This window comes from Sulfitobacter sp. 1A10359 (genome assembly GCF_043558145.1).
GTDB classification, from domain to species: Bacteria; Pseudomonadota; Alphaproteobacteria; order Rhodobacterales; family Rhodobacteraceae; genus Sulfitobacter; species Sulfitobacter faviae.
Genome location: NZ_JBIFGB010000003.1, coordinates 220123 through 277365, shown reverse-complemented (window position 1 = coordinate 277365; position 57243 = coordinate 220123). Strand labels below are relative to the sequence as shown.

Sequence of the window (57243 nt, the reverse complement as noted above, 5' to 3'; positions counted from 1 at the left end):
CAATTGGCTGAGAAATTCGTGATCGAAGTGCCCGAGGTGGTGACCCGTGCGGTCAGCGAGGATGGCACCCGCAAATACCTCGTCCGGATCGCGGGCGGTCATGAGGTCGAGGTGGTTTATATCCCCGAAGAGGGGCGCGGCACGCTTTGTGTCTCTAGCCAAGTGGGCTGCACGCTCACCTGCTCCTTCTGCCACACCGGCACCCAGAAGCTGGTCCGCAACCTTACAGCGGGGGAGATCATCGGTCAGGTTATGGTGGCGCGTGACGATCTGGGCGAATGGCCTGAAATCGGTGCGCCGAAGGATGAAACCCGGCTTTTGAGCAATATCGTGCTTATGGGCATGGGTGAGCCGCTGTATAATTTCGAAAACGTGCGGGACGCGATGAAGATCGCGATGGACCCCGAAGGCATCCAGCTGTCGCGCCGCCGCATCACGCTGTCGACTTCCGGCGTCGTGCCCGAGATTCACCGCACCGCCGCTGAGATCGGCTGCCAGTTGGCCGTGTCCTTCCACGCCACCACCGACGAGGTGCGCAACAAGCTGGTGCCGATCAACAAGCGTTGGAACATTGAGGCGCTGCTGGAGGCGCTCAAAGCCTATCCCAAGGTCAGCAATTCCGAGCGGATCACTTTTGAGTACGTGATGCTGAAGGACGTGAACGACAGCGACGAGGATGCGCATCGTCTGGTCAAGCTGATCGAGGGCATTCCGGCCAAGATCAACCTGATCCCCTTCAACGAATGGCCCGGCTCGCCCTATGAGCGGTCGTCGAACAACCGCATCCGGGCCTTCGCCAACATCATCTATCAGGCCGGCTATGCCTCGCCGATCCGCACCCCGCGGGGCGAAGACATCATGGCGGCTTGCGGTCAGCTCAAGTCGGCGACCGAGCGCGCGCGCAAGTCGCGCAAGCAGATTGAGGCGGACGCGGGTCTGGGCGGTTAAACCAGCCCGGCGCGGTCCCGCGAAAGCGCTTCTTCAGTAACACCCTCGGCGGCGATGTCGCCGGGGATTTCCGCGCCCCGCACCAATGCCGCCGCGGCGCGGGCGAGCGCCGGGGCGGTCTGGATGCCATAGCCGCCTTGGCCAGCAAGCCAGAAGAACCCCTCACCTTCAGGATCATAGCCCGCCACCGGATCGCCATCGGGCAAAAAGCTGCGCAGCCCGGCCCAGCGGCTTTCGATGCGCGGACGTTCAAGGTCGAAGGCGGTTTCGATCCGGTCGATGCAGATCGCGATGTCCAATTCCTCGGGCTGGGCGTCGCAGGGTGGCGAAGGGGTCGCATCGGCAGGGGAAATCAGCAGCTTGCCCGCATCGGCCTTGAGGTAGAACTGCTCGTCGATATCCACCACCATCGGCCAACGGTCCGGCACCATGCCCACGGGCGGGGCCACCGTCAGCGCGGTGCGGCGTTTCGGGGTGAGGCCCGCAGGCTTTAACCCGGCCAGCGTGGCGATCTCATCCGCCCAAGCCCCTGCGGCATTGACGATCACCGGCGCGTGGAAGGTGCCTTGGTTGGTGTCGACCTGCCAGTCACCCTCTTTGCGAAGCGCCTGCACCTCGGCCTTGGTTTGCAAAACGCCGCCCGCCGCGCGGAAGGTCTTGAGGTAATGCTGATGCAGCCCGTTCACGTCGATATCCGCCGCCGAGGCGTCCCGCAGCCCGCCGGTGGCATAGCCTTTGCGCAGCAGCGGCACGAGCGTAGCCACCTCGGCCCCGCTCAGCGGGGTGACATGGGGGCCCAACTCCTCGGCAGTGCGGGCAAGCGATGCTTGCTGGTCCTGCCGCGCGACGAAGACCGCGCCGCGGGGTTCCAGCAGCGGATGCGCCAGATGCGGGCTGGCAGGGTCGTGAAAGAACGCGGCAGAGGCACGAGAGAGGGCGCGGATCACCTCAGGTCCATAGGTCACCGTAAACAGCGCGGCAGAGCGGCCCGTGGTGTGATAGCCCGGCTGGCTTTCGCGCTCCAGCAGCAGCACCCGGCGGTCGCTGGACAGTTCAGCGGCGACAGAGGCGCCCGCAATGCCCGCACCGATCACGATGCAATCGAAACCTGTCGTTGAATTGTTCATACTCTGCCCTCTCTGCGCAGAGGCTAGCACCGCCCGCGGCGGGGCAAAAGGGCCGAAGCGCGGTCCGCCTCTGCCCCTGCGGGCAATCGTATAAATCCGCCATATTGTTGCAATTGCATGAAATTTTCGCCCGGCGCGGTAAAGCCGTTGACCGAACGCCCCGCCCGGCGCAGTCTGTCACAAAGGGCGCATGCGGTGATGCCGAACGCGCCCCGACCCACAGGAGTGCTGCCCCATGTCCGAACCGACCCTTTCCAGAACCCTTCCCGCGCTGGCGCTGGCCTTTGGCCTGATGGCCTCGGCTTCCGCCGCTGCCGAGCTTGTCATCGGCATGCAGCAGGAGCCCACGTCGCTCGATCCCACGGCGGATGCCACCGCCTCCATCGACAGCATGATGACGCAGAACGTCTTCGAATCGCTGACCATCGTGGCCGAGAACGGGGAAGTGCAACCCAATCTCGCGACGTCTTGGGAGGTGTCGGAAGACGGGCTGACCTATACCTTCACACTGGCCGAAGGCGTGGCCTTCCACGACGGCAGCACGCTCGACGCCGACGATGTCGTCTATTCCTTCGACCGCGCCATGGGTGAAGACAGCGTGAACCCGTCGAAGGACATTTTCGAGCCGATCGAAAGCGTCAAGGCGGTCGATCCCCAGACGGTCGAGATCACGCTCAAGAACAAGGATGCCTTTTTCCTGTTCAACATGGGGCAGGGCGACAGCGCCATCGTGGCTTCGGAAAGCGTGGAGACCAACAACGCCAATCCGGTGGGCTCCGGCCCCTTCAAGTTCGACAGCTGGACCCGCGGCGACCGGCTGACGCTGGTCAAGAACCCCGATCACCGCGATGCGGCCGAGGTGGCGCTCGACAAGGTGGTGTTCCGCTTCATCTCTGACCCGGCCGCCGCCACTGCGGCGATGATGGCCGAAGAACTCGACGCTTTCCCCGGCTTCCCCGCGCCGGAACTGCTGCCGCAGTTCGAGGCCGACCCGCGCTTCCGCGTCAACGTCGGCTCGACCGAGGGCGAAGTGATCCTTGCCATGAACAACGCTAAGCCGCCTTTCGACAATGTCGAGGTGCGCCGCGCCGTGGCCACCGCCATCGACCGGGACGAGATCATCGAGGGCGCGATGTACGGCCAGGCCGTGCCGATCGGCAGCTTCTACCCGCCGCATGGCACCGCCTATGTCGACCTGACGGACGCCTATCCGCATGACAGCACCAAGGCCGAGGAGATGTTCGAGGCGGCGGGGGTTGCGGGGGCCACCATGACCCTGCGCGTGCCGCCGTTCCCTTACGCCACTCGCTCGGCCGAAATCATCCAGAACCAGCTGTCGGAGGCCGGGATCGACGCCAAGGTCGAGAATGTCGAATGGGGCTTCTGGATCGATGAGGTCTACAAGAAGAAGAACTACGACATGACCATCATCGCCCACACCAGCCCCAACGACATGGGCAATTTCGCCCGCGGCCCGGATTATTTCTACGGCTACGACAATGCCGAGATGACCGCCCTGTGGGAGAAGATCCAAACTGAGGTCGACGCCGAGGCGCGCAATGAACTGCTCAAGCAGGGCCAGCAGATGCTGTCCGACCAGTCGGTGCATGGCTTTCTGTTCCAACTGCCTCTCTTGGGCGTCTTCCGCCAGGAGGTCGAAGGCTACTGGTCTTCCTCGCCCGTGCTCTACATGCCGCTGAAGAACGTGAGCATCGCTAACTGACCTGAAACGGCCGTGGTGCCCCCGGGCGCCGCGGCTCTTGGACCTGACTTCGTGGCCTATTTTCTTTTCCGCCGCACGCTCGGTTTCGTGCTGACCCTGCTCGCCGTATCGCTCGTCGTCTTTGCCGTGATGAACGTGCTGCCGGGCGATCCGGCGTTGACCATCCTTGGCATGGACGCCAGCGAGGATGCCATCGCGGCGCTGCGCGAACAGCTGGGGCTGAACGAGCCGCTGGTGACCCGCTATGTTTCGTGGGTCTGGAACGCGCTGCAGGGTGACTTCGGCCTCAGTCATTCGTTTCGCGTGCCGGTATCGGAACTCATTGCCGAACGCCTGCCGATGACGATCTCCCTCGCCGTCGCGGGGATGCTGGTGACGCTGGTGCTGGCGCTGGGCCTTGGCATCACGGCGGCGGCGCAGCATGGGCGCGCTGGCGACTGGGGGGTGATGTTTCTCAGCCAGCTCGGCATCGCCGTGCCCGCCTTCTGGCTGTCGATCCTGCTCGTTATGCTCTTTGCCGTGAAGCTGCGCTGGTTGCCGCCAGGCGGCTTTGCGGGCTGGGACGATCCGGCGGCGGCGCTGCGGTCGCTCATCCTGCCCACGGTGGCGCTGGCGCTGGTGCAATCGGCGGTGCTGGCGCGGGTCACGCGCTCTTCGGCGCTGGAGGTGATGCGGCAGGATTTCGTGCGCACCGCGCGCGCCAGTGGCCTCTCGCGGCGGCGGGTGCTCTGGCGGCACGTGCTGCCCAATGCGCTGGTGCCCATCGTGACCATCGTCGGCATGCAGTTCGCCGCCCTAGTGACCGGCACAATCGTGATCGAGAACGTCTTCTACCTGCCGGGGCTGGGGCGGCTGATCTTTCAGTCCATCGCCAACCGCGACCTGCCCACGGTGCAAGCGCTGGTGATGCTGTTCGCCGCTATCGTGGTGACGGCGAATTTCGTGGTCGATCTGCTCTACGTCGTCATCGACCCCCGGCTGAAGGCGCGGGCATGAAGCGGCTTCCGGCGAACTTCCTGCTGGGTGCGCTGCTGGTGAGCCTCGTCGTCGGGGTGGCGGCGCTGTCGCTCGTCTGGACCCCGCATGACCCGCAGGCGATGTCGATCTCCACCAAGTTCGCCCCACCGTCTACGGAGCATTGGCTGGGCACCGATCAGTTGGGCCGCGACGTGGTGGCCCAATTGATGGCGGCGGCGCGCAACTCGATGACCGTGGCGCTGGTGGCGGTGCTCTTGGGCGGCAGCATCGGCGTGGGGCTGGGGCTTCTGGCCTCCGCGCTTGGCGGCTGGGTCGAGGATGCGGTGATGCGGCTCGCCGACTTGGGCTTTGCCTTTCCAGCGCTGTTGTTCGCGATCATGCTGGCGGCGGTCTTCGGGCCGTCGCTGACCAACGCGGTACTGGCGATCTCCTTCATCAACATTCCCATTTTCGCCCGCGTCACCCGCGCCTCGGCGAACCAGATCTGGACGCGCGATTATGTCGCCGCCGCGCGGGCCGCCGGGCGCGGGCGCTTCGCGATCAGTCGGGATCACATCCTTCCCAACATCGCCGCGGCGGTGATCGTGCAGGCCACCATCGAGTTCGCCGTGGCGATCCTCGCCGAAGCGGCGCTGAGCTATCTCGGCCTCGGCGCGCAGCCGCCCGCGTCGAGCTGGGGGCGGATGCTGTCGGAGGCGCAGACGCTGATGTACCTCGCCCCGCAACTGGCGATCTATCCGGGGCTGTGCATCGTCGTGGCCGTGCTGGGCTTTGGCCTGCTGGGCGACGGGCTGCGCGACATCACCGATCCCCGACTGGTGCGCGCGCGATGATAGAGCTTAGCAATCTTTCGATCCATTTCGGCACTGCCGTCGCCCTGCGCGACGCCAATCTGGTGATCGAGCGCGGCGACCGTTTGGGAGTTGTCGGCGAAAGCGGTTCGGGCAAGACGCTGCTGGCGCTCTGTCTGATGGGCATGGCCCCCGAAAGCGCGCGGATGACCGGACAGCTACGCATCGACGGGCAGGACATGGCCACCGCGTCTGAGCGCGATTGGCAGAGGCTGCGCAGCCGCCGCGTGGCGATGGTGTTTCAGGAACCGATGGCGGCGCTGAACCCGCTGCGTCGGGTGGGCGACACGGTGATGGAGCCGATGGTGCTGCATGACGGGCTGACACGCAGCGCCGCCCGTGCCCGCGCCCTGAGCCTGTTCGAAGAGGTGGGCATTCCCGATCCCGACCGTCGCCTGCGGCAGTTCCCGCATGAGATGTCGGGCGGCCAGCGCCAGCGGGTGCTGATTGCGCTGGCGCTGGCCTGCAACCCGATGCTGCTGATCGCGGATGAGCCGACAACCGCGCTCGACGCCAATGTGGCGCTGCGGATCACCGACCTGCTGCAACGGCTCGCGCGGGAGCGGCAGATGGCGCTGGTTTTCATCAGCCATGACCTCGCCGCCGTGGCGCGGGCGACCGAAGACATCGTGGTGATGTATGCAGGCGATATGGTCGAGCAGGGCCGCACGGCAGAGGTGCTGGGCACACCTGCCCATCCCTATACCAAGGGGCTTTTGGGCGCGCGGCCCGATCCGGGCGTGGCGGGGCGGGATGCCCAAGGAAAACGGCGCAGGCTGCCGACCATTCCGGGCGCGGTCCCGCCGCTGCAGGGGCTGCCGCAGGGCTGCCGCTTTGCGGGGCGCTGCCCGGTGGAACTGCCTCACTGCGCCGCGCAGCGCCCGGCCTTCGTGCAGAGCGACGCGGGGCGCGCTGCCGCATGCCACCTGCTGACGGAGGGGCGCCATGACTGACGCGCCGCTTTTAGAGGTCCGCAACCTGACCCGCCGCTACAAACTGCCGCGCCAAAGTCTTCTGCGGGCCCCGCCAGTGCTGACGGCTTTGGAAAACGCCTCCTTCTCGCTGCACGCAGGTGAGACCTTGGGCGTGGTCGGGGAAAGCGGTTCGGGCAAATCCACATTGGCGCGGCTGATCATGGCGTTTGAGCGTCCGGACGCTGGCGCGGTGCTGTTTCGGGGGCGCGATCTGCATGGGCTCGGGGGGCAAGAACTGCGCAGCCTGCGGCGCGATTTTCAGATGGTGTTCCAAGACCCTTTCGGCTCGCTCAACCCGCGCCGCCGTGTCGGCTGGTCCATCGCCGAGCCGTTGCGCGCCAATGGTGAGACCGAGGATATCCCTCGCCGCATCGCCGAAGCCTTGGAGCAGGTCGGGCTGCATGCCGCGGACGCGGGCAAATATCCGCATGAGTTCTCGGGCGGGCAGCGCCAGCGCATCGCCATCGCGCGGGCCATCGTCACCCGCCCCGCGTTGTTGGTCGCGGATGAAGCGGTCTCGGCCCTTGATGTCTCGGTTCAGGCGCAAATTCTGAACCTTTTGATGGACCTGCAGGATGATCTGGGGCTCGGCATGGTCTTTATCAGCCACGACCTTGCGGTGGTCGGATCGATCTGCGACCGGGTGCTGGTGCTGCAGCACGGGCAGACGCTGGAGAGCGGTGCGGCGGCAGATGTGTTGCGCAGCCCCGAGCACCCTTATACGAAAACCCTGCTGACAGCCGCAGGAGTACGCCCATGACCCGTTTCGTCCACCTGACCGACCTGCATATCTCGCATCCCGATCTGAACGACCCGCATCTGCACAGCGACACGCCCGCCACCCTGCGCCGCGTGGTGGAGGTGATCAACGCGATGGAACCCCAGCCCGATTTCGTGGTGGCCAGCGGCGATCTGACCAATCACGGTGACCAACAAAGCTATGCCCTTGTGCGCGAGATTATGGAACCGCTGAAAGCGCCGCTGGTCATGGCCCTCGGCAACCATGACAAACGCGATGGGTTCAACGCGGTCTTTGCGCCGGGGCTGGCCGATGCGCCCTATTTCCACGACGTGCCGCAGGGCGATCTGCATGTCATCACGTTGGACAGCAGCGTGCCGGGCAAGGTGGCCGGGGCGCTGGACGACGCGCAGTTCGAGTTTCTGGAAGCCGCGCTTGAGCGTCATGGCGATCTGGCGAAACTCTTGGTGATCCACCACCCGCCGCGCATTGATCCTGCCACCCTCGCATGGGGCAGTCTGGATGCGGCGAGCAGCGCGCGTTTGGCCGAGATGTTGAAGGGGCAGCGCATGGCGGGCATCCTCTCGGGCCATGTGCATGTGAACCGGGTGAGCCATTGGCACGGCATTCCGGTGGTCATTTCCAACGGGCTGCATTCGACCATCGACCTGACCGAAACCCGCGACCTGCGTATCGTGGAGGGCACTGGATTCGGCCTTTGCGAATGGCATCCCAGCGGGCTGAGCGTTTCCTTTGCCCCGCTTGACCCGACGGCGTCTGAACTGGCGCGGATCGACCGCGCGCAGCTAAAATCCTTTGAGTAGAATGACATCCATCCCCGCTGGCCGCAGCCTCGCGCCCTGCGCCGCGGTGCAGTAAAAAAATTATTGTTGACCCTCAACCTTTTTAATTTCACACAGCGAGACATGAAAAGGCTATACCCGGCATGAGATCGGGCCGCTGTTCACGGGGAGGGTGAATTTGCTGACTGCCAATGGCGACAGTGTATCGACGCTTGGCGCGCGTATGCGCAAGCAACGTCATCGTTTGTCCCTGACTCTACAGCAGTTGGGCGAAGCCTCCGGCGTGTCCGTAGGCTATCTCAGCCAAGTCGAACGGGGCCGGGCCACGCCGTCACTGGGCACCCTGTCGCAGATCGCCGTGGCGCTTCAGGTCGATGTCAGTTTTTTCATCCATACGCCCAAGACCCAAGACAGCCTGACCCGCGCGGCTGAGCGTCCGCGCTTTGCCGTTTCGGGCTCATCCATCGAATATGAGAAGATCGGCGCGGATTTCCCGGGCCATGAGCTGTCCTCCTACATCATGAACGTGCCGCCGGGCTATGCCTCGGAAGAGGTCGTCCATGAGGGCGAAGAGGTGATCTATATCCTTGAGGGAGAGATCGCGCAGGTCGTCGATGGGGGGGAGCATATTATGCGGCCCGGCGACAGCCTGCATTACCTCGGCAGCAGCCCGCATTCGTGGTCCAACAAGACCGACAGGCCCGCCCGCGTGCTTTGGGTGGGGCGGATGCAATATGAACAGGCCGCTGGCGCCAATAGAATACGTCCGAATGAAGGGGCAGTCGCCACCGCATTCGCGTCGTCTCGCCCGTAAGGGCGTATCACCTGCGGCGGATACCCCGCTGCCAAGAAACAAACCAACCAGGAGAGAGAATATTATGTCTTTTACAACGAAATTGGCCACCGGTGCCATGCTGGCGGTCCTTGGGGCCTCGGCGGTATCGGCCCAATCGCTGGTCTATTGCTCCGAAGGCTCGCCCGAGGGTTTTGACCCTGCGCTGTACACAGCCGGCACCACATTCGACGCCTCCAGCCACCCGATCTACAACCGTCTGGCCGAGTTCAAAGTCGGCACGACCGAAGTCGTGCCCGCGCTGGCCGAAAGCTGGGAAGTCAGCGAAGACGGCATGACCGTGACCTTCAAGCTGCGCAAAGGTGTGAAATTCCACTCCAACGACCAGTTCACGCCGACACGCGACTTTAACGCCGACGACGTGATCTTCAGCTTTGACCGTCAGGGCAACGAAGAGAACCCCTATCACACCGTCTCCGGCGGCACATGGGAATACTACGGCGGCATGTCCATGCCCGACCTGATCGAAAGCATCGAGAAGGTCGACGATTACACCGTGGCGTTCAACCTGACCCGTCCCGAAGCGCCCTTCATCGCGAACATGGCGATGGACTTTGCTTCGATCGTGTCCAAGGAATATGCCGACGCGATGATGGAAGCCGGCACGCCGGAAATGGTGAACCAAGCGCCCATCGGCACTGGCCCGTTCAAGTTCCAAGCCTACCAGAAAGACGCTGTCATCCGTTACCTGCGTAACGACGACTACTGGGGCGATGCGGCCAAAGTCGAAAGCCTGATCTTCGCGATCACGCCCGATGCTTCCGTGCGCTATCAGAAGGTGCAGGCGGGTGAGTGCCACGTCATGGCATATCCGAACCCGGCCGATGTTCAGGCGATGAAAGACGCCGAAGACATCGTCGTGATGGAGCAAGAAGGTCTGAACGTGGGCTATCTGGCCTATAACACGCAGGTCGCGCCCTTCGACAACGCCAAGGTCCGCAAGGCCCTGAACATGGCGATCGACAAACAGGCGATCATCGACGTGGTGTTCCAAGGTTCCGGCGAAATCGCCAAGAACCCGCTGCCGCCGACCATGTGGTCCTACAACGACGCCATCGAAGACGACAACTATGACCCCGAGGCCGCCAAGGCGATGCTCGAGGAAGAAGGTGTCAGCGATCTGTCCATGAAGATCTGGGCGATGCCGGTTCAGCGTCCCTACAACCCCAATGCCCGCCGTATGGCCGAACTGATGCAGGAAGACTTCTCCAAAGTTGGCGTCGATGTCGAAATCGTCTCCTACGAATGGGGTGAGTACCTTGAGCGTTCCAAGTCCAAGGACCGTGACGGTGCCGTGCTGCTGGGTTGGACCGGCGACAACGGTGACCCAGACAACTTCCTCGCGGTTCTGCTGGGCTGTGACGGTGTCGAGAAATCCAACCGCGCCCAGTGGTGCAACGAGGAATTCGACGCGCTGATCCAGAAAGCCAAGGTTCTGCCGACCCAAGAAGAGCGTGCGCCGCTTTACGAAGAAGCGCAGGAAATCTTTAAGGACCAAGCACCTTGGGCCACCATCGCGCATTCGGTCGTCTACATGACCATGCGCCCCGAGGTTGAGAACTATGTCGTGCACCCGCTGGGGGGCCACATCTTCAACCAAGTTGGCCTGAAGCAGTAACACTCCCGCTTTGACCAAAGGGGGCGGCATCCTGTGCCGTCCCCATTTTATTAACCTTGCCAGCCCGAAAGCCAGCCCATGTCCCCTTCGCTGAATGATCGCCTGTCGGCCTATGCCGATATCGCCGCTGACCTATCGGTCGATGCCGTGGCGCTGGTGCCCGGCCCGAATTTCACCCGCGCCGTCGACCATGCCTTCATGAGCCACGAACGCCCCTTCGTTCTGGTGATCCCCGCCCGCGGCCCCGCCGCCGCCTTGGTGCCGAACCTTGAGTTGGGCAGTTGGGAGTTGGTCGGTTTCGACGGGGTCGTTTTCGATTGGCGCGACCAGACGGGCTATGACGATGCCTTCGCCGCGCTGATGCAACATTTGAACATCTCCTCGCTCGCCGTTGAAGGCCAAGTGATGCGCGTCTTCGTGCATCACGCGCTGAAGAAAGCGCAGCCCGATCTGCGGATCATCGACGCCGAGCGCGAGATCTCCGCCCCCCGCATGATCAAGACCGAGGCCGAGGTCGCGGCCCTGCAAAAAGCCATCGACATTTCCGAACGCGCCCTGCGCGCCACGCTGGATAGCGTGAAGCTCGGCCAGACCGAGAAAGAGATCGAACAGAAACTGGTGCAGATGGTCTTTGCCGAAGGGGCCGACGATCTGTCCTTCGCCCCCATCGTCGCCGCCGGTGACGGCTCGGCCCGCCCGCATGCCAAAGCGCGTGAGGATTACCACGTCAAAGCAGGCGATGCGCTGCTGATCGACTTCGGCGCGCGGAAGGACGGCTTTGCCGCCGACATCACCCGCACCGTTTTCCTTACCCATGTCAGCGACGAGGGGCGCGCCGTGTACGACACTGTGCTGCGCGCCAATCTTGCCGGGCTGGAGGCCACCCGTGCAGGCGTCACCGCGCATGAGATCGACGATGTGGTGACCGGGGTGCTCGAAGCCTCTCCTTTTGCCGACCGCATCCGCACCAAGACCGGCCACGGTCTAGGCCGCGATGTGCATGAAGCGCCCTATATCATGCGCGGCAACCACATGACTTTACCCGCCGGAACGGTGTACACCAACGAACCCGGTCTCTATGAGATCGGCAACTTTGGGGTGCGCATCGAAGATGACGTGCTGATTACCGAAGATGGCTACAAATCCCTGACCAACTTTCCGAAGGAACTGATGGTGCTCCCGTGCTGAAATATGTCTTGTCGCGCCTTGCGACCTTCATCCCCACCTTTATCGGCGTCACGCTGATATCATTCGCCTTCATCCGCTTGCTGCCCGGCGACCCGATCGTCGTCATGGCCGGTGAGCGTGGCATTTCCGAAGAACGCTATCTCGAACTGCAACAGCAGTTCGGCTTTGACCGGCCGATCTATGTGCAGTTCTGGGATTACTTCACCGGCGTGATACAGGGGGATTTGGGCACGTCTTTCGTGACCAAACGCCCCGTCTGGGATGAGTTCTTCTCGCTTTTCCCCGCCACGCTTGAGCTGTCGCTCTGTGCGATGATCTTCGCCGTGGCCTTGGGCCTGCCCGCGGGGGTGATCGCGGCGGTGAACCGGGGCAAGTTCTTTGACCGGGCGCTGATGTCGACCGCGCTGGTGGGCTATTCGATGCCGATCTTCTGGTGGGCCTTGCTGCTGATCATCGTCTTTTCCGGAAACTTGGGCTGGACCCCGGTCTCGGGCCGGATCGACCTTCTTTACTATTTCCCCAACGCCACTGGCTTTATGCTGATCGACAGCATCGTCTCGGGGCAGGACGGGGCGTTCCTCTCGGCGCTGCGGCACCTTCTGCTGCCGACCATCGTGCTGGGGACGATCCCATTGGCGGTGATCGCGCGGCAGACCCGTTCGGCGATGCTTGAGGTTTTGGGCGAGGATTATATCCGCACCGCCCGCGCCAAGGGCATGTCGACGGGCCGGATCAACGGCATCCACGCCCTGCGCAACGCGCTTATCCCCGTCATCACCGTGATCGGCCTCTCGGTCGGCACACTGCTGGCGGGCGCCATCCTGACCGAGACCATCTTTAGCTGGCCGGGCATCGGCAAGTGGATGGTCGACAGCATTTTCCGCCGCGACTACCCGGTGGTTCAGGGTGGCCTTCTGCTCATCGCCGTCATGGTCATGGTCGTGAACCTTACCGTCGACATGCTCTACGGCATCATCAACCCCAAGATCAGGAAACGCTAATGGACGACGCACTCTCTGCCGAAGCCGAAATGGTGCACGACCGCCCCGGCCGCTTGCGCGAATTCTGGTTCTATTTCCGTGAAAACCGCGGGGCCGTGATTGGCCTGTGGATCTTCGCCATCTTCGCCATCCTCGCGCTCTTCGGCCCATGGATCGCCCCGCATGACGCGACCGAGCAGTTCCGCTCGGCCACCCTGCAACCGCCCGCGTGGCAAGAGGGGGGGACGTGGAACCACATCCTCGGCACCGATCCTCTGGGCCGGGACATGCTCTCGCGGCTGATCGTCGGCGCGCGCTATTCCTTCTTCGTGGGCATCGTGGTGGTGACCATCGCCGCCTCGGGCGGGATCATCATCGGTCTCATCTCCGGCTTCGCGCCCAAATGGGTCGATACGATCATCATGCGGATCATGGACATCATCCTTGCCTTCCCGTCGCTCTTGCTGGCGTTGGTGCTGGTGGCGATCCTTGGGCCAAGCCTCACCAACGCGATGATCGCCATCGCCATCGTGCTGCAGCCGCATTACGTGCGCCTGACCCGCGCCAGCGTGATCTCCGAGCGGCAGAAGGACTATGTCACCTCGGCCCGCGTCGTTGGTGCCAGCACGCTGCGGCTGATGGTCGTGACCGTGCTGCCAAACTGCCTTGCGCCGATCATCGTTCAGGCCGCGCTGTCGTTTTCGACCGCGATCCTCGATGCCGCCGCCTTGGGCTTCCTCGGGATGGGCGCACAGCCGCCCACCCCCGAATGGGGCACCATGCTGGCCGAAGCGCGCGAGTTCATCCTGCGCGCATGGTGGGTCGTGACCTTCCCGGGTCTTGCGATCCTCGTCACGGTGCTCGCGATCAACCTCATGGGCGACGGTCTGCGCGACGCCCTCGATCCGAAACTGAAGCGGAGCTGATTGATGTCACTATTGCGTATCCGCAACCTCTCGGTCGATTTCGCCACCGCCTCGGGCAAGTTCCGCGCCGTGGACAGCGTCGATCAGGATGTCGACACCGGTGAGATTCTCGCCATCGTCGGCGAAAGCGGCTCGGGCAAATCGGTCTCGATGCTGGCGCTGATGGGGCTCTTGCCCTGGACCGCCACCGTCACCGCCGATGAGCTGACCTTTGACGGCCACGACCTGCTGACAATGGACAAACGCGCCCGGCGTAAGATCGTCGGCAACGATCTGGCGATGATCTTCCAAGAGCCGATGTCCTCGCTCAACCCCTGTTTCCCGGTGGGCTGGCAGATCAAGGAATCTCTCCGCGTGCATCTGGGCCTGAACCGGGCCGAGCGGCACAAGCGGGCGATTGAACTGTTCGAACAGGTCGGCATTCCGGACCCGGAAAAGCGCCTTTCGGTCTTCCCGCACCAGATGTCGGGTGGGATGAACCAGCGGGTGATGATCGCCATGGCGATTGCCTGCAAGCCGAAGCTTCTGATCGCGGATGAGCCGACGACCGCGCTCGACGTGACCATTCAGGCGCAGATCCTCGACCTGCTGACCTCGCTGCGCGACGAGACGGGCATGGGGTTGGTGCTGATCACCCATGACATGGGTGTGGTGGCCGAAACAGCCGAGCGCGTGAGCGTGCAATATGCGGGCCAGAAGATCGAAGAGCAGCAGGTGCTGCCGCTCTTCCGCGAACCGCACCATCCCTATACGGCGGCGCTGCTGGATGCCTTGCCCGAACGCGCCACGGAGAAACGCCTGCCGACGATCCCCGGCGTTGTGCCGGGCCAGTTCGACCGGCCAGCGGGCTGCCTCTTCTCCCCGCGCTGCAAGTTCGCCAACGACAAATGCCGCGCCGAGAACCCGCCGCCCTTGGGCGAAGACCTCGGCAAGGCGCGCTGTTTCTATCCTCTCAACACCGATGAAAGGGCCGCGTCATGACCGCCCCCGTAATGACCGCCGACTCGCTGCAGCGTCACTATCAGGTTGGTGGCGGCTTCCTGCGCAAGACCCAGACGCTCAAGGCCGTCGCGGGCCTCGATTTCGAACTGCACCCCGGCAAGACGCTGGCCGTGGTGGGCGAGAGCGGCTGCGGCAAGTCCACGCTGGCGCGCATGGTCACGATGATTGAAGAGCCGACCGCAGGCGCGCTCACGCTCGACGGCAAGCCTGTGCGGCCCGAGGATTGGGCCGACCTGCGCCAGCATGTGCAGATCGTCTTTCAGGACCCTTACGGCTCGCTCAACCCGCGCCAGCAGATCGGCACGATCCTGCAAGAGCCGCTGGTCATCAACCGCAAGGACATGTCCAAGAAAGAGCGCGAGGAAAAGGCGCGCGAGATGCTGCGCCTCGTCGGCCTGCGGCCCGAGCATTACGACCGCTACCCGCATATGTTCTCGGGCGGTCAGCGCCAGCGGATCGCGGTGGCCCGGGCGCTGATGCTCGACCCCAAGGTGCTGGTGCTGGACGAGCCGGTCTCGGCTTTGGACCTGTCGATCCAATCGGCGATCCTGAACCTGCTGGTGGACCTGCAGGAAAAGATGGATTTGGCCTATCTCTTCATCAGCCATGACCTGTCAGTTGTGCGCCACGTGGCCGATGACGTGATCGTCATGTACCTCGGCCGCGCGGTGGAGAAGGGACCGAAGGACGAGGTTTTCGACAACCCGCGCCATCCCTATACAGCGGCGCTGCTCTCTGCCACACCGCGCGCGGACCCCGAAGGCGGCAAGGAGCGGATCAAGTTGCAGGGCGAGCTGCCCTCGCCGCTGGCGATCCCCGAGGGCTGCCCCTTCGCGCCGCGCTGTTGGAAAGTGCAGGATGTCTGCCGGAAAGAGCGCCCCCCGTTGGAGGGCGCACCGCATCCAGCGGCTTGCTACTTCCCCATCGACGAATGAAGCGGGCGCGGGTGGCTCAGACCACCTGCGCCACCACCCCGATGCAATCGCCCATCTTGACCAGCCCCGGCACATGCCGGGCGGTCAGGATGCCGCTAAGCTGCGCATGGGCGAGGATCGCTGGCTGACCGCTGCGGTCGCTGGGCCAGAGGCGGGCGATGGGCTGGCCCTCGGTCACCGCGTCACCCAGATCGACCAGCGGCTCAAGCAGGGCCGTGGTCTCGCTAAAGGTGAAACAGCGCCCGTCGGGCATGTCGAGCATCACGCTTTCGGCCACCTCCGGCTTCCCTTGCAGAATGCCCGCATGGATCAGCAGATTGCGCGCGCCTTTGCGGGCGACGGCGATGCTCTTGGCTGTCGATGTGCCAGCACCGCCGAGTTCGGTGGTGACAAAAACCTTGCCCTGCTCCTCGACCTCGGTGTCGAACATGCCGCGGTTGTCGATCTCTAGCATCTTCATGGAGTAAGGCGCGTTGAAGGCCTCCATCGCGGCCATGCAGGCGGCCTCTTGCCGCTTGTCGGGCAGGATATGCGCGGCGGCGAAGGGCAGGAAATCCAGCGTCCGCCCGCCGGAGTGGTAATCCAGCACAATATCGGCCAGCGGCACCAGTTCGGTGGCGATGTAATGCGCGATCTTCTGGGTCACCGTGCCCCCGGGGCTACCCGGAAAGCTGCGGTTCATATTGCCCCCGTCGATGGGCGAACAGCGGCGGCCTGCGGCAAAGGCAGGTTGGTTCATCATCGGCAGGATGATGATGCGGCCCGAGACCTGCGCCGGATCCAGCGTGGCGGCCAGTTCCTGCAAGGCAATCGGGCCTTCGTATTCATCGCCGTGGTTGCCGCCGGTGAGCAGCGCCGTGGGGCCGTCGCCGCCATTGATGACGGTGATGGGGATCATCACGGACCCCCAAGCGCTGTCGTCGCGGCTGTAGGGCAGGCGCAGGAAACCGTGATGGGCGCCGGGTTGGTCGAGCGGGATGGTCGGGGTGATGGGATTGCTGGTCATGCGGAAACAAACAACTTTCGCGGTGTGGTGCAGAAACATTCGTGGCCGGTCTCGGTAATTCGGATCGGCTCGGTGATCTCAAGCCCGCCATCGTCGAGCCAAAGCGCGGGCATGAAATGGAAGGTCATACCGGGCTCTAGGATCGTCTTGTCGCCACGGCGGAAAGAGATGGTGCGCTCCCCCCAGTCCGGCGGGTAGCTGATGCCGATGGCATAGCCGCAGCGGCTGTCCTTTTCGAATCCCGCCTTGTTCAGCGTGGCGTTAAAAGCATTGGCGATATCCTCGGCCCGGTTGCCGGGTTTGGCCTGTTCGAGACCTGCGTCAATCGCATCCAGCACGGCGCTTTCCGCGTCGCGGTATTTCTGCGGCACATCGCCAAAGAACAGCGTGCGCGACTGGGGGCATTGGTAGCGTCGATGCGCGCCTGCGATCTCAAAGAACGTCGCCTCATTGGGCTGCATGGGCCGGTCGTCCCATGTCAGATGCGGGGCGGTGGCGTCCATGCCCGAGGGGGCCATTGGCACGATGGCCGGGTAATCGCCCCAGAACCCCTGCGCGCCGCGAATGCCGGTGGCATAGATCTCGGCCACCAGATCGTTCTTGCGCATGCCGGGCACGGCGACTTCGAGGATGCGAACGTGCATTTCCTCGACGATGCGCGCAGCGCGTTCCATATACTCGATCTCGCGCTCGGATTTCACCGCGCGTTCCCAGTTCACCAGCGCGGTGGCATCCAAGAAGGTCGCCTTGGGCAGTTTGGCCTTGAGCGTGTCATGGGCGCGGGCGGAGTAATAGTAGTTGTCCATCTCGACGCCGATGCGCGCCTGCTCCAACCCCATCTCGCTCAAGAGGGTTGAGAGGTCTTCCATCGGGTGTTTTTCGGGGTTCTGGACGTAGGTATCGTCATAGCCGCGAATGCAGTCGTCCTCCATGAAGACCGTCCGCCGGGCGCCAAGCGCATCCATGCCGCGGCCCCACCAGACCGGCTCGCCCTCATGGGTCAGGATCACCGCTTGGTAAACATAGAAGGACCAACCGTCATAACCCGAGAGCCAAGACATGTTCGACGGATCGCTGACGACGATGGCATCGAGATTGCGCGCGGCCATGGTCTTGCGCGTTCGGTCGACCCGGCGCTGGTACTCGCTGTTTGTAAAATTCGCCTCATAAGTGGTCATAGGCCAGCCCCTTTCATGTCTGGTTACCCGAATAATGCGATCCGGCCAGAGGGGCCGGGATCACGGAATGATGCCTTGTGCATGGGCGCTTGGCATGTCGCAGTCGAACAGACGGCCATAGCCATCGGGGCGGCCCGAAAGCCCGCCCATCCGCTGCAACGCCCAGCACAGCGCTTGGTTAGAGGTCACGACGGGCTTGCCCAGCCGTGTTTCGATCCGGTCGATCACGTCGACGCCGCGCAGGGAGGTGCAGGAGAGGAAAAATGCCTCTACTTCCGCGCCATCCAGCGCAGCGGCGCCGTTTATGATGCTTTCGTCGTCAATCCGCGCCATGTCGCGGTCGTCTTCCAATGCGAAGGCCCCGTTGCGCATGACCTCTAGCCCCTGATCGTTGAAATAGGTGGCCAGCGGCGCGGCGGTTTCCGGCAGATAGGGGGTCAGCATCGCCACCCGCGTCACGCCAAGCGCGGCAAAGCCTGCGATGGCGGCAGAGGCGGGGGTGATGACGGGCACGCCGGGCAGCCCCTCGCCAATCGCCTCGCGCACGGCCGGGTTGCCGATGGCGACCGAGGCCGAGGTGCAGCAAAAGGCGATGGCCGACAGCTGGATGCCCGGCACCAAAAGCGCCGCCGTGCGCGCCATATCGGGGGTCATGGCCCGCAGCCGTTCGGGGGTGGTGGGGTTCTCAAAGGCGATCCGCGCCACATGCAGCGCCGCCTGCGCCGGGTCGATCAGCCGCGCGGCGTCGCGTTCAAAGGTCATGTCGGTCGACAGCAGCATCGCCCCCAGCCGCACGGGGTCATCTTCACGCAAACGGCAATCAAGCGTCTCGCTTTGCACAGGAGGTGTCACCTGAATATTCCTTTGACCTAGACGACAAGCACGGGGCATTTCGCGAGCCCCGTAACCTTGTGAGAGACCGAGCCCAAGAGGTAGCTGTCGCCCGTGGCGCCTAGGCCGCGTGACCCGATGACGATAAGATCGACCTCATGTTTCTTGGCAAATTCCGTCACCGCCCGCGCGGGGCGGCCAGAGCGGACGAAGGCGCGGACATTCTCGACGCCCGCGTCTTTCATTAGTTGCTTGCCGTGGGTGATGATCTCGGTCGCATGGGCCTGCATCGCGTCGTCGATATTGCCCGGATCGTTCACCCGCACCATCGACAGCGACGCCTCCAGCATCGAATGATGCCGGTAGATCGTCAGCAGCGTCACCTTCGCCCCGGTCAGATTGGCCATCTCTGCCGCCTTCATCAGTGCGCGGTCGGCATTCACCGAGCCGTCATAGGGGGCGAGGATATGGGTGAACATGACGCTCTCCTCTTATTTCGCAAAGGCCAGATCGCGCAGGAACAGGGCGATTTGCGGGAAAAAGATCAGGGCAACCGAGACGCTCAGCAGCATGATGATGAAGGGCGGGGTGCCGCGGATGACCTCCATATAGGGCCGTTTGAAGACCGCGATGGCGGTGAAGATGTCACAGCCAAAGGGCGGCGTGGCCGAGCCGATGGCGACTTGCAACGTGATGACGGTGCCGACCAGCACCGGGTCGAGGCCGACCGAGTCCACCACCGGTGCGAAGATCGGCACGAAGACGAGGATCACGACGATGGGGTCCACGAACATACAGCCGATGAAGAAGGCCGCCGAGATCACGAAGAGCACGCCAATCGGCCCCATGCTGTCGATCCCGATGCCGGTCAGCACCGCTTGGGGAATCTGCGCGAAGGAGATCACCCAAGAGAATGCCGCACCCGCCGCGACGAGGATGAAGACCACGGCGGTAATCAGCCCGGTCGATTTCGCGGTCTCATAGATGCCGGCAAAGTCGATTTCCCGAAAGACGATCATCTCAAGGAAAATGGCATAGAGCACGCAGGCCGCCGCCGCCTCGGTCGGGGAGAAGACACCGCCGTAGATGCCGCCGATGATGATCGCCGGGAAGCCCAGGGGCCAGAGCGCTTGACGCACCGCGCGGAAACGCTCGCCCCATGTCGCTTTCTCTTCGGTGGGGACGTTGTGGCGGTAGGCGTAGATCACGGAATAGACCGAGAAGAGCGCGAGGATCAGCAGCCCCGGCCCGATGCCCGCGATGAAGAGTTCGGCAATGGACGTGTTGGAGACGACGCCGTAGATGATCATCCCGATGGAGGGCGGAATCAGGAAGGCGATATCGGAGGAGTTCACGATCAGCGCCAGCACGAAACTGTCTTTGTAGCCCGCCTTGAGCATCCGGGGCCGCAGCGGCGAGCCGACGGCGACGACCGTCGCCTGAGTGGAGCCCGAGACCGCGCCGAACATGGTGCAGGCCGCGGCAGTGGCGACCGCGAGACCGCCCTTCATATGGCCGACGAAGGACATCACCATATCGATCAGCCGCCCGGCGGATTGGCCGCGCGTCATGATGTCGGCGGCAAAGATGAACATCGGCACGGCGATCAGCGAGGCGGGACGCACCCCCGCCATCATCTGCTGCACCATCGTCTCAAGCTGGCCAAAGCCGCCGAAGAGGGAATAGAAACCGACAAACGCGCCGACGATCAGCGGGATCATCATGGGAAAGCCGAGCAGCAACAGAACGACCATGACAGAGAAAATGGTGACGGCCATGGCTCAGACCTCCCGCTCGTTGTCGTCGTAGCCTTCGAGAACGCTGGTCGACAGGTAGATATCTGGTTCGATGATGTTTTTGATCGCTGTCAGCAGGTATTGCAGCCCGGTCATGAAAAAGCCGAAAGGCACCCAGACCAGTGTCCACCAGACCGGCACTTGCAGCGCGGGCAGCAGGCGGCCGCGTCCGGCTTGGGTCATGATGTATTGCAATGCGTACCAAGCAAGGCCGAACATGAAGACGGCGGTGACGAAGGCGATAAAGATCATCAGCACTTTGCGGGGGCGCGGGGGCAGGGCGTCGAAAATCGCCGACATGCGGATATGCCGCCCATGCCGCGCGGCATAGGAGATGCCCGCAAAGGTGATGAGAATGATCAGAACGCTGTTCAGTTCTTCGGAAAAGAAGATCGAGCTTTGAAAGACGAAACGGCCCACCACATTGGCAATTGTATTGGCGGCCATCAACAAGACACCAGCGGCGAGCATTACGGACTCAAGCCAGCTGATCGCGTTGTCGATCGTGCCCAGAGGGCCGGGGAGGGTGGATTTATAGGTGCCCACGGGGGCGTCATCGGTGCCGGTGGTATCTGTCTGAGATTGCAGTTGCGAACTGTGGTTGTCTTCCGTCACCGGCGTCATCCCGTAGATGGTTCAAATGGATCGCGTCAAAATAAGGTCACCCCCCGGCGATGCCGGAGGGTGAGAAAGGTATTTACTTGACGGCTTCAAGGTCTGCCTTGAATTGCTCAAGGATTTCCTTGCCGCTGTCGCCTGTCATTTCGATGAAGGCTTCTTCGACCGATGCGGCCTTGTCTTTGAAGGGCTGACGCTCTTCTTCGGACAGGATGTTGATCTGCATGTCGGGCTTCGCCTTGGCGATGTTATCCAGCGACTTTTCCTGCAGGCCGGACTGGTATTCGAGGATGTATTCGAATGCCGCGTCAGAGGCGTTCTGAACCACCTCTTTGTCCGCATCGGACAGGCCGTCGTAGAAATCCTTGTTGGCCATCACAGCGGTGGTGAAGTTGTTGTGGCCGATGCAGGTGATGACCTCGGTCACCTCATACATCTTGGTGGATTCCAGATAGAAGCCGGGGTTTTCCTGACCTTGGATGATGCCGGTCTGCATCGCGCCATAGACTTCGCCCCATGGCAGCGGTGTCGGGGTCGCGCCGAAGGCTTTGTAGCTTTCGACCAAGAGCGGGTTGGTCATGACGCGGAACTTGACTTCGTTGAGGTCCTCGGGCGTTTTGACCGGCTCTTGCGTGGTCATGCAGACGTCGCCCTCGGGGAACATCTTGAGCAGTTCCAGACCCTGCTCTGCATAAAGCTCGGGGAACATCTCGTTGATGGCCTTGGAACTGCGGAAGAACTCGAACAGTTCCTCGTCGTCCTGCGGCAGCAGGTAGGGCACGAAGAAGACCTGCGCCTCGGGGATCAGCGCGCCGGTGAAGCCGGGGGATTGATCCACGAACTGAAGGATACCGGCCTGCGCCTGTTCCATCGTGTCAACGGATTCACCCAATGTGCCATAGGGAAAAAGCTGCACTTCGTGGTCGGAGTTCGCTTCGACTTCTTCCTTGAATTTCTGGGCGTATTTGCCCTGCACCTCGTCCAGGGCCTCTTCAAATGCATAGCGCCAAGTGTCGGCGGAGGCCGCGCCTGCGACGCTTGTCACGGCTGCGAGGATACCCCCGGTGATAACGGTCTTGAAATTAGCCATCTGTCTCCCTTTCATTTATTGCCCGCGCAGCACAAAGGCCGCAGCGAAACTAATGTCCTGACTGCTAGATCATTTAAACCGATCCCAATCATGTCAATGTGAATATTGATCCATGACAATTTGAGGCGCTCTCACAGTCATTCCGCCCTACCCCTGTTGCGTAATCTTGCATCGATCATGCGAATCCCCCGGGCGAATTCGGGAAAGGATTGCCCCCCGATCGAGACGCGAAGCCCCGGGTGGCGGTCTGGTGGGCCGATGGCGAAACTGGCCCCATTGGCCACGGCGACCCCGCTTTCGCGGATGGATTTGACCAGTTCGGCCTCTTCGTAAATGTCATGACAGGGCAGCCAGAGGTGCAGCCCGTTCGAACTGGTCCGCATGTCGAGGCCGCGAAACACATTGGCGGCGAAATCAGCGCGGTCGCGCAGGGCCAATTGCTGACGGTTGAGCAGGGTTTCGGCGGTGCCTTCTTCGATCCAGCGCCCGGCGATCTCGGTCATCATATTGGTGGCCATCCAACTGGTCACCATATGCCGGTTGGCCGCCGAGGCTCCAAGGTGATCCGGCACCACCAGATAGCCGACCCGCAGCCCTGGCAGCAGACATTTGGTGAGGCTGGTGAAATAGAGCACCCTTTCCGGGGCCATGGCCGCCATTGGCGGCGGCGGCGCGTCTTGCAGCGGCCCCCATGATTGGTTTTCGATGATCAGCAGGTCATGGCGTCTTGCCACCTCGATCACCGCAGCGCGGCGGCTTTCGGTCATGGTAAAGGCCAGCGGATTGGCCCCATTGGGGATCAGATAGACGGCCTTCACCGGTTCTTTCGCGCAGATCCGCTCCAGCGCTTCGGGGCAAATGCCGCCCGCGTCGACGGTCACCCCTTGCAGGCGGATGCCCAAAAAACGGGCGAGGGGGCGCAGGGTGTGATGGCCGATGTCTTCGCTGACGACCAGATCGCCTGGTTGCGCTGCCGTCATCATCGCCACAGTCATGGCGCTGGTGCTGCCGTTGGTGGGGATCACCGCCATCCCCTCCAGATCCAGCCCACAGAGCGAGAGCCAGCGCCGCACTGCGCTGCTGCTGTCCCCGGCGCGGAGGTCTTGGCGAAACCCGCCCATCATCGCGCGGGGCAGGGAGCGGGCCATGGCACGGAGCGTCTTTTGCATCGCCTCTTCATGGGCGTGATCCAGTACAGGTTTCAGGATCGACATATCCAACAGCCGCCCGGCGGCCTTGCGGCTGACGAAGGGCATGGAGATCTCATCGCTCGCCGCGCGCACGAAAGTGCCGCGGCCCACCTCACCGACGATCTTGCCCGCCTCAACCAGCTTGTCATAGGCGCGGCTGACGGTCTGCACGCTCAGCGACAGGTCAAAGGCCATCTGGCGCTGCGTCGGCAGGCGGTCTCCGGGTTTGAGCACGCCGTTCTGTATCGCCGTTTCAATCGCCTGAACGAGTGAACGATAGGCAGGGCGGGTCAGGGATCCGGGGTCTGGGCGCCATTTTGTCATGATCTCGATGATCACCACAATCATGACAATTGACAAGTCCGGCATGCGCTCGCATGAAGCGGATATGAGCTTTGTCAAACTCGATAAGCGCGATATCGCGGTGCTGTCGATCCTCTCTCGCGAGGGGCGCATCGCCAAATCTGCGCTTGCCGACAAGGTTAATCTTAGCCCCACCGCCTGCGGCGAACGGCTGTCGCGGTTGGAGGCTGCGGGCATCATCACCGGCTATCAGGCTCATGTCGCCCTGCGCCGCATCGCTCCGCATGTCACCGTTTTTGTGCAGGCCGAATTGGGCAACCACCGGGCCGAGGCGTTTCAGCGTTTCGAGGCCGTGATCGCGCAGCATGATGAGATCGTGCAGTGCTGGGCCTTGGGCGGCGGCTTTGACTATCTGCTACAGGTCGTCACCCGCGACATCGACAGCTACCAACGTCTAATGGACGCGCTGTTGGACCAGCAGGCCGGGCTGAGCCGCTACTTTACCTATGTCGTCACCAAATCGGTTAAATCGGCACCGTTGCCCCTGTCGCTGCTGCTGCCTGAGGGCGAAAGCTGAGCCGCCGTAGTTTTTCCAGCGGGCAGGGGGCCGCGCCGCAAAACCTCCTGCCGATCGGCTGATATTCGGTCAAACCCGCGCCGCATCCTGCCTTACCTTCGGGGCAATTCATCCCAAGGAGGTGCCCGATGACCAAGATGATCCCAACCCCCGCCGACGGTCTGCCCGCGCTGACGCGGGGCGCGCTGGCCCGCCACTTTGCCTATGTCGATGGCGCATGGGTTGCGGGGGCGCAGAGCGATGATTTCAACGTGACCGATCCGGCCAGCGGCGCGGTGCTGGGCGCGGTGGCCAAGCTTAGCGCCGAGGACAGCCGCGGCGCGGTGGATGCCGCCCATGCCGCATTTCCCCATTGGTCGGGCCTCCTGCCGCAAGAGCGCGGCGCGATCCTGCGCCGCTGGCGCGACCTGATGCTAGAGAACCGCGAGGATCTGGCGCGGATCATGACCGCCGAACAGGGCAAACCTATCTCCGAGTCGCGCGGCGAGATTGACTATGCGGCCTCTTTCTTTGAGTTCTATTCCGAAGAGGCGCGTCGCCCGAACATCGAAGGCGTCACCTCGCATTTGCCAGATGCCGAGGTGGAAATCTGGCGCGAGCCGGTGGGCGTGGCCGCCCTCATCACGCCGTGGAACTTCCCTTCTGCCATGCTGACCCGCAAGGCGGGCGCGGCGCTGGCGGCGGGCTGCACCGTGGTGGCGCATCCTTCGGCAGAGACGCCATTCTCGGCGCTGGCGCTGGCCGAATTGGGCGAACAGGCAGGGCTGCCCAAGGGGGTGTTCAACGTCGTCACCGGGGAGGCGCCCGAGATCGTGAAATCGTGGATGGAAGACACCCGCGTGCGGGCCATCTCTTTCACCGGCTCCACCGAGATCGGCAAGCTCCTGTACCGTCAGGCATCGGACAGCGTGAAACGTCTGGTGCTCGAACTCGGCGGCCATGCGCCTTTCATCATGTTCGATGATGCCGATATGGACCGCGCCGTCGAAGAGGCGATCAAGGCTAAGTTCGCCACTTCCGGTCAGGACTGCCTCGGCGCGAACCGCTTCTTCATTGCCCGCGACAGCTATGCCACCTTCTGCGCGCGTTTCACCGCCGCGACCGAAGCGCTCACCGTCGGCATCGGCGCGGATGACCCCGACATCGGCCCGTTGATGAACGAAAAGGCCGTGGCCAAACAAGAGGAACACGTCAAAGATGCGCTTGACCGTGGGGCGCGGCTGCTTTGTGGTGGCAAGCGTCACGCGGCGGGGCCGTTGTTCTTTGAGCCGACGGTGCTGGCGGACGTGCCGCCCGATGCGCTGATCATGCGCGAGGAAACCTTTGGCCCCGTGGCCGCCATCGCGGCTTTCGACAGCGAGGATGAGGCGATCCAGCGGGCCAATGACACGGAGTATGGGTTGGTGGCCTATGTCCACAGCCAAGACCCGCGCCGCATCTACCGCGCCAGCCGGGCGCTCAGTTTCGGCATGGTGGCGGTGAACCGCACCAAGGTGACCGGCGCGCCGATCCCCTTTGGCGGGACGAAACAATCGGGGATCGGGCGCGAAGGATCGCGGCTGGGGCTCGAAGCCTTTACGGAAGTCAAATACGTCTGCCGTGACTGGGCCTAAGATTTGAAAGATACGGCGCAAAGCCGCGCCGGTAGAAAGGAAAGACCAATGCTGAAGAACGATATGCTCGAACAATGGGACCGTGAAAATTTCTTTCACCCCTCCACTCATCTGGCGCAGCACGCGCGTGGCGAAAGCCCGACCCGTGTGATCAAGACCGCCAAGGGCAGCCATATCACCGACCGCGACGGCAACGAATTGCTCGACGCTTTCGCGGGTCTCTACTGCGTGAACGTGGGCTATGGACGCACCGAGATTGCCGAGGCGATTGCCGAGCAGGCGCATGAACTTGCCTATTACCACTCCTACGTCGGCCATGGCACTGAGGCGAGCATCACCCTGTCCAAGATGATCCTCGACCGCGCGCCCGAAGGCATGAGCAAGGTTTATTTCGGCCTTGGTGGCTCGGACGCGAATGAGACGAACGTCAAGCTGATCTGGTATTACAACAACATCCTTGGCCGCCCCGAGAAGAAAAAGATCATCTCGCGCTGGCGTGGCTATCACGGCTCGGGGCTGGTGACCGGCTCGCTGACCGGGTTGGAGCTGTTTCACAAGAAATTCGACCTGCCGCTGGCGCAGGTGGTTCACACCGATGCGCCCTATTACTACCGCCGCCCCGACGCCAACATGAGCGAAGCGGAATTCACCGCGCATCTGGTGGGCGAGTTGGAAGCACTGATCGAACGCGAAGGCGCCGACACCATCGCGGCCTTCATCGGTGAGCCGGTTCTGGGCACCGGGGGCATCGTGCCGCCGCCAGAGGGCTATTGGGCCGCCGTGCAAGAGGTGCTGAACAAGCATGACATCCTGCTGGTCGCGGATGAGGTTGTCACCGGCTTTGGCCGTCTGGGGTCGATGTTCGGCTCGGATCACTACGGGATGAAGCCTGACCTGATCACCATCGCCAAGGGGCTGACCTCGGCCTATGCGCCGCTGTCGGGCTCCATCGTGGGCGACAAGATGTGGAAGGTGCTGGAGCAGGGCACCGATGAAAACGGCCCAATCGGCCACGGCTGGACCTATTCGGCCCACCCCATCGGCGCGGCTGCGGGGATCGCGAACCTCAAGCTGATCGACGATCTGAAGCTGATCGGGAATGCCTCGGACGTGGGCGGCTATCTGAATGCGCAGATGAAGGCGGCATTGGGCGATCACCCCAAGGTGGGCGACATCCGGGGCGAAGGCATGCTCTGCGCCGTGGAGCTGGTCGAAGACCGCGATGGCCGCACGCCCTTTGATCCGGCGCGCAAAGTGGTGCCGACCATCGTCGGCGATATGGTCAAGGCCGGTGTCATCGCCCGCGCCATGCCCCAAGGCGACATCATCGGTTTCGCGCCGCCCTTCTGCCTGACCCGCGAAGAAGCGGACAAGGTCGTGGGGGTGACCGCCGACGCGATCAAGGCGACCTTGGGCTAAGGCTCAAATCTACGAGACACTGGAGCGGCCCGGCGGAAACGTCGGGCCGTTTGCATTGGAGGGAATCACACCCCGCGAGAGGTGCCGCGGCTAGACCGATCAGAAATGAAAAAACGGTAAACAAGGCCGTTTATCGGGCCAAATTCCCCCGATATGGAAACAGTGCCCCGGTTTGTCGCCTATTTACTAAGAATTCGCCAAAATTAGGCCACAGTTCCCAGGGAAATTAGAAGAAAGCAGCGGTCCGTCCAGTTTGGGGCCCAAAGATTTTTATCTGTGGAGAGATGTAATGAGAATTCTGGCGGTGGATGACGATCCGATTATCCTCGAATTGCTTGGGCAATTTGTAGAGATCATCGGCGCGCATGACCTGACGACCGCCCCATCGGCTCTGCATGCGGTTGATATGTTGGGTGACCCCAACCTCGGGCCGATTGATTGCTTCATGCTGGATATTCAGATGCCGGGCATGGATGGGATCGAACTGGCGCAGCACATCCGCAATTCGGCGCGCCATGCCGATACGCCGATCCTGATGCTCACCGCGATGTCCGACAAACGCTATATCGACGCGGCCTTTGCCGCCGGGGCGACCGACTATGTGACCAAGCCTTTCGAGATTGCCGAACTCAAGGCCCGCATCGGGCTGGTCGAAGGCATGGTGAAAGAGCGTCAGCAGCGGACCAAGAAGATTTTCGCCGCCAAGACCATCGCCGATCAGGCGACGCATATGGAGCTGTTCGAGCCGGTCCCGATCTATGACGTGGACAATGTGATCGACTATACCGCGATGGAGAACTACGTCGCCCAACTGTCGCGCAGCGCGCTTTTCGGCTCCACCGCCTTTGCCTTCACCATCCGCGAGGTCGATGCTTTCCACGCGACGATGACCTCTTTCGAGTTCTATAGCCTTGTCTCCGATGTGGCCGAAATCCTGTCCGATACGCTCGTCGATCATCAGGTGCTGATGTCCTACGCGGGCAATGGCACTTTCGTATGTGTCACGGAGAGCGGCTGGCGCCCGAATATGGGCGGTTTGATGGATGCGGTTAACTTTGAGTTGTCTCAAACCGAATTGTTCGACAATAATGGCGAGCGTGTTCACCCGCGTGTCAGCGCGGGAGAGGCCGTGCGGCTGATCTGGAAGAGCGGCAATTCCGTCATGGATGCGCTGGCGCAGGCCCATGCGAGTGCAGAAGCCGCCAGTGAGGCGCATACGAGATCGCTCAATGATTTTTGGCAGAATGATCAACAGGCATGACTAAAATGTTAGCGGAACTTCCCGGCATAGAGCGCATCAGGCAGCGCTTTGTCGAAATGCTGGACGAGCGTCAGACGCTGATCGCAACCCATGGGTTGGCCGCCTGGGACGGGACCACCGTAGACGAAATCAAAAGCAATCTGTCCAGCGCGCAGGCCATTCTGCACCAGATCGCGGGCAGCGCCGGGTCGCTCGGCTTCGAAGAGCTGGGCCGTCTGGCGCGCAAGTGCGAAACGCAGATTGTCGAGCATCTGGCCGGGCCGCGCGCCAATCACGCGGATTGCCCGATCGAGATCATCTCGGAACTGGATGGGTTCGTCGCCCATTGCCGGCACGAAATCGACGCCCACGCCTAAGGGCGCGGTGACCGGTATTGAGCCGGTCCAAAACTTACTGACAATTTACCGCAAACCCGCCCGGAAGGGCAGGCCAAAGGCAAGTCGGCTTAGCCTGCTTGCATTGCCGCCTTGACCTGATCCGCCAGCGAGATTGGATCGAAGGGTTTGCTGATCACGTCAGCCGCCCCCAGATCACGAAGCTCTTCGATCTCGTTATGCTGGGCGCGGGCGGTCATGAAGATCGCGGGCACGTCGCGCAGGCTCTCCATCTCGCGCATCTTCTCAAGCGTCTGGCGACCGGTCATGCCGGGCATCATCATATCGAGCAGGATCACATCGGGCGTGTAGGACTGAACCTGATTCAGCGCCGCTTCCCCGGTCTCGCATTGGACGACATCAAAATCGCCGCTCAGCTCAAGCGCCATCAGCGCGATTTCACGAATATCGGCGTCATCCTCGACGTGCAGCAGTTTGATCATTCCATACTCTCTCTAGGAGGCTTCGCGCAGCAACGCGGCCGGTTCCTCTGCCGCTACCTGAGAATTTTTCTTCGGCAGGGTAAAGTAAAATGTCGTACCAAATCCCTCACGGCTGTCAAAACCTATTTTACCGCCGAGATTCTCGACGATGGCTTTGCAAACGCTAAGGCCCAGCCCGGTGCCGCCTTTGTCGGCCCGGTTGGAATTGGACAGATCGGCAAACCGCTGGAACACCTTGTGCTGCTCGGAAGCCGGAATGCCGGGGCCACGGTCCGCCACGGAGATGCGCAATTCGTCGTCATTCTCTTCGGCGCGGATGGTCACACGCTCCCCAGGTTTGGAAAATTTGGCGGCGTTCGACAGGAAGTTCGTCAGCACCTGAATGACCCGGTTCGGGTCCGTGGTGACCTTGTTCAAGTCCTCCGTCCCCTCGACCTGAATGCGCACGCCATGGCGCTGTTCGAGTGAGGCATTGGCGGCGCTGGTTTCGTGAAGTAGTTCCGCAATATCGACTTCTTCAAGATTGAATTCCAACCGCCCGTTGGCGATTTTCTCAAGATCGAGGATGTCGTTGATGATCAGCACAAGCCGGTCGGCGTTGCGGTGAGAGATCTCCAGCAAGGCACGCGCCTTGCTGGGCAATTCGCCCGCCGCCCGCGACAAGAGCAGCCCCATGGAGCCTTTGATCGAAGTCAGGGGCGAACGTAGCTCGTGACTGACCATTGAGATGAACTCCGACTTCATCCGCTCTTCATTGATGATATCCGAAATGTCATGCAGCATGATCAGGAACCGCCCCGCCGCCCCGCCGGTGGGCAGCAGCTTGATCGTAACTTGGAAATGGTTGCCAAACAGTTGCGTGTCGAACTGCGTCATCGCTTTGCCCGACTTTTTCAGAGCGCGGCAGGCGTCCAGCAGGGCCGGGTTGTCGCTTTCCTCGGTCAGGGTTTCGAGCGTTTGCGTGCGGTAGCTGTCCTTGCTCCAGCCAGTGCGGCTCATGGCGACGCGGTTCATATAGCTGAAGCGCTCTGTCTCGGCGTCGACGATCCAGATGTCATCGCGCAACTCATAAAGCGTTTCCGCCGTGTCGCGTTCGGCCAGAAGTTCGTTGGCATGGGTCACATCGGTACGGGCCGAGATCGACCCGGCCCAAGCGCCCTTTTTGTCGAAAAGTGGCATCACGGTGCACTGCGTCTGGATCACCCGGCCATCGGCGCAGCGCAGCGGGGTTTCGCCCTGCCACGTCTTGCCTGCCATCAGGGTGGCACGGATCTCTTCGGCAAGTTCGCGAAACTCTTCTTGGTAAAGCATCGACACAGGCTGGCCGATCAATTGATCGCGGGTGTAGCCCGTCAGTTCGATGAAACGGTCGTTGACCTGTTCCAGCATCCCGCCCGTATCAACGATATTCACAATGGCATGGCTGTCGAACGCCTTTAGCCTTTGTTCCATATCTGAATTATCGGCAGGAGACTGCGGGTTTGCTTGCAATGCGGGCGCGGCAAAGGGCGTGAGCCCCGCCAGAATGATCGCACCGACGACGGGGATAACCTCCCCCATTTGGCCCGCGAAAATTGCGGATGTTGCGGTGTACCAGCTGCCGGAAATGGCAGTGCCCAGAAAAAATGTGGCGGCGGTACGCTTGGTAAATGGCTTTGACGACACTTGGAATTCCTCGCCCCGAAGCGGACATGCTTAAAACTATAGCATGACTTGTGCATTGTAATTTAATTAAAATGCCAGAGCATATTGGCAATAATATGGCATGTCGCACTTTAGCGTCACTCCGCTGAAATGCCACGGTTTATAATGCGCCGGTTAAGAGGCGCGGGCGGTTGTCCCCGTAATTGAGTTGACCACCGAGCTGATCCCGCTCCGTGATTTGACAAGGTTGATCCCCACGCGGGGGTCGGGTTCGCGGTTGCTGTCCGCGGAAAGGCTGATGATTTTGGCCGCGGGATGCAGGCGGGTGATGTCTTCCAACAAAGAACGTGCATCGCCGTCGGGCAGGGACCAATCAAGGATCACGACGTCGAGTTCATCCTGGCCGATCATCTGCCGCGCTTGGGCAAGGTTGGTGACATTGGTCACCTCTGCCACGCTGTCCAACCCGGTGCGGATCACCTCGGCGAAGTCGATGTCGTCTTCGATATGCAGCACGCGCAGCTTGGTGTCCCGCTCCTCTGCTTCCGCGTCGGGTGTGGCGGGCGTTTGCGCGGTCTGCGCCTCGGCAATGGGGCAGGTGAACCAAAAGACGGTGACGCCGTTGGGGATGCTTTCAAACCCGATGGTGCCGCCTTGGCGTTTGATGATCTGCCGCGTGATGTTGAGCCCCAGCCCGGTGCCGCCCTTGGCGCGTGTGTCGGAGCCATCAGCCTGCGAGAAGGCCTGAAAGATGCGCGGGCGGAAGTTCTCCGGCACGCCGGGGCCGGTGTTCTGGATAAAGACGATGGCCCGGTCCCCCAGCCGCTCGGCGCGGATTTGCACCTCGCTCTCGGCATCGGAGTATTTGCAGGCGTTCGAGATTAGATTGGCCAGCACCTGCCGGGTGCGGCTTTCATCCACCCGAACCGTCAGCGGCTTGTCGGGCAGTTGCAGGCCCAGGGTGTTGTTATGGGTGATCGCAAAGGGCGACATTTCGTTGACCGAGTCGGTGATTACCTTGTTCAGATCGACATCATGGAAGTCGAACTGCACTTCGCCCGATGAAATCTTCTCGAGGTCGAGGATATCGTTCACGATATGCGACAGGCGGTCGGCATTGCTGCGGGCAATGTCGATCAGCCGGATATGCGCGGGGAGGAAGCGGCTGTTGTCCGTGGTGTCGATCAACCCCAAAGCGCCTTTGATCGAGGTCAGCGGCGTGCGCAGCTCATGGCTGACGGTCGAGACGAACTCGCTCTTGATATGTTCCAGCTTCTTTTGGTCGGTAATGTCGTTGATCTGAACGATAAAGACATAGCCGCGGGCGTTCTTGTCGTAGGTCCAAGAGACGTTGAACAGGCCCCAGCGTTCATAGCCCAGCTTGTGGGTGATGCGGTATTCGGCCTGATAGTTTTGCGAACTGTGGGAATCGACCAGCCCGCGCACCTCACCGTAGAGCTTTTGCAGATCGCCCTCGGGCATCAGATCGCCCAGTTTGGTGTTCGACAAAAGCTCTTCTTCGCTATAGCCGCAAAGGGTGCAAAGCGCGCTGTTGACGCTGTTGAACACGCCGCCTTCGCCCAAGATCGCCATGCCCACCGGGGCCGCGGCCAGCACTTGGCGAAACCGCCGCTCGCTGGTTTCAAGCGCGTTGCGGGCGTGGACGATGTCGGTCACATCGGTTTGGGTGCCGACCATCCGCAGGGCGGTGCCGTTTTCATCGCGTTCGGTCACCACCGCGTCAGAGCGCATCCAACGCCACTCACCGGTGCCGATCTTCAGCCGGTATTCGGTGACGGAACGTTGTTGCTGCCCCGAGATGCAGGCCTGATCAGTCTGGGTCAGTAGAGGCAGGTCATCGGGGTGAACGCGTTTGAGGAATTCCCCCTGCGGGTCGGGCAGCCGCTCGAAATCCGCCATTCCCAGAATGCGCCGCCATGTGTCGGACACCTCGGATTTGCCGGTGCGCAGGTCGATGTCGAAAACCCCGATCTGCGCGCCTTCGAGGGCGAGGTCATAGAGAGCCTTGTTCCGCGCCAGCTCATCCTGCACCGCCAGTTCCGAGGTCAGGTCACGCACGATTGCGGTCACCCGCCGTTCGCCGGTGTGGGTGGTCCAATTGTTGCGTTGCAGATCAAGCTTGAGGTCTTGGCCAAAGCAGGTCTTGCCCGCCGCGTTGACCTGTTCGTGGTCGTGATCCTCAACAAGATCGGTGACGAGTTCGCCGAACTCCATCCCCTTGAGCGCCTCATGCCCATAGCCAAAGCAGACCAGCGCCGCTTGGTTGGCGAAGAGCACCCGGTCATTGCTGTCGAGCAAGAAGATGGGCGTCACCGCGTTCTCGATAACGGCGCGGTTTTCCTCTTCATGGGCGTCGATCTGGCGTTCGCGCAGCACGGCAAGCTCGCTCAGTGCGGCGCTGCGCTGGCGCAGGCTGCGGAAGGCCACGAAGAACAGGATCGCCAGAAGGATGCCAGAGACCAGCAGGATTTCCGGCACCGCGCTATGGGTGGCGCGGTCAAAGCTGGCGGTGCTGACATGGACAACGGTCCAAGGGCGGCCAAAGCGTTCGATGGTCTGGGTGATGCTGTGGTGGCCGGTGGCGATGCCTTCGGGCGTGCTGTCGAAGATCCGGCTTTCGGGGGCCGTGGTCAGCCCATCGTAGACTTGGATGTCATAGGACTCTCCCTGAGCCGGGGTCAGCCCGGACAACAGGTTCGCCCCCACAAAAGGCGCATAGACCCAACCGATGAAACCGGCGGTTTCCTGCGCCGGGCTGTTGTCGGCGGCAAAGACCGGGCGCAGCAGCAGGAAGCCGGGCTGGCGGGTCTTGTCCTGCACCAGCAGGATGCGCGGCGTCAGCTTCGGCTCTCGCGTCTCACGGGCGCGCAGGGCGGCGCGGCGGCGGTCTTCGTTAAAGCTGATATCAAGGCCCACGGCCTCTGCATTCGGCCCTTGGGGGTAGATATACTGGATCACCATCTTCTCGGCATTGCCGGTGTCGGGGTGAATGCGGAAATCCTCGATTCCCAGGGCGGTGACCTTTTCGATGAACGCCTCTTCGGTGCCTCTGGCGACGGGGGCAACAAAGCCGATGCCGTTGATGCCGGGCAGGAAGCTGTCGATCTCCAGCGTATCGACGTAATGCGCGAAGTCGCTGGCCGTCACCTCGTCCGAGGCGTTCATGAAGGCGGCGATGCCATTGAGACTTTGCAGATAGGTATGCATCCGCGCATCAAGGCTTTGCAGGCTTTCCTCGGCGATGCGATCAAAGGCCCGGTCGGCGGCGGCATCATTGCTGCGACTGCTGTAGAGGAACACCCCAAAGGTGATGGCAAGGCATCCGAGAAAGAGTATGAATTCGGGTCGCCGCACCAGTTCAAGCCTTTGTTTCTGGCCACCAATTGGCGGCAAAATCTTTCCCCGAAATGAACGTCGCGCATCGCGGGAGGGGTATGTCCAATCCGGTCATATTCACTCATGGGTCGAAAAAATCAACAAACGGATTCGCCTCGCATGCAAAGCGCGGTGAATGTGGCTTTGCGGCAAAAGCCGCGGGAGGCCGGGCGATTTACGGCAGGGATTGTGACCCGTCACCGCGCGCTCTACCAATGACGGGCCGGGGAGGCGGGACAGAATATCGGGAGAGAGCAGCATGAACGACGAGACGCAGCTAGAGGGCCGCTATGACTATATCATTGTCGGTGCGGGCACCGCGGGCTGTGTCTTGGCCAACCGTCTCAGCGCCGATCCGGCCAATCGGGTTCTGCTGCTCGAAGCCGGGGGGGATGACAACTATCACTGGGTAAAGGTGCCGGTGGGGTATCTTTACTGTATCGGCAATCCGCGCACGGATTGGATGATGAAAACCGCGCCCGAGGCGGGGTTGAACGGGCGCTCTTTGGCCTATCCGCGGGGCAAGGTGCTGGGCGGCTGCTCTTCGGTGAACGGCATGATTTACATGCGCGGGCAGGCGGCGGACTATGACCATTGGCGGCAACTGGGCAATGCCGGGTGGAGCTGGGATGACGTGCTGCCCTATTTCCTGAAATCCGAGGATCACCATGCGGGCGGCAGCGAGATGCACCGCGCGGGGGGCGAGTGGAAGGTCAGCAAGCAGCGCCTGCGGTGGGACATTCTGGAGGCCGTGCAAGACGGCGCGCGTGAGTTCGGGATCGAGCCGCGGGCCGATTTCAACGATGGCGACAACGAAGGTTCGGGCTTTTTCGAGGTGAACCAGAAGGGCGGCGTGCGTTGGAACACGGCGCGCGGTTTCCTGCGCCCTGCGATGAAGCGCCCCAACCTGCGGGTGATCACCCATGCGCATACCGATGGGTTGGTCTTGGACGGCAAGCGTGTGACCGGCGTGCGTTTCACCCATAAGGGCCGCGCGATGCGCGCCGAGGCCGAGGGCGAAGTGTTGCTTTCGGCGGGGGCGATCAATTCGCCCAAGATCCTTGAGCTGTCGGGGATCGGGCAGGGTGACCTTTTGAGCGGCATGGGGATCAACACGCTGCACGATCTGCCCGGCGTTGGGGAGAACCTTCAGGACCATTTGCAAATCCGCACTGTCTATAAGGTGCAGAACACCAAAACGCTCAACACGATGACCCATTCGATCTGGGGCAAGGGCCGGATGGGGCTGGAATACCTCCTGCGCCGCAGTGGTCCCTTGGCGATGGCGCCCAGCCAGTTCGGCATGTTCACCAAGTCCGACCCCGCGCTTGAGACGCCGGATCTGGAGTATCACGTGCAGCCCCTGTCGACCGACAAGCTGGGGGATCCGCTGCACCCTTTCCCGGCGATCACCGTCTCGGTCTGTAACCTGCGGCCTGAAAGCATCGGCAGTTGCCATCTCACCAGCCGCGACAGCGCGGTGCAGCCCGATATCCGGCTGAACTATCTTTCTGCCGAGAATGACAAGCGCGTGGCGGTCACGGCGATGAAACAGGCGCGTCACATCATGACGGCCAAGGCGCTGCACCCCTATGCGCCCGAGGAAATCCTGCCCGGCCCCGCCGTGCAGAGCGACGAAGACCTGCTCGACAAGGCGCGCGACATCGCCACGACGATTTTCCACCCCGTCGGCACCTGCAAGATGGGCAGCGATCCGATGGCGGTGGTCGATAGCGATCTGCGGGTGCATGGCTTAGGCGGTCTGCGGGTGGTGGACGCGTCGATCATGCCCAAGATCGTCTCGGGCAACACGGCGTCGCCGACGGTGATGATCGCCGAAAAGGTCGCTGATGCCATTCTGGCGGGGCGGTAGGCGATGCTGATCACGCGGCTGACCAAACGGCTGGGGATCGACCACCCGATTATCCAAGCGCCGATGGCCTTCGCCGCAGGCGGGCGGCTCGCGGCGGTGGTCTCAGGCGCGGGTGGTTTGGGGATGATCGGCGGGGCTTATGATGCTGGCGATTGGATCGCCGAGCAGATGGATGTGGCGGGTAACCAATCGGTCGGCTGCGGTTTCATCACTTGGAAGCTGCGCGAGCATCCGCAGGCGCTGGAACAAGCGCTCGACCGTGATCCGGCGGCGATCTTTCTTTCCTTCGGCGACCCGGCAGAGTTTCTCCCCGCGATCCGCGCGGCAAAGGTGCCGTTGATCTGTCAGGTGCAAACCCTGCGCGACGCCGCCCATGCGATTGATCTGGGGGCCGAGATCATCGTCGCCCAAGGGGCCGAGGCTGGCGGCCACGGCGAGAAACGCGCGACCTTTACCCTCGTCCCCGAAGTCGCGGATCACATCGCCCGCCATGCGCCCGAGGTGCTGCTCTGCGCCGCAGGCGGCGTGGCGGATGGGCGCGGGTTGGCGGCGGCGCTAGTGCTGGGGGCCGACGGTGTGGTCGTCGGCTCGCGCTTCTGGGCCTCGGAAGAGGCGCTGGTGCACCCCGCGATGCGAGAGGCCGCGCTCAAGGCCAGCGGTGATGACACGCTGCGCAGCACCGTGACCGACATCATGCGCGGCTATGATTGGCCCAAACGCTACACGGGCCGTGTCTTGCGCAACGATTTCACCGACCGCTGGCATAAAGACCCCGACGGGCTGCGCGCCGCGCTGGCGCAGGAGCTGCCGCGCTGGCAGGCGGCGGTGGCAGCGGGGGATGCCCGCACCGCCAACGCCTTTGTCGGAGAGGTCGCAGGGCTGATCGGTACGATCAGCCCTGCCGCCGATATCCTGCGCGATATCGTCCAAGGGGCCGAAGCGGCCTTGGGCCAGACCTTCACCCGGTGACGGGGCGGGGGCGGGCCAAGGCGGCTTAGCCGTGATCTTCGACCTCTTCGCGGCCCGGCACATGTTCGCGAGCGGGGGCGGTCTCCCAATTCTCGATCACCTCCATCGCCTCATCCGCGCTTTCGACAAAGCGGAACAGGTCGAGGTCTTCGGCTGAGATCGTGCCCGCATCGGCCAGCGCGTCCCAGTTGATGATCTTTTCCCAGAACTCACGGCCAAACAGCAAGAATGGCACCCGGTTCATGCGGCCCGTTTGGATCAGCGTCAGCGCCTCAAAGAGTTCGTCCATCGTGCCGAAACCACCGGGGAAGACGCAGATCGCGCGGGCGCGCATTAGGAAGTGCATCTTGCGGATCGCGAAGTAGTGGAAGTTGAAGCATAGCTCCGGCGTGACATATTCGTTGGGCGCCTGCTCGAACGGCAGCACGATGTTGAGGCCGATGGAATGGCCGCCCGCGTCGAGCGCGCCGCGGTTGCCTGCCTCCATCACACCCGGCCCGCCGCCGGTGACGATGACATTCTCGGTGCCGCCGCTTTCCATCGACTTTTCGGTCATCAGCCGAGCAAAGGTGCGCGTCTCGTCATAAAAACGCGACAGATCGGCCAGTGTCTTGGTCCGGGCGGTGTGTTTCTCGGCCGGTTCGGGAATGCGCGCGCCGCCAAAGAGCACGATGGTCGATTGGATGCCGTGGGCGTCCAGCAGCAGCTCGGGCTTGAGGAGCTCCAGTTGCAGACGCACCGGGCGCAGCTCATCGCGGCACATGAAGTCATCGTCGGTAAAGGCCAGACGATAGGCAGGCGCGCGGGTTTGCGGCGTGTCGGGGGCGTCTTGGGCTTTGGCGCGGTCCACATTGGCGCGGCGCAGGGGGTGGCGGTGTTCGTCGGTCATCCTCGGGTCTTTCCTTGGTCTGGGGCTTGGCTCAGGTGGCGCGATGGCCGCTTAGGTCAAGATGCCCTGTTGTTCGGCGAATGACCACGCCCCTCATCGCCCGGCAATTGCACCCTAGGCAGTGCAAGGCTATAGCCCTCAAAAGGCCTTTTCATCATTCGGAGACTTGCCCCATGTCCAACGCCCAACTTGAAACCGCCATCGAAGCCGCTTGGGATACCCGTGATCAGATCACATCCGCCACCACCGGAGAGACCCGCGACGCTATCGAAGACACGCTGAACGCGCTCGACAGCGGCAAACTGCGCGTGGCGGAAAAGCAGGACGACGGTCAGTGGCACGTCAATCAGTGGGCCAAGAAGGCCGTGCTGCTGGGCTTCCGCATCAAGGACATGGAACATCAAGAAGGCGGCCCGCAGGGCGCTGGCTGGTGGGACAAGGTCGATAGCAAGTTCAAAGGCTGGGGCGACGCCGAGTGGAAAGAGGCCGGCTTCCGCGCCGTGCCGAACTGCGTCGTGCGCCGCTCGGCCTATATCGCGCCCGGCGTGGTGCTGATGCCGTCTTTCGTGAACATCGGCGCCTATGTCGACACTGGCACCATGGTTGATACATGGGCCACCGTCGGCTCCTGCGCGCAGATCGGCAAGAACGTGCACCTCTCGGGCGGCGTCGGCATTGGCGGCGTGTTGGAGCCGATGCAGGCGGGCCCCACCATCATCGAAGACAATTGCTTCATCGGCGCACGGTCAGAAGTTGTCGAAGGCTGCATCGTGCGCGAAGGCTCGGTGCTGGGCATGGGCGTCTTCATCGGAAAGTCGACCAAGATCGTCGACCGCGAGACCGGTGAGATCATGTATGGCGAAGTGCCCGCAGGTTCGGTCGTTGTGGCGGGCACCATGCCGTCGAAGAACAACGTGAACCTCTACTGTGCCGTGATCGTCAAGCGGGTGGATGCCAAGACCCGCTCCAAAACCTCGATCAACGAGCTGCTGCGCGACTGAACGGAACAAAATACCCCGTCATGGCGTTGAGACCTGAATTCAAAGGAGATTAACGACATGACGGGTATCGGTTGGTTTGCCGCAATCATCGTGGGTGGCCTTGCGGGCTGGATCGCGGAAAAGATCATGAAATCGGACATGGGTCTGATCATGAACATCATCCTCGGCATTCTGGGTGCCTTGGTCGCGAACTGGCTCTTGATGCTGATCGTCGGCAGCACGCTGGGCGGTTGGTTCGGTCAGTTGGTGGTGGGCGTCATCGGTGCCTGCTTGCTGATCTGGGTCACGCGGATGGTCCGCGGCAAGACTTAAGGGCAGGGGCGCGGCCCCTTTCCAAATCCAAGTGAAAAGGTTAGGGCTGCCGAAAGCAATCGGCGGCCCTTATCATGTCTGAACCCAAGAAAACCAAGAAACCTTCGCGCCAGCAGGTCTTTACCCTTTTGGTTCAGATCGGCCGCAAGGACGGTGACGGTCTGCCCGACAAGGCCACCGGTGCTGCGCTGATGTGTTTCGCCTCTGGCATTGATGAGGCCGAAGCTGTGCGCGAGACGGTGGCGATCCTCAAACAGGCCGATACCAACCCGCTTGACGTGACCGGTTACGGCACGCTGGAAGAGCGCGAGGCCGAAGGTCAGGAGATCGACGCCGAGGAACGCGCCCTGATGCAGCGCGCTTTGGAAGAAAACTCGGTCATCGTCGCGCAAATGACCCCGTTTTACGACTGACCCGCGCCCCACACGGGGAATTGCAATGCGCCCCCTTGGCATTGGCGCGATTTGCCCACACAAGTTACCGGACAAGCGATAACCCCTGAAAAGGAGCCGATATGTCCGGTCTCGACCCTGTTGATCTCACCGCGAAACTGGTGCGCTGCGCCTCTGTCACCCCTGCGAACGATGGGGCGTTGGAAGTGCTCGAAGAGGTGTTGGACGCGGCGGGTTTCGACTGTACGCGCGTCGACCGGGGCGGCATCTGCAACCTCTTTGCCCGCTGGGGCAACAAGGGCAACACCAAGTCCTTCGGCTTCAACGGCCATACCGATGTCGTGCCCATCGGGGATGAGGCGGATTGGTCGATGCCCCCCTTCGGGGCCGAGATCAAGGACGGCATCATGTATGGCCGCGGCACCACGGATATGAAATCGGGCGTGGCGGCTTTCGTCGCGGCAGCGGTGGATTTCGTGAAGGACACGCCGCCCGACGGCTCCATCGTGCTGGCGATCACCGGGGATGAAGAGGGCGATGCCCTCGACGGGACCACGGCTCTTTTGGACTACATGACGGAGAACGGCGAGCGGATGGATGTCTGCCTTGTGGGGGAGCCGACTTGCCCCGAGCGCATGGGCGACATGATCAAGATCGGGCGGCGCGGCTCGATGAACGCGCATTTCAAGGTGACGGGCAAACAGGGCCATGCGGCCTATCCGCACCGCGCCAACAACCCGCTGCCCGCGATGGTGCGGTTGATGGATCGTTTGGCCAGCCATGAGTTGGATCAGGGCAGCGATCACTTTGACCCTTCGACGCTGGCCGTGGTGACCGTTGACACCGGCAATAAGGCAACCAATGTGATCCCGGCGCAATGCCGCGGCGCGGTCAACATCCGGTTTAATGACCACCATTCGGGCGCGAGCCTCAGCGACTGGCTGCGGGGCGAGGCGGATAAGATCGCCGAGGAATTCGGCCTGCAAGTGGATGTAGAGATCAAGATCTCCGGCGAGAGTTTCATCACCCCGCCGGGCGCCCTGTCCGATCTGGTCGCGGGCGCGGTTGAGGCTGAGACGGGCGTGCAGCCCGAGCTTTCCACCACCGGCGGCACTTCGGACGCGCGTTTCGTCAAGGCGCATTGCCCGGTGGTGGAGTTCGGTCTGGTGGGCCAGTCCATGCACCAAGTTGATGAGCATGTGCGGGTCGAACATATCGAACAGCTCAAATCCATCTACGGGCGCGTGTTGCGGAATTATTTCACGTGAAACCAACGCTCATTGTCATGGTGAAAGAGCCGCGCCCTGGTCGGGTGAAAACCCGTCTGGGCCGCGACATCGGCATGGTCGGCGCGGCTTGGTGGTTTCGCGATCAGACCCGCCGCCTGTTGCGTCGGATCGAAGATCCGCGTTGGCAGGTGGTGCTGGCCGTGGCCCCGGACGTGGAAGGGCTGCAAAGCCGCGTCTGGCCCGCGCATCTGCCACGCTGGCCGCAAGGGCGCGGCAACCTCGGTGACCGTATGGCGCGGATGCTGCGCAGCGCGCCGGGACCGGCCTGTGTGATCGGGGCGGATATTCCGGGCATCAACCGCAAGGAACTGGGGCGGGCATTCGATGCGCTTGGCAACCATGACGCGGTGTTTGGCCCGGCGCCCGATGGCGGCTATTGGCTCGTGGGGCTGAAACACCCCCGCCGCGCGCCGTCCAGCCTGTTTGACGGGGTGCGCTGGTCCGGCCCCCATGCGCTGGCTGACAGCCGCGCGACCCTGCCGGGCTACCGCATCGCCGAAGTCTCTACCCTGCGCGACGTGGACGAAATTCACGATTTGCCATGACGACAGGGGGGCTGCGTGCTACCTGCTGAGGTATGAGCAAGATACCCAGCAAATCCGAGATCCTCGACTGGATCGAACAGAACCCAACGCTGACCGCCAAGCGCGACATCGCCAAAGCCTTTGGCATCAAGGGCGCGGCCCGGATCGACCTGAAGCGCGTGCTGAAAGAGCTGGAGGCCGAGGGCCATCTGGAAAAGCGCAAGCGCAGCTATCAGGACCCTGACCGCCTGCCGCCGGTCTCGGTCTTGCTGGTCACGGGGCCGGACAGCGATGGCGATCTTTTTGCCAAGCCGATGGAGTGGCATGGCGAGGGGAAAGAACCCATCGTTCTGCTGATCCCGCGCGAGAGTGACCCGGCGCTTGGCGAAGGTGACCGCATTCTGGCCCGGCTGACGTTGGTGAAAGGTGAAGATCACCACTATGAGGCCCGGCTCATTCGCCGCATCGGCTCCAACCCGCGCAAGGTGTTGGGCATCTTCCGCAAAGCGGCCGAAGGCGGGCGGATCGTCCCGATCGACAAGGGCACGGACCGCGAATGGCGCGTCGGTGCCGACCATACACATGGCGCGAAAGACGGTGAACTGGTCGAGGCCGAGCAGGCCGGACCGAAGGCACGTATGGGATCGCCCCGCGCACGCATCGTCGAGCGGCTGGGCGACCCGTCCGAGCCGCGCGCGGTCTCGCTCATCGCGATCCACCAGCATGGCATTCCGGACGAATTCCCCGACGATGTGATCGCACAGGCCGATGCGGCCAAACCACAAGGCCTCAAGGGTCGCGAAGACCTGCGCGACCTGCCGTTGGTCACCATCGACCCCTCCGATGCGCGGGACCATGATGACGCCTGCTATGCCCATGCCGACGACGACCCCAAGAACGAGGGTGGCCATGTCGTTTGGGTCGCCATTGCCGATGTGGCCGCCTATGTGACGCCGGGCTCGGCGTTGGACCGCGAGGCGCGCAAGCGCGGCAACTCCACCTATTTCCCTGACCGCGTGGTGCCGATGCTGCCGGACCGGCTTTCGGGTGACCTCTGCTCTCTGCACGAGGGCGTGCCGCGTGCCTGTATCGCCGTGCGCATGGTGCTGGATGCCAAGGGCAACAAGATCGGCCATACGTTCCACCGTGGCTTGATGCGCTCGCCCGCGTCGTTGCATTACGAAGAGGTGCAGGACGCCATCGACGGCAACCCGAACGACCGCACCGGCCCGCTGTTGGAGCCGGTGTTGAAGCCGCTTTACGCCGCCTATGACGCGCTGAAGACCGCCCGCGCCGAGCGGCAGCCGCTGGAGTTGGACCTGCCCGAACGCCGCATCGAATTGGGCGAGGATGGCAAGGTGAAGTCGGTGAACTTCCGCGAGCGGCTCGACGCGCATCGGCTGATCGAAGAGTTCATGGTCTTGGCCAATGTCGCCGCTGCCGAGACGCTGATCAAAAAGAAAACCCCGCTGCTGTTCCGCATCCACGAGGAACCCTCGCCAGAGAAGCTCGAATCCCTGCGTGAAACCGCACAGGCGGCGGGTTTCACGCTGGCCAAGGGGCAGGTGCTGCAAACCGCGCATCTGAACCGCCTGCTGGATCAGGCGGCGGGGACCAATGACGCGGAGCTGATCAATCTCAGCACCCTACGCTCGATGACGCAGGCCTATTATGGCCCGGCGCATATCGGGCACTTCGGCCTTGCCCTGCGCTCCTACGCGCATTTCACCTCGCCCATCCGCCGCTATGCTGACCTCATCGTGCACCGCGCGCTGATCACGGCGCATGGCTGGGGCAAGGATGGGCTGACGCCCGAAGAGATTGAGGGGCTGGAGCAGACCGGCGCGCATATCTCCGACACCGAGCGGCGCTCGATGGTGGCTGAGCGTGACACGACCGACCGCTACCTCGCGGCTTTCCTGTCGGAGCGTGTCGGCAATGAGTTCACCGGGCGGATCAGCGGCATCGCGCGTTTTGGTGCCTTTGTGAAGTTGGACGAGACGGGCGCGGACGGTCTGGTGCCGATGCGCTCGCTCGGGCGGGAGTATTTCCACCACGACGCCGAGGCGCAGACGCTGATGGGCTCGGACACCGGCATGATGATCGGCATTGGCCAGCGTGTCACCGTGCGGCTGGCCGAGGCGGTCCCCGTGACCGGGGGCATCGCGCTGGAATTGCTTGAGATCGAAGACCAAAAGGTCAAGCAAGGCGGAGGTGGGGGCCGCCGCAACCCGGCGGGTCGTAGCAAGCCGCGCGGCAAGGCCGTGAAGGCCAAGCGCAAGAAGGACAAGATCAAACGCAAAGTGACCCGCACCCGCCGCTGATGCGGCAAACCGGCGGAGCTTCGCGGATGGCCGCCCCCCTCCCTTTCCACCGGGGCGGGGCGGGCATAGGATTTGCCGTAACTCTATGAGGTGAGGCGATTATGATCCGGCACTACGCGATGATTTCAGGCATTCTGGCGACAGCTGGCATGGGGGCTCCGGCCTTCGCGTTAGGCCCGACTGAATCCCTGCGCCCCGCGCCGCGCGCGCCGCAGGCCGTGCTGGCCGCCGTGGCGCCAGTAGCGCAGGAACCCGCGGCAGAGGCCAGCGGCGACGACACCGGGCTGCGCGCTTGGGTGAAAGACTTCCGCCCCCGCGCACTGCAACAGGGCATCGACCCGGATGTCTTTGGCCGGGCACTGGATACGGTCAGCTATGACCCGGAGGTGATCCGCCGCGACCGCAACCAATCGGAATTCACCAAAACGATTTGGGATTACCTCGACACCGCCACCTCGGATCTGAGGGTGCAGAACGGGCAGAAGGCGCTCGCCCAATGGCAACGCACGCTGGAAGAGATCGAAGTGAAGTACGGTGTCGAGAAAGAGATCGTCACCGCGATCTGGGGGCTTGAGAGCGCCTATGGCAGCTTCCGGGGCGGGGATCGGGTGCTGGATTCACTGGCCACCCTTGCCTATGACGCGCGGCGGGCGGAATTTTTCGAAGGCGAGCTCCTCGACGCCCTGCGCATCCTTCAGGCGGGCGATACCGATGCCGATCAATTACGCGGCTCTTGGGCGGGCGCGATGGGGCATACGCAGTTCATGCCCTCGTCCTTCCACGCCCATGCGGTCGATTGGGATGGCGACGGGCGGCGCGACATCTGGGGCGATGACCCCAGCGATGCGCTGGCCTCTACCGCCGCCTATCTCAAGCATTTTGGCTGGACCGAAGGGCAGCCCTGGGGGGTCGAAGTGGCTCTGCCCGAGGGGTTCGACTATCTGCTGGCCGACCGCGCGGTGACCAAGACCCCGGCGGAATGGGCCGATCTTGGCGTCACCGCGCTCGATGGTGGGGCGGTGGCGGATCATGGCCCGGCGTCGATCTTGCTGCCCGCGGGCGCAGAGGGGGCCGCCTTCATGATCTTCCCCAATTTCGCGGTGATCGAGCGCTATAATACGGCGGATGCCTATGTCATCGGAGTGGGCCATCTGGCCGACCGCATCGGCGGCGCGGGCGAGATACAGCAGGACTGGCCCCGCGAAGACCGTGCGCTGAGCTTTAATGAGCGGATCGAATTGCAGACCCTGCTGACCGAAGCGGGTTTTGACACGCAAAAGATCGACGCCAAGATCGGGCCGCTGACCGTCAATGCTGTGCGCAGCTATCAAAAGGCCGAAGGCATCGCGCCCGATGGCTATGCCTCCCCCCGGCTGCTGGCCCGACTGCGCGCCGAGTGAGGGGCCGCCCCCGATTGGGGGCAGCCCGATGTTTTAGGACGCGGCTTTGAGCATGTCCTTGTCTTTCAGATCGGCATAGGTCGCATCCAGTGCCTTGGTCGCCCGTTCGGCGAAGATCTTTATCTCTTCCGGGGTAATGATCAGCGGCGGCGAGATGATCATCCGGTCGCCGACATGGCGCATCACCAGATTGTTGGCAAAGCAATGTTCGCGGCAAATGTACCCGGCGGTGCCGCTATCGGCGAATTTCGCGCGGCTTTCCTTATGCGGCGTCAGCGGGAGGGAGGCCATCAGGCCCGATACGTTCACCCCGCCTACCAGCGGATGCTCTCCCAGCTTGCCCAACGCCTCTTTCAGCGCGGGGGCGGCGACGTTTTGAACATGAGCGACAATGTTCTCTTCTTGCATAATCCGCAGGTTTTCCAGCGCCACGGCGGCGCAGACCGGGTGGCCGGAGTAGGTGTAGCCGTGGTTGAACTCGCAGGCGTTGATGACCTCAGCCACCTCGTCACAAACGATCGACCCGCCGATGGGCGCGTAGCCCGAGCTCAGCCCCTTGGCGATGGTCATGATATGCGGCTTGATGCCCATGGTCTGCGAGCCAAACCAATTGCCCGTCCGACCAAAGCCGCAGATCACCTCGTCAGCGATCAGCAGAATATCGTGTTTGTCGCAGATGCGCTGAATCTCGGGCCAATAGGTGCTGGGCGGCACGACGACCCCGCCCGCGCCCTGAACGGGTTCGGCGATGAAGGCCGCGACCTTGTCCGCGCCCAGCTCGACAATCTTCGCTTCCAGCTCCTGTGCGCGTTTCAGACCGAAGTCTTCGGGCGACATATCCCCGCCTTCGGCATACCAATCGGGCTGGCCGATGTGGTGGATGCCGGGGATCGGCAGCCCGCCTTGCTCATGCATATAGGTCATGCCGCCGAGACTGGCCGAGCCGACCGAAGAGCCGTGATAGGCGTTCTTGCGGCTGATGATATGGCTTTTCTCGGGTTTGCCCTTTTGCGCCCAATAGGTGCGGACAATGCGCAGGTTGGTGTCATTCGCCTCTGACCCCGACCCGGCGAAGAAGACGTGGTTCAGATCACCGGGGGCCAGATCGGCCAGCTCCTTGGCCAGCGCGATGGCGGGCACATGGGTCGTTTGGAAGAAGGTGTTGTAATAGGGCAGTTCGTTCATCTGTCGCGCGGCGACATTGCCCATCTCTTCGCGGCCATAGCCAAGGTTCACGCACCACAGCCCGGCCATCGCATCGAGAATCTCATTCCCCTCGCTGTCGGTCAGGTAGATGCCCTTGGCCCTTGTGATGATGCGCGCGCCCTTGTCGCCCAATTCATCATTGGTGGTGAAAGGATGCATGTGATGCGCCGCATCCAGCGCCTGAAGGTCCGCGGTGGGGAGGTGATTCGTGATGGGCGGCATGGGTGTGCACCTTCTATTTGCATGAAAAATAAGCTTAGCCGCAGAATATGATCAAATTATAGCATGTCAATCGAATCAACGCGGAACGGGCAGACCATCGAGGGCTGCGCGAATTTGGGTCATTCCTTGGGCGACATCGCCCGCCATGACCTCTCCCGCCAAAGCGGCGTTGCCCTCGGCAAAGGCCGCCAAAAGTTCGGCATGTTTATCGGGTAGATTGCTGGTGCCATAGCGCCCGCAAACCACCCGAAGCGAGGGGCCAAAACGCAGCCAAAGACGGTCCACCGTTGCGGCCATGATCGGCGCTTCGGCAAGGTCGTAAATCATTCGGTGAAAGCTGTAGTTCTGCATCAAATAGCCGCCGACATCGCCCCGGTCGATGGCATGGTTCAGCGCGTTGTCACAGGCTTTCAAAGCGTTCAAACGCTCATCCGTCATGCGGTTTGCGGCGCGTTTGGTCAGTTCCGGCTCTAGCGTTTCCCGCATGAATCTCAGTTCTTCCAGCCCCGCATGGGTCAGTTCCGGCACGGTGACCCGGCGGTTGCCCAAATGGGTCAGCGCCCCTTCCGAGATCAGGCGGCGGATGGCCTCGCGCACCGGCGTCATGCCCGCATCCAAAGCGGCGGTCAGACCTTGGATCGTGACCCCCTGTCCGGGGGCCAGATCGCCGAAGAGAATCATCTTGCGCAGGCGTTCGTAAACATGCTGATGGATCGGTGTCTTGGCCGCCGCATCGGCGGCGGGAAGCAATCTCGGATCGGTTTTTTCTGAACCCATAGGAGCGGTCTTTCCGTCTTGTTTCGCCGTGTCTTGCAGCATTTCATTCTGCATGAAAGCATAAACCATCTTGCCCGAAGAGGCAAAACTTGATCAAATTGACGAAAGGTGGGGATCAACCCGACCTGTCTAACGGGAGTATGAAATGAAACATGTGCTACTAAGCAGCGTCGCCGTTGCCACCTTGATGGCAGGTGCCGCCACTGCCGAAACGGTCCGGGTCTATAACTGGTCCGACTATATCGATGAATCCTTGCTGGATAAATTCGAAGAAGAGACCGGCATCGAATTGGTCTATGACGTGTTCGACAGCAACGAGGTGCTGGAGACCAAAATGCTCGCCGGTGGGTCGGGCTATGACGTGGTCGTCCCCTCGGGCACCTTCCTGCAGCGCCAGATCACAGCCGGTGCATTCCAGCCGCTGGATACCTCTAAGCTGCCCAACCTGGAAAATATGTGGGACGTGGTTTCCTCGCGGACCGAACAATATGATCCCGATAACGCCCATTCCATCAACTACATGTGGGGTACCACCGGCATCGGCGTGAACGTCGGCAAGGTGAAAGAGATCCTAGGCGAAGACGCCCCGATTGACTCTTGGGACTTGGTTTTCGACCCCGCCAATATGGAAAAACTGGCTGACTGCGGTGTGCATTTCCTCGATGCCCCGGCAGAGATGATCCCCGCCGCGCTGAACTACATCGGCGAAGACCCCAACAGCCATGACCCCGATGTGATCGCCAAGGCCGAAGAGGTCTTCATGCCGGTCCGCCCCTATATCCAGAAGTTCCACTCTTCGGAGTATATCAACGCTTTGGCCAACGGTGACGTCTGCGTCGCGGTAGGCTGGTCGGGCGATATCTTGCAGGCCCGCGACCGCGCGGATGAAGCCGACAACGGTGTCGAAATCGCCTATAACGCCCCCTCCGAAGGCGCGCAGATGTGGTTTGACCAGATGGCCATCCCGGTTGACGCGCCGAACCCCGAGGGCGCGCATAAGTTCCTGAATTTCATCATGGACGCCGAGAATATGGCCGCCGCGTCGAACTATGTGTACTACGCCAACGGCAACAAAGCCTCGCAAGAGCATCTGGTCGAGGATGTGATCGGCGACCCGGCGATCTACCCCTCTGAGGCGGCGTTGAACAACCTGTTCACCACCACACCTTACCCGCCGAAAGTACAGCGCGTGGTGACCCGGCTCTGGACCAAGATCAAGTCCGGTACCTGATCTGAGACAGGGGGTGCGGCCAGTCTGGTCGCGCCCCTTTTTCTTGCCCCGCGACCCCGATCAAAGCCCGAGCAAAGCCCGATCAAAGGATGTCTCAACCGTGAGCCCAACCGTCTTCGCCCCCTGGAACGACCCCGACGAAAAGCCGCTCATTCGCTTTAAGAATGTGACCAAGAAATTCGGCGAATTCGTCGCCATCGACGATCTGTCTTTGGATATTTACGCGCAGGAATTCTTTGCCCTTCTTGGGCCTTCGGGCTGTGGCAAGACGACGATGATGCGGATGCTGGCCGGGTTCGAAAGCCCCACCACCGGGCGCATCGAATTGGCAGGGCAGGACATCGCCCCGGTGCCCCCGAACAAACGCGCGGTGAACATGATGTTCCAATCCTACGCGCTGTTTCCGCATCTCAGCATCTGGGACAACATCGCCTTCGGCCTGCGCCGCGACAAGATGGAGAAGGACGCCATCGCCGCCCGCGTGGCCGAGATGCTGAAGCTCACCCGGCTAGAGAAATTCGCCCGCCGCAAACCGCATCAGATCTCCGGCGGCCAACGGCAGCGTGTCGCGCTGGCGCGCTCGCTAGCCAAAGCGCCGAAGCTTCTGCTGCTTGATGAACCCTTGGGCGCGCTGGACAAGAAGCTGCGGCAAGACACCCAGTTCGAGCTGATGGACATCCAAGAATCCACCGGCACCACCTTTGTCATCGTGACCCACGACCAAGAAGAGGCGATGACCGTCGCCTCCCGCGTGGCGGTGATGGACGAGGGGCGCGTGATTCAAGTGGCCACCCCGGCCGAGATCTATGAAGCGCCGAATTCCGTCTATGTCGCTGACTTCATCGGTGACGTGAACATCATCGAAGCCAGCACCAAGGCCATTGGCCAAGATCAATACCATTTGAACTGGATCGAGGGGCAGCCGCCGCTGACCGCCACCTCTGCCGCGCCGTTCAGCGAGGGGCAGCAGGCCCATCTGGCAATCCGGCCCGAGAAAATCCGCATTTCGACCGAGCGGCCCGAGGATGCGCCTAATGCGCTACAGGGCAAAGTGCTCGACATCGCCTATTTGGGGAACCTTTCCACCTATCACGTCGAACTGCCCGGCGGCCAGGTGATCAAGGCGCAGACGGCCAACACTCGCCGCATCGCACGGCGTGACATCACATGGGAAGACCCGGTCTGGATTTCATGGAGCGCCACCGCAGGCGTTTTGTTGGCGCAATGAACATGCGTCGCTTCGCCCTGATCGCGGTCCCGTACCTCTGGCTGTTGGCGCTGTTTCTGGTGCCTTTCCTGATCGTTTTCAAAATCTCCCTGTCCGATACGGCACTGGCGATCCCGCCCTATACGCCGACGATCAAGGACGGCATCGGCGCCCTAATCGCCCAGTTGGATTTCGAGAATTTTACCTTCCTCGCCTCCGACGACCTTTATTGGAAAGCCTACCTTAGCTCCCTGCGCATCGCCGTTGTATCGACCGCGCTGACGCTCTTGGTCGGCTATCCCATCGCCTATGGCATGGCCCGCGCCCCCGAAGAGTGGCGCGCCACATTGATGATGTTGGTGATCCTGCCGTTCTGGACCTCCTTCCTGATCCGCGTCTATGCGTGGATGGGCATTCTCAGCAACGAAGGGCTGCTGAACCAACTCTTGATGGGGTTGGGTCTAACGGCAGAGCCTTTACAGATCCTTAATACCAATACGGCAGTCTACATCGGCATCGTCTATACCTACCTGCCGTTCATGATCCTGCCGATCTATGCCGCGCTGGACCGCTTGGACGAATCCCTGAATGAGGCGGCGGAGGATCTCGGCTGCTCGCGTTTGCAAGCCTTCTGGCTGGTGACGATCCCCTTGTCGCGCAACGGCATTGTGGCGGGCAGCTTCCTTGTCTTCATCCCTGCCTTGGGCGAATTCGTGATCCCCTCGCTTTTGGGCGGGTCGGGCACGCTGATGATCGGCAAGGTGCTGTGGGAGGAGTTTTTCAACAACCGCGACTGGCCGGTGGCGAGTGCGGTGGCGGTGATCCTGCTGCTGATCCTGATCATTCCGATCATCCTCTTCCAGCGCAACCAGCAGAAACAGGCGGAGGCCGAACAATGAAGCGGATGACATGGTTCAACGTGACCTCGCTCACGCTGGGGTTCGCCTTTCTTTACCTGCCGATGATCATTCTGGTGATCTACAGTTTCAACGCCTCGAAACTGGTGACGGTCTGGGCCGGATTCTCGACCCGCTGGTATGGCGAGCTTTTGCAAAACGAAGCCTTCCTGAATGCGGCTTGGGTCACGCTGAAGGTCGCGGTGATCTCATCCTCCATCGCCACGGTGCTGGGCACCATGGCGGCCTATGTGTTGGTGCGCGGCGGGCGGTTCATGGGGCGGACGTTATTCTCCGGCATGATCTACGCGCCGCTGGTGATGCCCGAGGTGATCACCGGCCTTTCGCTGCTCTTGCTCTTCATCGGCATTGGGCTGGACCGGGGCGTGCTGACCATCGTGCTGGCGCATACGACCTTTTCGATGTGCTATGTCTCGGTCGTCGTCTCCTCCCGGCTGGTGTCCTTCGACCGTTCGTTGGAGGAGGCCGCGCTCGACCTCGGTTCTTCCCCGTGGGAGGCCTTCCGCCTCGTGACCCTGCCGATCATCGCGCCTGCGGTGATCTCGGGCTGGCTTCTGGCCTTCACGCTCAGCCTCGATGATCTGGTCATTGCCTCCTTCACCGCCGGGCCATCGGCCACAACGCTGCCGATCAAGATCTTCAGCGCCGTGCGTTTGGGCGTCTCGCCCGAGATCAACGCGCTCTCGACGATCATGATCGCCATCGTGACCGTAGGGGTCATCACCGCATCGCTGGTCAGCAAACGCTCAAGCCTGCGCGCGCAGGAGGAAGCCCGCGCGGCGGAACGGCCCGCCGCATGAAGCGTATCTACGCGGATTTCGCCTATTCCGAAGCGCCGCGTGCGGGCTGCTGGTGGGACCAGACCCATGGCGCGCCGGAGCGGCCGGCGCTGCAGGGCGCGGCGCAGGCCGATGTGGTGATCATCGGCGGCGGTTTCACCGGCCTCAACGCCGCGCTGCATCTGGCGCAGGCCGGGGTTGGGGCCACGGTGCTAGAGGCCGAGCGCGTGGGCTTTGGCGCTTCGGGCCGCAACGGGGGCTTTTGCTGCTTGGGCGGCGGGATGCTGGACGACGCGGCGCTCGACCGGAAATTCGGGCGGACAGAGCGGCTTGGCTGGCGGCAGGCCGAGGTGGCAGCGATCCGACAGGTGGAGGATTTCATCGTCGCCCGCGGCATCAATGTCGATCGGCATTCCCAAGGGGAAACCCAGCTGGCCCACCGCCCGCGCGATTTCGAAGAGATGCGCGGCAGGCTGGCTTACTACGCAGAGAATTACGGCGTCACGGCCCGGCTGACCGAAAAGGCCGATCTGGCCGCCGAGGGGCTGAACGCAGGCTTCGAGGGCGCGATCACCGTGCCGATTGGCTTTGGAATAAACCCCCGCAAATATGTGACCGCCCTCGCGCAGGCCGCGGAAGAGGCGGGGGCCGCGATCTATCACAACAGCCCGGCCACCGGGGTGACAGGGCACGAGGGCGCGTTCGAGGTTACGACCCCGCAGGGCCGCATCCGGGCCGAGCGGGTGATCATAGCCACCAATGGCTATTCCTCCGAAGACCTGCCGACATGGCTGGCCGCGCGTTACATGCCGACGCAATCCAGCGTGATCGTGACCCGCCCGATGACCGAGGCCGAGCTTGCCGCTCAAGGTTGGACCAGCCAACAGGCCTGCTATGACAGCCGCCATCTGCTGCATTACTTCCGGCTGATGCCTGACAATCGTATGTTGTTCGGCGTGCGCGGCGGGCTGATGTCCAACCCCAATTCCGAGCGGCGCGCGCTGGCCCGGGCCCGCGCGGATTTCGAGGCGATGTTCCCCGCGTGGCGTCATGTTGAAACGCCGCATGGCTGGTCCGGCATGGTCTGTATCGCGCGCAATCGCATGCCCTTCGTGGGGCAGGTGCCGGATCAGCCGGGGATCTTCGCAGGGCTGTGCTACCACGGCAATGGGGTGGCGATGGGCAGCTATTCCGGTGCGCTCTTGGCTGATCTGGTTCGCGGCATAACGCCCGAGCGGCCCTATCCCGCCCCCATGCGCGCCCCGCTTGCACGGTTCGAACTGGGTCGTTTTCGCCGGGCGGTCATGCCCTTTGCCTATGCGGGCTTCGCGCTGTCGGATCGCTGAGGGGGGGCGGTCAGCCCTCTTCCCGCGCCGCGCGTTCCTTGGCCAGCGTGATCTGGCGCTGGCGTTCGCGGAACCGTTCCTTATCCTCTGCCGAGGTCTCATCCACACATTGATGACAGGACACCCCAGCCTCATAGGCGGGGTGCTGCGTGTCCTCGGGCAGGATCGGGCGGCGGCAGCCGTGGCAAAGCATATGCGGCCCCTCGCGCAGCCCATGGCCAACGCTGACGCGGTTGTCGAAGACGAAACAGTCGCCTTCCCATGTGCTTTCCTGTTCGGGCACCTCTTCGAGGTATTTCAGGATACCGCCTTTGAGGTGGAAGACATCCTCGACGCCCTGACCGATCAGGTAGTTGGTCGATTTCTCGCAACGGATGCCGCCGGTGCAGAACATCGCGATCTTCTTATTGTGGAAGCGGTCTTTGTTCGCTTCCCACCACGCGGGAAATTCACCAAAGCTCTCGGTCTCGGGGTCGACCGCGCCTTCAAAGGTGCCAATCGCCACTTCGTAGCTGTTGCGCGTGTCGATCACCGCCACATCGGGGGAGCGGATCAATTCGTTCCAATCCTTCGGGTCGACGTAATGGCCCACCTTGGCGCGGGGATCTACATCGGGCTGGCCCATCGTCACGATCTCGCGCTTGATGCGCACCTTCATCTTGCCGAAGGGCGGCTTGTCGCTGGTGGCCTCTTTCCACTCCAGATCCGCGCAGCCGGGCAGGGCGCGCAGATGGGCGATCACCGCGTCGATCCCGGCGCGCGGCCCGGCGATGGTGCCGTTTACCCCTTCGGGGGCCAACAGCAGCGTGCCCATGACCGATTGCGCCTCGCAAAGCGCCAAGAGCGCGGGTTTGAGCGCGGCGGGATCGTCGAAGCGGGTGAAGTGATATAGGGCGGCGATGGTATACATGAGCGTCAAATAAGCGCTTCGGCGGCAAAGCTCAATCCGGCGCGTGCCATTGACCTACCCCATCCGCCGCCCTACCCCTTTTGGTAAGGAGAATGCCCATGACCCATGCCCTGATCGTGATCGACGTTCAAAATGATTTCTGCCCCGGCGGCGCGCTGGAAGTGCCGCAGGGCGATGAGATTCTGCGCGGCATCAACGCGCTGATGCCCGAGTTTGACGCGGTGGTCCTGACGCAGGACTGGCATCCGGCGGTGCATTCGTCATTCGCGTCGTCGCATAGGAACAACGGGCCTTACGAGATCGTCACCATGCCCTATGGCCCGCAGGTGCTCTGGCCCGATCACTGCATCCAAGGCAGCATTGGCGCGCAGTTCCACCCCGAGCTGCAAACCGACCGCGCCGATCTGATCATCCGCAAGGGCTATAACCCCGACATCGACAGCTATTCAGCGTTTTTCGAGAATGACCACCGTACGCCCACGGGGCTCGAAGGCTACCTGCGCACACGCGGGATCGAGCGGCTGACCATGGTGGGGCTGGCGCTGGATTTCTGCGTGAACTTCTCGGCGGTGGACGCGGCGAAGCTGGGGTTCAAGGTCGATGTGCGCGAAGACCTGTGCCGCGCGATTGATCTGGACGGATCGCTTGCCAAAGCCCGCGAAGGCATGCGCGCGGCGGGGGTGACGCTGGCCTGATCCGCCGCTTTCCCCTTGCCCATCTGTCCGCCCCCTTGGCATGAAGGGGCACGCAATAAGGAACCTCCCATGGTCGACATCGCCACCCGCGTCTATAACCACAAGTGGAAAATCGACCCCATCGTGCGGTCGCTGATCGACACGGATTTCTACAAGCTCTTGATGTGCCAATCGGTGTTTCGCAACAAGCCGGACACGCAGGTCACCTTTAGCCTGATCAACCGCTCCACCCATATCCCGCTGGCCAAGCTGATCGACGAGGGGGAGTTGCGCGAGCAACTCGATCACATCCGCTCTCTCAGCCTCAGCCGGGGGGAGAGCACATGGCTGCGCGGCAATACCTTCTACGGCAAACGCCAGATGTTCCGCCCCGATTTCATGGAGTGGTTCGAAGGCATGCGCCTGCCGCCCTATCATCTGGAGCGGAAGGGCGATCAGTATGAGCTGACCTTTGAGGGCAAGTGGCATGAGGTCATGCTTTGGGAAATTCCCGCGCTGGCGGTGTTGATGGAGCTGCGCAGCCGTGCAGCGCTGGACCCGATGGGCAAGTTCGAGCTTCAGGTGCTTTACGCGCGCGCGATGACCCGCGTCTGGGAAAAGATCGAAGCGCTGCGCGAGGTGGATAACCTCTCGATCGCTGATTTCGGCACGCGGCGGCGGCATTCCTATCTCTGGCAGGATTGGTGCGTGCAGGCGATGCATGAGGGGCTGGGCGATGCTTTCACCGGCACCTCCAACTGTCGCATCGCCATGATGCGCGAGCTTGAGGCGATTGGCACCAACGCGCATGAGTTGCCCATGGTCTATGCGGCTTTAGCCGAAGATGACGCGGAGCTTGCCCGCGCGCCCTATGATGTGCTGTCGGATTGGCATGACGAGCACGAAGGTAACCTGCGGATCATCTTGCCCGATACCTACGGCACTAAGGGCTTTCTCGATCACGCGCCGGATTGGCTGGCGGGCTGGACCGGCATCCGCGTCGACAGCGGCGATCCGGCCACGGCGGCGCAGACGGCCATTGACTGGTGGCGCGCCCGCGGCGAGGACCCGACGACCAAGCGAGTGATCTTCAGCGATGGGCTGGATGTGGACAAGATCAAGGAGTTGCACGCGCAGTTTGCGGGCAAGGCCAAGGTCTCTTTCGGTTGGGGGACGCTGTTGACCAATGACTTCCGCGGGCTGGTGCCGAATGATGCGCTGGCACCCTTTAGTCTGGTCTGCAAAGCGGTCAGCGCCAACGGGCGGCCCACGGTCAAACTGTCGGACAACCCCAACAAGGCGATGGGTCCGGTGGATGAGATCGCGCGTTACAAGCGTGTTTTCGGGGTCGGAGAGCAGGCCGCGCAGCAGGTGATCGTCTGACGGTCAGCCTTCGCCAAGGGCGGCCACGGGGAACTCCGCCGTGGCAATCAACCCTTCGGGCTGCCAATCGTAGTGCAGGGTGCCACCGACCGCGCGGGTCAAGGACTGGATGATCCGCGAGCCGCTGTTGCGCGGAGACTTGATGACCTCCGGCCCGCCTGTTTCGCGCCAGACAAACCGCAGGCGGGCAGGCTCCTGAAGGATGGTGATATCGAGCGATACCCGCCCGGTATCGGAACTGAGCGAGCCGTGTTTCACCGCATTCGTCGCCAGCTCGTGCAAGGCCAGCGTCAGGGGGGAAACGAGGCGGTGCGAGATCAGCGGATTCGCCCCGGTGAGGTTGATCTGATCCTCGGTGGCCGAGGTATAGGCCCGCATGATCGGCCCCATCAGCGTCTCGAAATCCACCTCATGCTGGTCGCTGCGGCCAATCGTGTCGAAATGCGCCGCGCCCAAGGCGGCCAGCCGCTCGATCACCTTGTCGGCAAAGGCCGCGGGGCTCGGCTCCTCACGGGCGGTCAGGCGGACCATGGCGGTCATGACGTTGACGATATTGCGCAGCCGGTGCAGCAATTCGTCATCGGCCAATTGCCGGTGCTCCCGCTCCGCCCGGCGGCGTTCGGAAACGTCGAGTTGCGAGCCGAAGAAGTAGATCAGATTGCCATCTTCGTCATTGATCGGCCCCAGTTGCAGGGCGTTCAGGAAGCGGCTGCCATCCTTGCGGTAGTTCACGATCTCAACCGTGTCGACCCGGCGCGCCAGTAGGATTTCGCGCACCGCATCGACGCTTTCGCGCGTGGTTTCCGGGCCTTGCAGGAAGCGGCAGTTCTGGCCCACGATCTCATCCAAGCCATAGCCGGTCAGATCGGTGAAAGCGTCATTCACATAGACGATGGGGTTGTCCGGCAGGGTCGGGTCGGTGATGCACAGCGGCAGGCGGGCATAGCGCACGACCTTGCCTAGAACGTCTTCGGTCAGGGTCTGCCGAGCGGCGGAGACCGTGTTGTCGTTCATGAATTCCCGCCCTTTGATCAAAACTGGCCGTCAATGTGCCCTGCACGTGGCTTTTGGGTCAACCCGCATACTGGGGGTTGGGCCATATTTATCTACTAAATGCTGTATGCGCCATACGGTTCCGCGAGGTTCGATAAATGCGGCTTGTCAGGAAGGGCCTAAAATGCGTAATTGAGGGCGCTTGGTGTCCCGAAAAGCGCCTTCGAGTGTGGGACCGAAA

52 protein-coding genes and 1 riboswitch (2 of these 53 cut by a window edge) are annotated in these 57243 nt (G+C 62.4%); of the genes, 35 read left to right on the top strand and 17 right to left on the bottom strand.

The features are described 5' to 3' along the window. Positions 1 to 948 carry the 3' portion of a 23S rRNA (adenine(2503)-C(2))-methyltransferase RlmN gene (gene rlmN, locus ACGYK2_RS09755; protein WP_271688565.1) on the top strand. It extends 234 nt beyond the left edge of the window, so the window shows 948 of its 1182 coding nt (coding positions 235-1182); its start codon lies off the left edge, out of view; it ends in the stop codon at positions 946 to 948. Here rlmN and ACGYK2_RS09750 read toward each other — a convergent pair. Beyond that, positions 945 to 2075: an FAD-binding oxidoreductase gene (locus ACGYK2_RS09750; RefSeq protein WP_271688564.1), complete on the bottom strand. Its 1131-nt coding sequence runs from the start codon at positions 2073 to 2075 to the stop codon at positions 945 to 947. The two genes, rlmN and ACGYK2_RS09750, sit on opposite strands and share 4 nt — an antisense overlap. A gap of 235 nt (positions 2076 to 2310) precedes the next feature. Here ACGYK2_RS09750 and ACGYK2_RS09745 point away from each other — a divergent pair, with 235 nt between their 5' ends. From ACGYK2_RS09745 to ACGYK2_RS09685, 13 genes are all read left to right on the top strand, one after another. After that, a complete protein-coding gene (locus tag ACGYK2_RS09745; protein ID WP_271688563.1) occupies positions 2311 to 3798 on the top strand; it encodes an ABC transporter substrate-binding protein in 1488 nt (495 codons plus the stop codon). Between the two features lie 51 nt (positions 3799 to 3849). Then, positions 3850 to 4794, top strand: a complete 945-nt coding sequence (locus tag ACGYK2_RS09740) for an ABC transporter permease (protein ID WP_271688562.1) — start codon at positions 3850 to 3852, stop codon at positions 4792 to 4794. Next, on the top strand, positions 4791 to 5609 hold the full coding sequence (locus ACGYK2_RS09735; protein ID WP_271688561.1) for an ABC transporter permease: 819 nt from the start codon (positions 4791 to 4793) through the stop codon (positions 5607 to 5609). Before ACGYK2_RS09740 ends, ACGYK2_RS09735 begins: the two co-directional genes overlap by 4 nt. After that, complete coding sequence (locus ACGYK2_RS09730) at positions 5606 to 6580, top strand: ABC transporter ATP-binding protein (protein ID WP_271688560.1); 975 nt, start codon at positions 5606 to 5608, stop codon at positions 6578 to 6580. Before ACGYK2_RS09735 ends, ACGYK2_RS09730 begins: the two co-directional genes overlap by 4 nt. Further along, positions 6573 to 7361 carry an ATP-binding cassette domain-containing protein gene (locus tag ACGYK2_RS09725; protein ID WP_271688559.1) on the top strand — a complete coding sequence of 263 codons (789 nt, stop codon included), beginning with the start codon at positions 6573 to 6575 and terminating at the stop codon, positions 7359 to 7361. The genes ACGYK2_RS09730 and ACGYK2_RS09725 overlap by 8 nt, the downstream gene beginning before the upstream one ends. Next, positions 7358 to 8164, top strand: coding sequence for a metallophosphoesterase (locus ACGYK2_RS09720; protein WP_271688558.1), 807 nt, complete (start codon positions 7358 to 7360; stop codon positions 8162 to 8164). Before ACGYK2_RS09725 ends, ACGYK2_RS09720 begins: the two co-directional genes overlap by 4 nt. A 202-nt stretch (positions 8165 to 8366) precedes the next feature. Beyond that, positions 8367 to 8957: an XRE family transcriptional regulator gene (locus tag ACGYK2_RS09715; protein WP_209216997.1), complete on the top strand. Its 591-nt coding sequence runs from the start codon at positions 8367 to 8369 to the stop codon at positions 8955 to 8957. 64 nt (positions 8958 to 9021) lie between these two features. Further along, positions 9022 to 10614, top strand: a complete 1593-nt coding sequence (locus ACGYK2_RS09710; RefSeq protein ID WP_271688557.1) for an ABC transporter substrate-binding protein — start codon at positions 9022 to 9024, stop codon at positions 10612 to 10614. A gap of 78 nt (positions 10615 to 10692) precedes the next feature. Further along, on the top strand, positions 10693 to 11802 hold the full coding sequence (locus ACGYK2_RS09705; protein WP_271688555.1) for a Xaa-Pro peptidase family protein: 1110 nt from the start codon (positions 10693 to 10695) through the stop codon (positions 11800 to 11802). Then, the gene (locus ACGYK2_RS09700; protein ID WP_168612859.1) at positions 11796 to 12803 is read left to right on the top strand and encodes an ABC transporter permease subunit; all 1008 of its coding nucleotides are present in this window, start codon (positions 11796 to 11798) and stop codon (positions 12801 to 12803) included. The genes ACGYK2_RS09705 and ACGYK2_RS09700 overlap by 7 nt, the downstream gene beginning before the upstream one ends. Then, a complete protein-coding gene (locus tag ACGYK2_RS09695; protein ID WP_271688552.1) occupies positions 12803 to 13708 on the top strand; it encodes an ABC transporter permease subunit in 906 nt (301 codons plus the stop codon). The genes ACGYK2_RS09700 and ACGYK2_RS09695 overlap by 1 nt, the downstream gene beginning before the upstream one ends. A gap of 3 nt (positions 13709 to 13711) precedes the next feature. Further along, the gene (locus ACGYK2_RS09690; RefSeq protein ID WP_271688551.1) at positions 13712 to 14689 is read left to right on the top strand and encodes an ABC transporter ATP-binding protein; all 978 of its coding nucleotides are present in this window, start codon (positions 13712 to 13714) and stop codon (positions 14687 to 14689) included. Next, complete coding sequence (locus ACGYK2_RS09685) at positions 14686 to 15645, top strand: ABC transporter ATP-binding protein (protein ID WP_271688549.1); 960 nt, start codon at positions 14686 to 14688, stop codon at positions 15643 to 15645. The genes ACGYK2_RS09690 and ACGYK2_RS09685 overlap by 4 nt, the downstream gene beginning before the upstream one ends. 16 nt (positions 15646 to 15661) lie before the next feature. On the opposite strand, the gene doeB is transcribed toward ACGYK2_RS09685, so the two are convergent. From doeB to ACGYK2_RS09645, 8 genes are all read right to left on the bottom strand, one after another. Then, a complete protein-coding gene (doeB, locus tag ACGYK2_RS09680; protein WP_271688546.1) occupies positions 15662 to 16651 on the bottom strand; it encodes a N(2)-acetyl-L-2,4-diaminobutanoate deacetylase DoeB in 990 nt (329 codons plus the stop codon). Then, on the bottom strand, positions 16648 to 17829 hold the full coding sequence (gene doeA / locus ACGYK2_RS09675; protein WP_271688544.1) for an ectoine hydrolase DoeA: 1182 nt from the start codon (positions 17827 to 17829) through the stop codon (positions 16648 to 16650). Before doeA ends, doeB begins: the two co-directional genes overlap by 4 nt. Positions 17830 to 17889: 60 nt before the next feature. Next, the gene (locus ACGYK2_RS09670) at positions 17890 to 18681 is read right to left on the bottom strand and encodes an aspartate/glutamate racemase family protein (RefSeq protein WP_271688542.1); all 792 of its coding nucleotides are present in this window, start codon (positions 18679 to 18681) and stop codon (positions 17890 to 17892) included. Between the two features lie 17 nt (positions 18682 to 18698). Continuing rightward, positions 18699 to 19139 carry a universal stress protein gene (locus tag ACGYK2_RS09665; RefSeq protein WP_093738578.1) on the bottom strand — a complete coding sequence of 147 codons (441 nt, stop codon included), beginning with the start codon at positions 19137 to 19139 and terminating at the stop codon, positions 18699 to 18701. 12 nt (positions 19140 to 19151) lie between these two features. Beyond that, positions 19152 to 20438 carry a TRAP transporter large permease gene (locus ACGYK2_RS09660; RefSeq protein ID WP_067262546.1) on the bottom strand — a complete coding sequence of 429 codons (1287 nt, stop codon included), beginning with the start codon at positions 20436 to 20438 and terminating at the stop codon, positions 19152 to 19154. A 3-nt stretch (positions 20439 to 20441) separates the two neighbouring features. Beyond that, positions 20442 to 21080, bottom strand: coding sequence for a TRAP transporter small permease (locus tag ACGYK2_RS09655; protein ID WP_197470835.1), 639 nt, complete (start codon positions 21078 to 21080; stop codon positions 20442 to 20444). 73 nt (positions 21081 to 21153) lie between these two features. Next, a complete protein-coding gene (dctP, locus tag ACGYK2_RS09650; RefSeq protein ID WP_271688539.1) occupies positions 21154 to 22164 on the bottom strand; it encodes a TRAP transporter substrate-binding protein DctP in 1011 nt (336 codons plus the stop codon). A gap of 137 nt (positions 22165 to 22301) precedes the next feature. After that, positions 22302 to 23678 carry a PLP-dependent aminotransferase family protein gene (locus ACGYK2_RS09645; protein ID WP_271688537.1) on the bottom strand — a complete coding sequence of 459 codons (1377 nt, stop codon included), beginning with the start codon at positions 23676 to 23678 and terminating at the stop codon, positions 22302 to 22304. A gap of 22 nt (positions 23679 to 23700) precedes the next feature. Between ACGYK2_RS09645 and ACGYK2_RS09640 the strand changes: the two genes are divergently transcribed. From ACGYK2_RS09640 to ACGYK2_RS09620, 5 genes are all read left to right on the top strand, one after another. After that, the gene (locus ACGYK2_RS09640; protein ID WP_271688536.1) at positions 23701 to 24234 is read left to right on the top strand and encodes an Lrp/AsnC family transcriptional regulator; all 534 of its coding nucleotides are present in this window, start codon (positions 23701 to 23703) and stop codon (positions 24232 to 24234) included. Positions 24235 to 24362: 128 nt separating this feature from the next. Then, the gene (locus ACGYK2_RS09635; protein ID WP_271688535.1) at positions 24363 to 25847 is read left to right on the top strand and encodes an NAD-dependent succinate-semialdehyde dehydrogenase; all 1485 of its coding nucleotides are present in this window, start codon (positions 24363 to 24365) and stop codon (positions 25845 to 25847) included. Positions 25848 to 25895: 48 nt separating this feature from the next. Then, complete coding sequence (locus tag ACGYK2_RS09630; protein ID WP_271688533.1) at positions 25896 to 27266, top strand: aspartate aminotransferase family protein; 1371 nt, start codon at positions 25896 to 25898, stop codon at positions 27264 to 27266. 289 nt (positions 27267 to 27555) lie between these two features. Beyond that, complete coding sequence (locus ACGYK2_RS09625) at positions 27556 to 28527, top strand: PleD family two-component system response regulator (RefSeq protein WP_168612990.1); 972 nt, start codon at positions 27556 to 27558, stop codon at positions 28525 to 28527. Then, entirely contained in the window at positions 28524 to 28883 is a 360-nt protein-coding gene (locus ACGYK2_RS09620) for an Hpt domain-containing protein (RefSeq protein ID WP_271688531.1), read from the top strand. Before ACGYK2_RS09625 ends, ACGYK2_RS09620 begins: the two co-directional genes overlap by 4 nt. An 89-nt stretch (positions 28884 to 28972) precedes the next feature. Here the strand turns inward: ACGYK2_RS09620 and ACGYK2_RS09615 are convergent, their stop codons facing one another. From ACGYK2_RS09615 to ACGYK2_RS09605, 3 genes are all read right to left on the bottom strand, one after another. After that, the gene (locus tag ACGYK2_RS09615) at positions 28973 to 29344 is read right to left on the bottom strand and encodes a response regulator (RefSeq protein WP_067261066.1); all 372 of its coding nucleotides are present in this window, start codon (positions 29342 to 29344) and stop codon (positions 28973 to 28975) included. A 12-nt stretch (positions 29345 to 29356) separates the two neighbouring features. Next, positions 29357 to 31009, bottom strand: a complete 1653-nt coding sequence (locus ACGYK2_RS09610) for a PAS domain-containing sensor histidine kinase (RefSeq protein ID WP_271688527.1) — start codon at positions 31007 to 31009, stop codon at positions 29357 to 29359. A 153-nt stretch (positions 31010 to 31162) separates the two neighbouring features. Beyond that, a complete protein-coding gene (locus tag ACGYK2_RS09605; protein WP_276154342.1) occupies positions 31163 to 34363 on the bottom strand; it encodes a CHASE domain-containing protein in 3201 nt (1066 codons plus the stop codon). A gap of 280 nt (positions 34364 to 34643) precedes the next feature. Here ACGYK2_RS09605 and ACGYK2_RS09600 point away from each other — a divergent pair, with 280 nt between their 5' ends. Both ACGYK2_RS09600 and ACGYK2_RS09595 read left to right on the top strand, forming a co-directional pair. Continuing rightward, complete coding sequence (locus ACGYK2_RS09600; protein WP_271688524.1) at positions 34644 to 36257, top strand: GMC family oxidoreductase; 1614 nt, start codon at positions 34644 to 34646, stop codon at positions 36255 to 36257. A gap of 3 nt (positions 36258 to 36260) precedes the next feature. After that, positions 36261 to 37226 carry a nitronate monooxygenase family protein gene (locus tag ACGYK2_RS09595; protein WP_271688523.1) on the top strand — a complete coding sequence of 322 codons (966 nt, stop codon included), beginning with the start codon at positions 36261 to 36263 and terminating at the stop codon, positions 37224 to 37226. Positions 37227 to 37251: 25 nt separating this feature from the next. Here the strand turns inward: ACGYK2_RS09595 and ACGYK2_RS09590 are convergent, their stop codons facing one another. Continuing rightward, a complete protein-coding gene (locus ACGYK2_RS09590; protein WP_271688521.1) occupies positions 37252 to 38115 on the bottom strand; it encodes an LOG family protein in 864 nt (287 codons plus the stop codon). Positions 38116 to 38288: 173 nt separating this feature from the next. Here ACGYK2_RS09590 and dapD point away from each other — a divergent pair, with 173 nt between their 5' ends. The 7 genes from dapD to ACGYK2_RS09555 all read left to right on the top strand — a co-directional run bounded on the left by dapD (position 38289) and on the right by ACGYK2_RS09555 (position 45357). Beyond that, positions 38289 to 39116 (top strand): 2,3,4,5-tetrahydropyridine-2,6-dicarboxylate N-succinyltransferase, encoded by an 828-nt coding sequence (gene dapD, locus ACGYK2_RS09585; RefSeq protein ID WP_271688518.1) that lies wholly within the window; start codon positions 38289 to 38291, stop codon positions 39114 to 39116. A 57-nt stretch (positions 39117 to 39173) separates the two neighbouring features. Then, positions 39174 to 39428 (top strand): GlsB/YeaQ/YmgE family stress response membrane protein, encoded by a 255-nt coding sequence (locus ACGYK2_RS09580; RefSeq protein WP_067261077.1) that lies wholly within the window; start codon positions 39174 to 39176, stop codon positions 39426 to 39428. A 74-nt stretch (positions 39429 to 39502) separates the two neighbouring features. Continuing rightward, the gene (locus ACGYK2_RS09575; RefSeq protein WP_067261079.1) at positions 39503 to 39841 is read left to right on the top strand and encodes a hypothetical protein; all 339 of its coding nucleotides are present in this window, start codon (positions 39503 to 39505) and stop codon (positions 39839 to 39841) included. Between the two features lie 101 nt (positions 39842 to 39942). Further along, a complete protein-coding gene (dapE, locus tag ACGYK2_RS09570) occupies positions 39943 to 41088 on the top strand; it encodes a succinyl-diaminopimelate desuccinylase (protein ID WP_271688516.1) in 1146 nt (381 codons plus the stop codon). Continuing rightward, positions 41085 to 41654 (top strand): TIGR04282 family arsenosugar biosynthesis glycosyltransferase, encoded by a 570-nt coding sequence (locus tag ACGYK2_RS09565; protein ID WP_271688514.1) that lies wholly within the window; start codon positions 41085 to 41087, stop codon positions 41652 to 41654. Before dapE ends, ACGYK2_RS09565 begins: the two co-directional genes overlap by 4 nt. Before the next feature lie 32 nt (positions 41655 to 41686). Continuing rightward, positions 41687 to 43957, top strand: coding sequence for a ribonuclease R (gene rnr, locus ACGYK2_RS09560; RefSeq protein WP_271688512.1), 2271 nt, complete (start codon positions 41687 to 41689; stop codon positions 43955 to 43957). Positions 43958 to 44058: 101 nt separating this feature from the next. Then, positions 44059 to 45357: a lytic murein transglycosylase gene (locus ACGYK2_RS09555; protein WP_271688511.1), complete on the top strand. Its 1299-nt coding sequence runs from the start codon at positions 44059 to 44061 to the stop codon at positions 45355 to 45357. A gap of 33 nt (positions 45358 to 45390) precedes the next feature. Here ACGYK2_RS09555 and ACGYK2_RS09550 read toward each other — a convergent pair whose 3' ends face one another. Together ACGYK2_RS09550 and ACGYK2_RS09545 are read right to left on the bottom strand one after the other, a co-directional pair. Then, positions 45391 to 46785 carry an aspartate aminotransferase family protein gene (locus ACGYK2_RS09550; protein ID WP_271688510.1) on the bottom strand — a complete coding sequence of 465 codons (1395 nt, stop codon included), beginning with the start codon at positions 46783 to 46785 and terminating at the stop codon, positions 45391 to 45393. 75 nt (positions 46786 to 46860) lie between these two features. Further along, positions 46861 to 47562 (bottom strand): GntR family transcriptional regulator, encoded by a 702-nt coding sequence (locus ACGYK2_RS09545; RefSeq protein ID WP_271688508.1) that lies wholly within the window; start codon positions 47560 to 47562, stop codon positions 46861 to 46863. Between the two features lie 145 nt (positions 47563 to 47707). On the opposite strand from ACGYK2_RS09545, the gene ACGYK2_RS09540 reads away from it, so the two are divergent. The 5 genes from ACGYK2_RS09540 to ACGYK2_RS09520 all read left to right on the top strand — a co-directional run bounded on the left by ACGYK2_RS09540 (position 47708) and on the right by ACGYK2_RS09520 (position 53042). Next, on the top strand, positions 47708 to 48793 hold the full coding sequence (locus ACGYK2_RS09540; RefSeq protein ID WP_067265724.1) for a polyamine ABC transporter substrate-binding protein: 1086 nt from the start codon (positions 47708 to 47710) through the stop codon (positions 48791 to 48793). A gap of 100 nt (positions 48794 to 48893) precedes the next feature. Beyond that, positions 48894 to 50021 carry an ABC transporter ATP-binding protein gene (locus ACGYK2_RS09535; RefSeq protein WP_271688507.1) on the top strand — a complete coding sequence of 376 codons (1128 nt, stop codon included), beginning with the start codon at positions 48894 to 48896 and terminating at the stop codon, positions 50019 to 50021. 2 nt (positions 50022 to 50023) lie between these two features. Beyond that, positions 50024 to 50899, top strand: coding sequence for an ABC transporter permease subunit (locus tag ACGYK2_RS09530; RefSeq protein ID WP_168613629.1), 876 nt, complete (start codon positions 50024 to 50026; stop codon positions 50897 to 50899). After that, positions 50896 to 51717, top strand: coding sequence for an ABC transporter permease (locus tag ACGYK2_RS09525; RefSeq protein WP_067265716.1), 822 nt, complete (start codon positions 50896 to 50898; stop codon positions 51715 to 51717). The genes ACGYK2_RS09530 and ACGYK2_RS09525 overlap by 4 nt, the downstream gene beginning before the upstream one ends. Next, a complete protein-coding gene (locus ACGYK2_RS09520) occupies positions 51714 to 53042 on the top strand; it encodes an FAD-binding oxidoreductase (RefSeq protein ID WP_271688504.1) in 1329 nt (442 codons plus the stop codon). Before ACGYK2_RS09525 ends, ACGYK2_RS09520 begins: the two co-directional genes overlap by 4 nt. A gap of 10 nt (positions 53043 to 53052) precedes the next feature. Here the strand turns inward: ACGYK2_RS09520 and ACGYK2_RS09515 are convergent, their stop codons facing one another. Continuing rightward, positions 53053 to 53952, bottom strand: coding sequence for a rhodanese-related sulfurtransferase (locus ACGYK2_RS09515; RefSeq protein ID WP_271690010.1), 900 nt, complete (start codon positions 53950 to 53952; stop codon positions 53053 to 53055). A 98-nt stretch (positions 53953 to 54050) separates the two neighbouring features. Between ACGYK2_RS09515 and pncA the strand changes: the two genes are divergently transcribed. Together pncA and pncB are read left to right on the top strand one after the other, a co-directional pair. Beyond that, on the top strand, positions 54051 to 54647 hold the full coding sequence (gene pncA / locus ACGYK2_RS09510; protein WP_271688501.1) for a bifunctional nicotinamidase/pyrazinamidase: 597 nt from the start codon (positions 54051 to 54053) through the stop codon (positions 54645 to 54647). 69 nt (positions 54648 to 54716) lie between these two features. After that, positions 54717 to 56009 carry a nicotinate phosphoribosyltransferase gene (pncB, locus tag ACGYK2_RS09505; RefSeq protein WP_271688500.1) on the top strand — a complete coding sequence of 431 codons (1293 nt, stop codon included), beginning with the start codon at positions 54717 to 54719 and terminating at the stop codon, positions 56007 to 56009. Positions 56010 to 56012: 3 nt separating this feature from the next. Here the strand turns inward: pncB and ACGYK2_RS09500 are convergent, their stop codons facing one another. Continuing rightward, entirely contained in the window at positions 56013 to 57023 is a 1011-nt protein-coding gene (locus ACGYK2_RS09500) for a PAS domain-containing protein (protein ID WP_271688499.1), read from the bottom strand. Positions 57024 to 57188: 165 nt separating this feature from the next. Continuing rightward, a riboswitch (cobalamin riboswitch) is annotated at positions 57189 to 57243 on the top strand (it continues 163 nt past the right edge of the window).

Bases quoted from the DNA above. Each gene is read 5' to 3' on its own strand.
- ACGYK2_RS09750 (WP_271688564.1), bottom strand. From the start codon at position 2,075: ATGAACAATTCAACGACAGGTTTCGATTGCATCGTGATCGGTGCGGGC.
- ACGYK2_RS09745 (WP_271688563.1), top strand. From the start codon at position 2,311: ATGTCCGAACCGACCCTTTCCAGAACCCTTCCCGCGCTGGCGCTGGCC.
- ACGYK2_RS09735 (WP_271688561.1), top strand. From the start codon at position 4,791: ATGAAGCGGCTTCCGGCGAACTTCCTGCTGGGTGCGCTGCTGGTGAGC.
- ACGYK2_RS09730 (WP_271688560.1), top strand. From the start codon at position 5,606: ATGATAGAGCTTAGCAATCTTTCGATCCATTTCGGCACTGCCGTCGCC.
- ACGYK2_RS09725 (WP_271688559.1), top strand. From the start codon at position 6,573: ATGACTGACGCGCCGCTTTTAGAGGTCCGCAACCTGACCCGCCGCTAC.
- ACGYK2_RS09720 (WP_271688558.1), top strand. From the start codon at position 7,358: ATGACCCGTTTCGTCCACCTGACCGACCTGCATATCTCGCATCCCGAT.
- ACGYK2_RS09715 (WP_209216997.1), top strand. From the start codon at position 8,367: ATGCGCAAGCAACGTCATCGTTTGTCCCTGACTCTACAGCAGTTGGGC.
- ACGYK2_RS09710 (WP_271688557.1), top strand. From the start codon at position 9,022: ATGTCTTTTACAACGAAATTGGCCACCGGTGCCATGCTGGCGGTCCTT.
- ACGYK2_RS09705 (WP_271688555.1), top strand. From the start codon at position 10,693: ATGTCCCCTTCGCTGAATGATCGCCTGTCGGCCTATGCCGATATCGCC.
- ACGYK2_RS09695 (WP_271688552.1), top strand. From the start codon at position 12,803: ATGGACGACGCACTCTCTGCCGAAGCCGAAATGGTGCACGACCGCCCC.
- ACGYK2_RS09690 (WP_271688551.1), top strand. From the start codon at position 13,712: ATGTCACTATTGCGTATCCGCAACCTCTCGGTCGATTTCGCCACCGCC.
- ACGYK2_RS09685 (WP_271688549.1), top strand. From the start codon at position 14,686: ATGACCGCCCCCGTAATGACCGCCGACTCGCTGCAGCGTCACTATCAG.
- doeB (WP_271688546.1), bottom strand. From the start codon at position 16,651: ATGACCAGCAATCCCATCACCCCGACCATCCCGCTCGACCAACCCGGC.
- doeA (WP_271688544.1), bottom strand. From the start codon at position 17,829: ATGACCACTTATGAGGCGAATTTTACAAACAGCGAGTACCAGCGCCGG.
- ACGYK2_RS09665 (WP_093738578.1), bottom strand. From the start codon at position 19,139: ATGTTCACCCATATCCTCGCCCCCTATGACGGCTCGGTGAATGCCGAC.
- ACGYK2_RS09660 (WP_067262546.1), bottom strand. From the start codon at position 20,438: ATGGCCGTCACCATTTTCTCTGTCATGGTCGTTCTGTTGCTGCTCGGC.
- ACGYK2_RS09655 (WP_197470835.1), bottom strand. From the start codon at position 21,080: ATGACGCCGGTGACGGAAGACAACCACAGTTCGCAACTGCAATCTCAG.
- dctP (WP_271688539.1), bottom strand. From the start codon at position 22,164: ATGGCTAATTTCAAGACCGTTATCACCGGGGGTATCCTCGCAGCCGTG.
- ACGYK2_RS09645 (WP_271688537.1), bottom strand. From the start codon at position 23,678: ATGACAAAATGGCGCCCAGACCCCGGATCCCTGACCCGCCCTGCCTAT.
- ACGYK2_RS09640 (WP_271688536.1), top strand. From the start codon at position 23,701: ATGACAATTGACAAGTCCGGCATGCGCTCGCATGAAGCGGATATGAGC.
- ACGYK2_RS09635 (WP_271688535.1), top strand. From the start codon at position 24,363: ATGACCAAGATGATCCCAACCCCCGCCGACGGTCTGCCCGCGCTGACG.
- ACGYK2_RS09630 (WP_271688533.1), top strand. From the start codon at position 25,896: ATGCTGAAGAACGATATGCTCGAACAATGGGACCGTGAAAATTTCTTT.
- ACGYK2_RS09625 (WP_168612990.1), top strand. From the start codon at position 27,556: ATGAGAATTCTGGCGGTGGATGACGATCCGATTATCCTCGAATTGCTT.
- ACGYK2_RS09620 (WP_271688531.1), top strand. From the start codon at position 28,524: ATGACTAAAATGTTAGCGGAACTTCCCGGCATAGAGCGCATCAGGCAG.
- ACGYK2_RS09615 (WP_067261066.1), bottom strand. From the start codon at position 29,344: ATGATCAAACTGCTGCACGTCGAGGATGACGCCGATATTCGTGAAATC.
- ACGYK2_RS09600 (WP_271688524.1), top strand. From the start codon at position 34,644: ATGAACGACGAGACGCAGCTAGAGGGCCGCTATGACTATATCATTGTC.
- ACGYK2_RS09595 (WP_271688523.1), top strand. From the start codon at position 36,261: ATGCTGATCACGCGGCTGACCAAACGGCTGGGGATCGACCACCCGATT.
- ACGYK2_RS09590 (WP_271688521.1), bottom strand. From the start codon at position 38,115: ATGACCGACGAACACCGCCACCCCCTGCGCCGCGCCAATGTGGACCGC.
- dapD (WP_271688518.1), top strand. From the start codon at position 38,289: ATGTCCAACGCCCAACTTGAAACCGCCATCGAAGCCGCTTGGGATACC.
- ACGYK2_RS09580 (WP_067261077.1), top strand. From the start codon at position 39,174: ATGACGGGTATCGGTTGGTTTGCCGCAATCATCGTGGGTGGCCTTGCG.
- ACGYK2_RS09575 (WP_067261079.1), top strand. From the start codon at position 39,503: ATGTCTGAACCCAAGAAAACCAAGAAACCTTCGCGCCAGCAGGTCTTT.
- dapE (WP_271688516.1), top strand. From the start codon at position 39,943: ATGTCCGGTCTCGACCCTGTTGATCTCACCGCGAAACTGGTGCGCTGC.
- rnr (WP_271688512.1), top strand. From the start codon at position 41,687: ATGAGCAAGATACCCAGCAAATCCGAGATCCTCGACTGGATCGAACAG.
- ACGYK2_RS09555 (WP_271688511.1), top strand. From the start codon at position 44,059: ATGATCCGGCACTACGCGATGATTTCAGGCATTCTGGCGACAGCTGGC.
- ACGYK2_RS09550 (WP_271688510.1), bottom strand. From the start codon at position 46,785: ATGCCGCCCATCACGAATCACCTCCCCACCGCGGACCTTCAGGCGCTG.
- ACGYK2_RS09545 (WP_271688508.1), bottom strand. From the start codon at position 47,562: ATGGGTTCAGAAAAAACCGATCCGAGATTGCTTCCCGCCGCCGATGCG.
- ACGYK2_RS09540 (WP_067265724.1), top strand. From the start codon at position 47,708: ATGAAACATGTGCTACTAAGCAGCGTCGCCGTTGCCACCTTGATGGCA.
- ACGYK2_RS09530 (WP_168613629.1), top strand. From the start codon at position 50,024: ATGCGTCGCTTCGCCCTGATCGCGGTCCCGTACCTCTGGCTGTTGGCG.
- ACGYK2_RS09525 (WP_067265716.1), top strand. From the start codon at position 50,896: ATGAAGCGGATGACATGGTTCAACGTGACCTCGCTCACGCTGGGGTTC.
- ACGYK2_RS09520 (WP_271688504.1), top strand. From the start codon at position 51,714: ATGAAGCGTATCTACGCGGATTTCGCCTATTCCGAAGCGCCGCGTGCG.
- ACGYK2_RS09515 (WP_271690010.1), bottom strand. From the start codon at position 53,952: ATGTATACCATCGCCGCCCTATATCACTTCACCCGCTTCGACGATCCC.
- pncA (WP_271688501.1), top strand. From the start codon at position 54,051: ATGACCCATGCCCTGATCGTGATCGACGTTCAAAATGATTTCTGCCCC.
- pncB (WP_271688500.1), top strand. From the start codon at position 54,717: ATGGTCGACATCGCCACCCGCGTCTATAACCACAAGTGGAAAATCGAC.
- ACGYK2_RS09500 (WP_271688499.1), bottom strand. From the start codon at position 57,023: ATGAACGACAACACGGTCTCCGCCGCTCGGCAGACCCTGACCGAAGAC.